This window comes from Burkholderia sp. THE68 (assembly GCF_009938265.1).
Classification (GTDB): domain Bacteria; phylum Pseudomonadota; class Gammaproteobacteria; order Burkholderiales; family Burkholderiaceae; genus Caballeronia.
Window position 1 is genome coordinate 964,681 of sequence record NZ_AP022315.1, and the last position, 56,167, is coordinate 1,020,847.

Consider the following 56,167-nt stretch of genomic DNA (forward strand, 5'->3'; position numbering starts at 1 on the left):
CCGCCTGCCGGGCTTGCCCGTCATCATCATGACGGCGTTCTCGGATCTGGACAGCGCGGTCGCCGCGTTCCAGGGCGGCGCGTTCGAGTACCTCGCCAAGCCGTTCGACGTCGACAAGGCGGTCGAGCTGATCCGCCGCGCCGTCGACGAAAGCATGCGCGGCGAAGCGGCGGTCGACGAGCGCGTGACCGAGACGCCCGAGATGCTCGGGCAGGCGCCCGCGATGCAGGACATGTTCCGCGCGATCGGCCGCCTGTCGCATTCGGCTGCGACCGTGCTCATCACGGGCGAATCAGGCACCGGAAAGGAGCTTGTCGCGCGCGCCTTGCACCGACATAGCCCACGCGCGAACGGACCGTTCATCGCGCTGAACACGGCGGCGATTCCGAAGGATCTGCTGGAGTCCGAACTGTTCGGCCACGAGCGCGGCGCGTTCACCGGCGCGCAGGCGATGCGCCAGGGCCGCTTCGAGCAGGCCGAGAACGGCACGCTCTTTCTCGATGAAATCGGGGACATGCCGTTCGATTTGCAGACGCGCCTGCTGCGCGTGCTGTCGGACGGGCAGTTCTATCGCGTGGGCGGGCACAATCCGCTGAAGGCGAACGTGCGCGTGATTGCGGCGACGCATCAGAATCTCGAATCGCGCGTGCGGCAGGGGCTGTTCCGCGAGGACTTGTATCACCGCCTGAATGTGATTCGCCTGCGCTTGCCGGCGTTGCGCGAGCGTAGCGAAGATATCCCGCTGCTGACGCGTCATTTCCTGCAGAAGAGCGCGCGCGATCTGGGCGTCGAGCCCAAGCGCGTGTCCGACAGCGCGCTGGCGTATCTTGCGTCGCTGCCGTTTCCGGGCAATGTGCGTCAGCTGGAGAACCTGTGCAACTGGCTTACCGTGATGGCGCCCGCGCAGGTGATCGAGCAGAAGGACCTGCCGCCCGATCTCACGCCGCGCCAGGAATACGCGGCGGAGAGCATCGCGGTGTCGACCGATGGCTCGGTCGCGCCGACGCCAGCGGTCACCAACGGCGCCGCTGTTGCGCCGCTTGCAAGCTCGCCGGCGGGCGTGTGGGAAAACGGCTTGCGCACGGAAGTCGCGCGTCTGTTGCGCGAGAATTCGGCCGATGTGATGGACGAGCTCGCGCGCCGTTTCGAAGCGGCGGTGATTCGCGAGGCGCTCGACTTCACGCGCGGGCGCAAGGTGGAAGCGGCGGAGCGGCTGGGTATCGGCCGCAACACGATCACGCGCAAGATTCAGGAGCTGCATCTCGACGCGTGATCGTCGTTCGAATTGGGATCAGTCGATCGTCGCGATCACGGGTGCGTGGTCCGACGGTTGATCCCACTTGCGCGGCACCCTGTCGACTTCGCACGACGAGCAGCGCGCCGCCAGTTGCTCCGACAGCAGAATGTGATCGATGCGCAGCCCCGCGTTGCGGCGAAACGCCAGCATTCGATAGTCCCACCACGTAAAGAGCTTCTCGGGCTGTTCGAACTTGCGAAAGGCGTCGGTCAGGCCGAGTTCGACGAGTTGCGCGAAGTGCGCGCGCTCTTCGGGCGAGACGAGATTCTGTCCTTCCCAGGCCTTCGGATCGTGCACGTCACGGTCTTCCGGCGCGATGTTGTAATCGCCCAGCAGCGCGAGTTGCGGGTGACGCGCCATGTCCTCGCGCAGCCATTCGCGCAGCGCATCCAGCCAGCGCATCTTGTAGGCGAACTTCTCGGAGCCGGGCGCCTGTCCGTTCGGGAAGTAGGCGGAGATGATCCGCACGCCGTCGATCGTCGCGGCGATCACGCGTTGCTGCAGGTCCTCGAATCCGGGGATGTTGCGCACGACGCTGATTTCATCGACCTCGAAGCCGGCATCGGCGCGCACCAGAATGCCGACGCCGTTATACGTCTTCTGTCCGGCGAACCAGCTTTTGTAGCCGGCGGCTTCGAGTTCGGCGCGCGGGAATTTCTCGTCGGGGAGCTTGAGTTCCTGAAGACACAGCACGTCGATGCCCGAGAGCGCGAGCCAGTCGATGACGTGCTGCTGGCGGACTTTGAGGGAGTTGACGTTCCAGGTGGCGATTTTCATTGCTTGGACAAGGTGTTGGTTTGATGTCGGCGGCGGGCTGACGAGCGGCAGCTGCTTTTGACTTCGATCCAGCATGATACCTATAAGCGACGGTGCGCGATCCTGCGCATCGGTTGCCTTCGCAGGCCCGGCGCATCGAATTAAGATGTCGTCTCACGACAAACCCTGTCGACAACCAATGAGCCAGCCAACTCTGAAAGGCGAGCACGTAACGCTTCGCCCGCTGCAACGCGATGACCGCGCCGCCTTGCTCGACGCCGCCGCCGATGGCGAGCTCTGGAACCTCAGCGTGACGGTCGTCCCGAACGAAGACACCATCGACCGTTATATCGATACGGCGTTCGCCGGCTGCGATGCAGGCACGGTGATGCCGTTCGTGATCGTCCGATCCGGCGATGGTCGTGTCGTCGGAAGCACGCGCTACTGGAAGATCGATCGCGCGAACCGCAAGCTCGAAATCGGTCATACGTGGCTCGCTGCATCGACGCAGCGCACGGGCATCAACACGGAAGCGAAGGTTTTGCTCCTGACGCACGCGTTCGAAGCGATGCACTGCGTGCGCGTGCAATTCACCACCGACGAACTCAACGAGAAATCGCGCGCGGCAATCGTCGGCATCGGCGCGAAACAGGAGGGCATCGTGCGGCACGAGCGCATCATGCCCGATGGCCGCAAGCGCAATTCGGTACGCTTCTCGATCATCGACGACGAATGGCCCGGCGTGAAAGCGATGCTGCTCGCGAAGCTCAACCGTCGAGCGTAGCGCGCCTTCAGTTCCTTCACGCGCGCTTTCATGAACGCGACGAAGCGATGCGTCACGGTATCGTCGCGTTCGGCTTGCCACGCAAGCCCGACCCGCCATCGCGCGGCCTGATCGCGCAGGGTCAACACGCGCGCATCGCGCAGCAGATATTGCGCGCGCGATGGCAAAAACGCCGCGCCCACGCCGCCCGCCACCGACGCCAGCACGGACTGGATATCGTCCGCCTCCTGAATCACGCGCGGCACGAAGCCGTGCCCGGCGCACCAGCGGTCGATCTGCGCGGCGAGGCCCGGCCCGCGCGTGCGCGACAGCGCGATGAAACCCGGCTCGTTCAGTTCATCGAGATCGGCGGGCAAGCGCTTGTAGCGCGTATGCTCGGGCACGGCGAGCGCGAGCGTTTCATCGAGCACGGTGAAGCCCGCAAGCCCGGCGCCGGCGGGCATACGCATGAATCCTACGTCGAGCTTGTTGGCGAGGATGCGGCGTGTCTGCTCATGCGATGAAAGATCGTGCAGCGTGATGCTCACGCCCGGATTGAGCGCGCGGAACTCGGCGATCAGCTTCGGCACATGCGTGAGCGTCGACAGACACAGGCCGACCCGCAGAAATCCGCGCGTGCCGCTCGCGGCCTCGCGCGCGCGGGCAAGCACGGCGTCGGCGTCGCGCACGAGTGTTTGCGCATCGGCGAGGAAGCCCGCGCCGAACGTCGTCAGGTCCGCGCCGTGACGGCCGCGCTCGAACAAACGCGCGCCGAGGCTCGCTTCGAGCGCGGCGAGCTGCTTGCTGAGCGCGGGCTGACTCAGATGCAGCGCTTCGGAAGCGCGGCCGAAATGGCGCAGATCGGCGATCGTGAGGAAGGCGCGCAAAAGTCGGAGTTCCATCAGATATTCGATTCCATTTGGCGATCGAATCGATCGAAACATTCATTTTACTTATCGATGCGCGGGCGTTTCAATGAGGCTATCCCTCAGTTCTTGCCGGAGCCTCGCATGGATGCCAGTTCGTTTCGTATCGCCGTGATTGCGCCTGAATCGCAGTCTGATGACGTCGCGTGCAATCGCACACGCATCATCGGCAAGCTCGCCGAAGCGGCGCGAGAAGGCGTGCAACTGGCGTTGTTTCCGCAAGCGGGCATCGGTGCGCCGGAGGACGACGCCATCGCCGCCGCCGTCGAGCAGACCGGCGTTGCGGCGGGCGTCGGCTGGATCGGGCGCATGGACGACGGCCGCCGCTACGAGCGCTACGCGATCTGCTCGCCCGGCGGCGCGCGCGTGCACATTCTGATCGGCGAGGACAACGACGTGGTCGAGAGCGTACGGATGATGGCGCTCAAGGGTGCGACGCTGCTCGTGGCGCCGAAGCCCGGTGACCGTTCGCATCGCGCGCCGCTCGCGCCAACAACCGAACGCGCGATGCCACGCGGTTCGCTGCCGCTCAGTTTCGCGATCATCGGTCGCAATCGCGTGACCGGGTGAATCGAACGCCGCACGGCTTTTCTGTCCCGATACAATCGTACGAACACATCGAACGAACACATCGGACGGAGGCTTCGCACATGGATTTGATCATTCGCCGCGCGGCGCTTGCGGATGCGCGCGAGCTCGTCGATATCGGCATGGAAGCGGGGCGCATCGCCGCGATCGAACCGCAGCTCGCCGCCACCGCGCGCGAGGAAATCGACGCGAACGGCGCGCTCGTCACCGCGCCCTTCGTCGATGCGCACTTTCATATGGACGCGACGCTTTCCTACGGCCTGCCGCGCGTGAACGCATCGGGCACGCTGCTCGAAGGTATCGCGCTGTGGGGCGAGCTGAAGCCCGACCTCACGCAGGAAGCGCTCGTCGAGCGCGCGTTGCAGTATTGCGACTGGGCCGTCGCGCGCGGGCTGCTCGCGATCCGTTCGCACGTCGATGTCTGCGATCCGCGTCTGCTCGCCGTCGAGGCGCTCGTCGAAGTGAAGCGGCGCGTGAAGCCTTATCTCGATCTGCAACTCGTCGCCTTTCCGCAGGACGGCGTGTTGCGCAGCGCGGGCGCGTTCGACAACCTGAAGCGCGCGATCGCGATGGGCGTCGACGTCGTCGGCGGCATTCCGCACTTCGAGCGCACGATGGCCGACGGCGCGGCGTCGGTGAAACTGCTGTGCGAATACGCGGCGGAGCAGGGCCTGCGCGTGGACATGCACTGCGACGAATCCGACGACCCGATGTCGCGCCACATCGAAACGCTCGCCGCCGAAACGCATCGGCTCGGCCTGCACGGGCGCGTGACCGGCTCGCATCTCACGTCGATGCATTCGATGGACAATTACTACGTCAGCAAGCTCATTCCATTGATGCGCGAGGCGGGCGTCGCGGCGATCGCGAATCCGCTCATCAACATCACGCTGCAAGGCCGATCGGATACCTATCCGAAGCGACGAGGCATGACGCGCGTGCCGGAGCTGATGGCGGCGGGCATCACGGTCGCGTTCGGCCACGATTGCGTGATGGACCCGTGGTACAGCCTCGGTTCCGGCGACATGCTCGAAGTCGCGCACATGGGCCTGCACGTCGCGCAGATGACCGGCGTGGACGCGATGCGCGCCTGCTTCGACGCGGTGACGAAGAATCCCGCGCGCATTCTCGGACTGGATGGCTACGGCATCGAAGTGGGATGCAACGCGGATTGCGTCGTGCTCGACGCGCGCGATCCTGTCGAAGCGATCCGCCTGCGCGCGGCGCGCACGGCTGTGGTTCGGCGCGGCAAAGTCGTGAGCCGCAGTCCTGCGGTGCGAGCGACGCTGACGCTGGAAGGGCGGCCATCGGAAGTGGACTTCAGAATCGACAGGCGATAAAAAACCCCGGTCTTTTGCGGACCGGGGTTGTTCGTGCGAGCGGCTTATTGCAGCGCCGGCTCGGACATGCCGTTGTGACGCAACAGCGCGTCGATGTTCGGCTCGCGGCCACGGAACGCCTTGAACGAGTCCATCGCGGGGCGGCTGCCGCCGACCTCGAGAATCTCGCGGCGATAGCGCGTGCCCGTCGTCGCATCGAGCACCGAGCCGTTCGCGAGTTTCGCGGCTTCCTCGAACGCGGCGTACGCATCGGCGGAAAGGACTTCGGCCCACTTGTAGCTGTAGTAGCCCGCCGCGTAGCCGCCCGCGAAGATATGGCTGAACGTGTTCGGCCAGCGCGAGAACGGCGCCTGCGGAATCACATGGAACTTCTCGTTGATTTCGCGCGCGAGGTCGTTCACGGTTTTCGTCGCGTTGGCCGCGTCGTAGGACGTGTGCAGCACCATGTCGAACATCGAGAAGACGATCTGGCGCAGCGTGCCGAGACCGCTTTGGAAGTTCTTCGCGGCGAGCATCTTGTCGAACAGCTCGCGCGGCAGCGGCGCGCCAGTCTCGACGTGCGCGGACATGTCGGTGAGCACGTCCCACTCCCAGCAGAAGTTCTCCATGAACTGCGACGGCAGTTCGACCGCATCCCACTCGACGCCGTTGATGCCCGACACGCCCAGCTCGTCGATGCGCGTCAGCATGTGGTGCAGACCATGCCCGAACTCGTGGAACAGCGTGATGACCTCATCGTGCGTGAAGCACGCGGGTTTGCCGCCCACCGGCGCCGAAAAATTGCAGGTGAGATAAGCGACCGGCGTCTGCACGCCGCCTTGCGTGCGCTTGTGACGCGAGCGCGCGTCGTCCATCCACGCGCCGCCGCGCTTGCCTTCGCGCGTGTACAGATCCAGATAGAACTGCGCGACGAGCGTGCCGTCCTTGTTCTCGACGCGGAAGAAACGCACATCCGGATTCCATACGGCGGCTTCGTCGCGACGGATCGACACATTGAAGAGCGTTTCCGTGACCTTGAACAGGCCCTTCAGCACGGCTTCCTGCGGGAAGTATTGCTTCACTTCGTTCTCGGAGAACGAATAGCGCTTCTGACGCAGCTTTTCGGCCGCATACGCGATGTCCCACGGTTGCAGCTCGGGCATGCCGAGTTCGGTGGCGGCGAACGCGCGCAGTTCCATCCAGTCGTTTTCGGCGTAGGGGCGGGCGCGCTTGGCGAGGTCTTCGAGGAACGCGATCACTTGCGCGGGCGATTCGGCCATCTTCGGCGCGAGCGATACTTCCGCGAAGTTCTGATAGCCGAGCGTCTTCGCTTCCTCATCACGCAGCTTCAGGTTTTCGACGACATTCGCCGTGTTGTCCCATTCGGCCTTGCCGCCGCCGTACGTGCCGCCGAGTTCCGACGCACGCGTGGCGTACGCGCGATACATGGCCTCACGCATCGGCCGATGCGAGGCGTATTGCAGCACCGGGAAATACGACGGGAAATGCAGCGTGAATTTCCAGCCTTCCTTGGCGTCGCGTTGCGCGGCTTCGCGCGCCGCTTCGATCACGTCATCGGGCAGGCCGGCGAGGTCGCTTTCCTGCGTGACGAGGTACGCGTAGGCGTTCGTCGAATCGAGCACGTGATCGGAAAACGCTTTCGCGAGCGCGGCCTGTTCTTCCTGCAACTGCGCGAAACGCGGTTTGCGATCTTCGGGCAATTCAGCGCCCGACAAGCGGAAATCGCGCAGCGAATTCTCCAGAATCTTCTTGCGCTCTGCCGACAAACCGGCGAACTCGGTGCCGGCGGCGATCGCCTTGTACTTTTCGTAGAGCGCGAGATTCTGGCCGACGCTCGCGGAAAATTCGGTGACGCGCGGCAGGTTTTCGGCGTGCGCGGCGCGCAATTCGGGGGTATCGGCAACGGCGTTCAGATGGCCGATGACGCCCCACGCGCGTGACAGTTTTTCCGATTCCTGCTCGACCGCTTCGACGACGTCCTTCCAGGTCGCAGGGGTGTCGGGCGCGCTCGCGCGGTCGACGGCGGCTTTCGCGTCGGCGAGCAGCACGTCGAGCGCCGGGGTGACATGCGCGGGCTGAATCTCGCCGAAGCGCGGAAGATCGGAAAAATCGAGCAGCGGATTGGCCGCTGCCGGGGTGGACGTGGTTTCGCTCATGATTCTCCCGTGCTGGTGTTGGGTGAAGCGCGGGCGGGGCGTGTCGCACAACGGCGCCCCGCGCCGGCTCTCTCCGAGATTATTGGGGCGGGCGGGGCAAATTCCAACCGATTGTTTTTAAGGGGCCGATGAATGCCGCCCCGCGCCGATTGTCACGCCTGCGCCGCTCGCTCGGCTGCCTCGATCGTGTTGACGAGCAGCATCGTGATGGTCATCGGGCCGACGCCGCCCGGCACCGGCGTGATGTAGCCGGCCACTTCCTTGACGCCCGAGAAATCGACGTCGCCGCACAGCTTGCCTTCGTCGTTGCGGTTCATGCCGACGTCGATCACGGTCGCGCCGGGCTTCACCATGTCGGCGGTGACGATATTACGGCGGCCGACCGCCGCGACGATCACATCGGCGTCGCGCGTGTGCTTGCCGATATCGCGCGTCTTGCTGTGGCAGATCGTGACGGTCGCGCCCGCTTCGAGCAGGAGGAGCGCCATCGGCTTGCCGACGATGTTCGAACGCCCGATCACCACCGCGTTCGCGCCCTTCAGGTCGATATCGTGCGCCTCGAACATCTTCATCACGCCGTAGGGCGTGCACGGGCGAAAGAGCGGCTTGCCGGTCAGCAGCGCGCCCGCGTTGGCGATGTGAAAGCCGTCGACGTCCTTTTCCGGCGCGATCGCCTCGATCACCTTGTGGCTGTCGATGTGCGCGGGCAGCGGCAGTTGCACGAGAATGCCGTGGATCGAAGGATCGGCGTTGAGCTTCGCGATATGCGCGAGCAGCTCGTTTTCGGCGAGCGTCGCGGGAAAGCGGTCCATCACCGAGTGCAGGCCGTTGTCGTGGCAAGCCTTGACCTTGTTGCGCACGTAGACTTCGCTCGCGGGATTGTCGCCGACGAGCACGACGGCGAGTCCCGGCTTGTGTCCACGGGCGGTGAGCGCGGCGGCGCGTTGGGCGACATCGGCGCGAAGGGTCTTGGAAAGGGCGTTGCCGTCGATGAGTTGGGCAGTCATGGCGAATCGGATCGGATCGAGGATGGGCGAGGGCGCGCGAGGGCGTGAAGCCGACGCCGTGCCCGCCGCTCTGGGCGGCGGCGGTGCGCGGCGCTCGCGCATGGTGCTGGGCGCTTGCTCGGCAAATGCACCCTTGGGAAGGGCGAAATTATACCGCCGGGCGCTATCCCACGTTCCTTTGCGAGGTTCCCGGCGCGTCGCCGCGTCTCATTGCGGGACCGCCTGCCACGTCGAATCCGGGTTGAACGACTTGATCGCCGCGGCTGCGCGCGTGGTGGCGGGACCGAGATCCTTCTCGTAGATCTGTCCGTCCTGATTGACCATGAAGGTCATCACGCCGGTCTGGCCGTAGCGCGCGGGCGTCGCGATCATGGCGAAGCCTTGCGTCAACTGGCCGCCCTGCAGATAGTTCTTCGCGCCGCCTTGCGCGTGCGGACCTTGCGCCGTCAGGATGCGGTAGTGGTAGCCGTAGTAGCCGTCCTTGTCGGTCGGCTTGTTGGGCATCGTCGCGGCGAGCGGGCCGAGCGGGCTTTCCGGCTCGCCTTCCGCCGTGTTCCAGTAGAGGCCGTCGTGCTTGCCGGCCGTGCTCACGAAGCGGTCGGCGTAGCGGTTCATCGCCTTGTGATAGTCGTTTTGCGCGGCGACGATCGCGAGTGCGACCTGCATCGCCGAGCGCTCGTTGCGGCCGATACGCCGCGTCAGCACTTCGTCGCGCGCGGCGCGCATGTCGAAGCGCCATCCGTTCGCGACCTTGATGAGCGGAATCGGCAGCGTCCAGCCGCTCGTACCCGCTTCGATATGCGCGGCCGGACGACCATCGAGCGGCTGCGCATCCTCGACGATGCGATGCTGCTGCGCCCACGCGCCGAGGTACGCATAAATATCCTCCTCGCCGATGCTGCCCTCGGGCACGTAGCGGCCACGGTCCTTGCCGAGGATCTTGGTGAGCGCGGTGTCGTCGTTGCTCGCGATGGCGTCGGTGAGCGCCTGCGCCGCGGCTTCGGCGGTCGGATACACGGCCTGCGCGTGCGCGAACGAAGCGCCGAGCGCAAGCGACGCAGCGACGAGTGCGCAGAGGATTGGTTTCTTCAATGAGGCGAATGCTTGGGTAGGGGTCATCTCGGGCTCCTGAATCTGGCGTCCGCCGCTCGCGCGGCGCTTGGGCGTTGAAGTCGTATCGATCATCAACGGCGATGGAATCCGCCGCCGCCTCCGCCGCCGCGATGACCGCCACCGCCGCCACCTCCGCCGAAACCGCCCTGATGCTGAATTCCGCCGCCACCGCCGCCGAATCCGCCACCCCCACCCCCGCCACCTTGACGCTGCACGCCGCCGCCACCGCCGCCGACGCGCTCATGTGACTGATTGGCGAACGACTGCCGGCTCGCCTGTCCGCGCTGCATGTCCTGACGCGCGCCGTTGCCATCGCCCGCGCCGCGCAGCGCGTTATCGCGATTCACGTTTTGCGAGCGCTGACGCAGATCGCTGTTGTTGAGCGCTTTCTCGCCGCCGCCCTGACGAATGCCCTGCACGCGCTGGCTCGCCGACTCGTTGAGATTCTGTCCCGTGCGTTTTTGCAACGTCTGCGCGGCTTGCGCGCGCGCATCCTCACGGCCGCGAAACTGGTTGGCGTTGGCGCCGCGATTCGCGTTGTTGAGCGTGTTTTGCCGGTTCGCGACATTGGTCCGGTTGAACTGCGGATCGTTGCGATTCCAGCGCATGTTGTTCGTGTTCGAACTGATGCGGTTGTTCACGTTGACGTTGTTGTAGCGGTTCACGTTGACGTTCACGTCGCCGCGATTCCAGTCGCAACCGCCCCACAGCGAGTTTGCGACCGCGACGCCCGCGCCGAACGCGAGACCGCCGACGAACGCCGATGCCATCGCATAGCCCGGCGGCGGCGGCACGTAGACCGGCGGATAGGCCGGATACGGCCACGTGCCGTAGACGACCGTGGGGTTGTACGTCGGCACGTAGACCACTTGCGGGTTGGCCGGCTCGATCTGGATCACCGTGGTGCTCGCGGTCGTGCTGCCCGCCGGCGCCGGCGCGCTCGTGACCTTCTGCTGCTCGGTCGTCTTGAGGTTGCCCGCGCTTTGCGCCGCGCGCCGCAGACGCTGGACGGAGTCCATCACGTCGCTCGGTTGCGCGATGAAGGCATTGCCGAGCTGCGTCACCCAGTCGATCTTGGAGGCCATCGTCGCGAGCGCCTGCGGGAACGCGACGAGCGATTGCACGCTCGGGTCCCACGGTTCGGACTGCACGGCTTTCACCGCGTCGTCGCCCTTGATGTTCGGATTCGCCTTCGACCACTCGGCCGCCGCGGTGACGTCCGACGGATACGTCGTCGCCATCAGCACCTGGGCGAGCAGCGCGTCGGGATAGAGCGCGACGGGTGCGGTCAGCGCGTCGAGCTGCTGGTTGGTGAGCTTCGCGGCGCTCTGCGTTTGCGCCTGAGCCGGGGCGGGATGGAGCGCCGCGAACGGCATTGCAAGCGCCATGCTCATCGCGATGATGCGCAGCGTGCGCGAGCGATGCGCGAGGACGGAGTAGGGGGTTCGTTTCAAGATCGGATCCTCCGGTGCACGCCGCTCGACGCGGCGGGATGCGTCGGTTGTTTGCTGAGAGACGGCAAACTGATGCGCAGTGCTTGATGAATGCGAGGGGATCGGTAGGCAAGTGTCTTCGGCTTCGAAGGCCGGCACGCCAAACGTTTGACTGTCGAGCAAGGACGCAGCAGCCGTCTTGTCGCGCATGACCGTTATCCGGTAGTGAAGGTCACGCCAACTTACGGGCGGCCCTCTGGGTGTGTCAACGTGATTGAGGAAATATCACGTTTCACGTTCGCCGGCAACGGGGACTGGAAGAGGAAAACGACGCGCGCCCGGCATCGGGCGCGGCATGCAAGCGCGGCCGGCGTGTCGACGCCGGCCGCGTGGGGAGAGGGAAGCCGTTACTGCTGCGGCTTGTTCGACAGCGCGAGACGCAGCAGATCGGCGACGGTATTGACCGAGAGCTTCTCCATGATGTTCGCGCGATGCGCTTCCACCGTCTTGATGCTGATGCCGAGGTCGTCGGCGATCTGCTTGTTCAGGCGGCCCGCGATGATGCGCTCGAGCACCTGATGCTCGCGCGCGGTCAGCTTGCCCAGACGCTCGGCGGCGGCGCGCTGTTGCTGCACGCTGCTGCTCTCGCTGCGCGCCTTTTCCAGCATGCGTTCCACGAGCTTGCGCAGCTCGGCTTCGTCGAAGGGTTTCTCGATGAAGTCCATCGCGCCTTTTTTCATAGTCGAGACGGCCATCGGCACGTCGCCGTGACCGGTCACGAAGATGATCGGCAGCAGCGAATTCTCGGCGATGAGTTTCTCCTGCAATTCGAGCCCCGTCATGCCGGCCATGCGCACATCGAGAATCAGACAGGAGATCGCCCCGGAATGGGAGATCGGCAGATAGACGTCGAGGAACGATTCCGCGCTGGAGAAACACTGAACGCGATAGCCGTTTGCTTCGAGCAGCCAGCGCAAGGAATCACGCACGGCTTCGTCATCGTCGACGACGAAGACGGTTTCCTGAGTGGTGACTGTGCTCATAGTTCTCCCGTAACTGTTTGTTGTCTCGTATGTTCGTCCTGCGCATCCGTGCCGCCCGTGCCCGACGAACCTTCCACTTCGCCGATCGGCAGGCTGCAGTGGAAGGTCGCGCCGGTCACGTGGCCGTCCGCTTCGACGTTGTTGACCACCCAAAGGCGTCCGCGATGCGACTCGATGATCGAGCGGCAGATGTTCAGCCCCATGCCCATGCCATCGGACTTGGTGCTGTAGAACGGTTCGAAGAGGCGTTCGGCGGTCGCTTCGTCCACGCCCGGACCCTGATCGACCACGCTGATGCACACGACGCCGCCATCCATGCGCTGGACGACTACGCGTATCACCGGATCGACGGCGTTTGGTTTCGCATCATGCATCGCTTCGGCCGCGTTTTTCAACAGGTTGACCAACACTTGCTCGATCAAAACCGGGTCGACGTAAATCACGGGCATCCGCGAGCGGATTTCGGTGACGATGCGGATCTTGCGTTTGCGCGCCTCGATCTCGGCTAGACCGACCGCGTCCGCGACGATATCGGCGACGCGCGCGGCCTGGCGTTTCGGCTCGCTGCGCTTCACGAACTCGCGGATGCGCTTGATGATCATGCCCGCGCGCACGGCCTGTTGCGCGGTCTTTTCCAGCACGGGCAGCAGCGTTTCCTGCGTCATGCGCCCGGACTTCACCAGCGCGACGCAGCCCGAGCAGTAGTTGTTGATCGCGGCGAGCGGCTGATTCAGCTCGTGCGCGAGCGACGACGCCATCTCGCCCATCGTCATCAGGCGGCTCGTGAACTGCAGCTTCTCTTCCTGCTGATGCGCGAGTTCCTGCGCCTGCTTGCGCTGCGTGATGTCGGTCGCGATCTGCATCTGCGCGAGATGGCCGTCCACCCATTGGATGTACTGGCGGCGCACCTCGAACCACTTCTGGATGCCGTCGACGTAGACCTCCTGCGCGTCCGCCGAGCTTTCGGTGAGCGCGGTGGCGGGCAGGCCCGCGTAGGTATCGACCATGTCGATGGTGTCGGACGAGCTTTGCGAGCCGCCGTCGAACGCGGCGCCCGCGAGTTCCAGATGCCCGTCCGGACGGATGCCGAACAGATGCCGGTAATAGCGGTTCGCGAACAGCAGCTCGGCTTCGTCGGCGGCGAGCACGGAGACGGCCGCGTCGAGGCTTTCGAGCACGGTGGTGAAGCGCTCGTGCGCGGCGGCGAGTTCTTCGCGCGCGCGCTTGGGCTCGGTGATGTCCGTCATCGACGACATCCAGCCGGTCTGGCGGCCGGAGCTGTCGATCAGCGGCGAGACGTAGAGGCGCGCGTGGAAGAACGAGCCGTCCTTGCGGCGCACGCGCAATTCGAAACCGGACGAGGGCGCCTTGCCGCGCAGGGTCATGTCGAGCTGGCGCTGCATCTCCGGATACGCGTCGCGCGGCCAGTACGGGAACGGCGCATTCTTGCCGACGAGATCGCTTTCGTCCCAGCCGGTCATGCGGCAGAACGCCGGGTTCACGTGCGTGATGCGGCCGTGCATGTCGAGCACGCGCATGCCGATCAGCACCGAGTTTTCCATCGCGCGGCGAAAGAAGGCTTCGGCATAAAGCGCTTGCTGCGCCTCGAAGCGCTGGCGCGTGTGCTTCCACAGGCTCCACAGACTCCACAGCACGAAGCAGGACAAACCGGCGACGAGCCACACGAGCGTGTTGTTGGTGAAATTCGTGAGCTGCGGATACGAATATACGCGCACGGACAAACCTTGCCCCGGCGGATCGAGCGGCAGGTCGTAGAACATGTCGCGCGGCAGACGCGGACGGCTCGACGTGGTCGCGAGCTCGCGGTTGTTCAGATCCGTGATGGAAATCTTGTACTTCGCCGACAGTTCGCTGGGAATGTCGTGCTTCAGCACGCCTTCGATCGAAAACACCGCGGCGATCGAGCCGAGGAACTCGCGGTCCCGGAAAACCGGCGTCTGCAGCGTGATATAGCCATTGCCGAGATCATCGTAGAGCAACGGCGAGTAGACTTGGCGGCGGGACGTGCGCGCCTCGTCGAACGCAGCCTGCACGGCTTCGTCCATTTGCGTTTCGTTGGGCTTGGCGAGACGCGAACCGAGCACCGGCAGCGGTGTGTTGGGCCAGCGGGGCTTATGCTCGCTCGTGTACCAGTTCATGTAGAGGATCTCGGGATGCCCCTGCATGATGTCGGTGGACGAGTTCTGGAAGTTTTGCGGGTCGCCGTGGCCGGTCGCGATATCGCGGGCGAGCGCCTGAATCTGCTCCTGCGCGCCGGTCATCGACAGACGGATTTGCTGCTGTGCCCACGCCACATTGCGATAAAGCGTGTCTTCCTGCTGCTGTTGCTCGCGCCGGTTCAGACTCCAGAGAATCAGACTCATCACGACCAGAAATACGAGGATCGAAATGAGCGGCGTGAGTAAATAGGAGTTCGACCACCACGGTCCGTGGTGCCAGCGGGAGGGCGAGGCGTCTGTCGGCTTGCGCGCGAGCCTTGCCGAGCGTTTGATCAGCCGTTCGGTCAACATGGAAGCGATTGTAACGCAGCGCCTGATTGTTAATTGGCGTAAAAAGACGGTAAAGAAGCTTCGATGGCGGGAAAAGGAGGAGAAACATCTGAACAAAAAAGGCTTATCGGACGGTGCGTTGCAGCAATTTTTCGTATGGTGAGATGAACTCTCATGATTTGAAAAATTCCTTGCGTCATGGTCTGGACCCTCTTTAGAATTGCCGGCACGCGGCCAGTGCCCGCCTTCGATCGGGCGCGCGCCGGCGGTTCTCAGAGTGTTCCTCACATCAGGAGACGAGCATGTCCGCTGTACCCGACGAAGTTCTCAAATATGTCGCCAACGCAAAGGACGACGATCCTCAAGAAACCGCCGAGTGGCTGGACGCGCTCGATGGCGTGATTTCCGCGGTCGGTCCTGATCGCGCGCACTACCTGATCGAGAAACAGATCGAATTCGCTCGCGTGCATGGCGAGCACCTGCCGTTCTCGGCGAACACGCCGTACATCAACACGATCCCCGTCGCTGGCCAGGCGAAGATTCCGGGCGATCAGGACATCGAACACCGCATCCGCTCGTACACCCGCTGGAACGCCATCGCGATGGTGCTGCGCGCAGGCAAGGACACGAACGTCGGCGGCCACATTGCATCGTTCGCATCGGCCGCGACCCTCTATGACGTCGGCTTCAACCACTTCTGGCATGCGCCGTCGAAGGAACACGGCGGCGATCTCGTGTTCGTGCAGGGGCACTCGTCGCCGGGCGTGTACTCGCGCGCGTTCCTGCTGGGCCGCCTGACCGAAAAGCAACTGAACAACTTCCGCCAGGAAGTGGGCGGCGAGGGCATCTCGTCGTATCCGCACCCGTGGCTGATGCCGGATTTCTGGCAATTCCCGACCGTCTCGATGGGCCTCGGCCCGATCATGGCGATCTACCAGGCGCGCTTCATGAAGTACATGGCGGCGCGCGGCATGGCCAAGACCGAAGGCCGTAAGGTCTGGGCGTTCCTCGGCGACGGCGAGACGGACGAGCCGGAATCGCTCGGCGCGATCGGCATGGCCGGCCGCGAGCGTCTGGACAACCTCGTGTTCGTCATCAACTGCAATCTGCAGCGTCTTGACGGTCCGGTGCGCGGCAACGGCAAGATCATCCAGGAACTCGAAAGCGAATTCCGCGGCGCGGGCTGGAACGTCATCAAGGTCATCTGGGGCAGCCGCTGGGACGCGCTTTTCGCGCGCGACAAAACCGGCGCGCTGATGCGCCGCATGATGGAAGTCGTCGACGGCGAATACCAGACGTACAAGTCGGAGTCGGGCGCGTTCGTGCGCGAGCACTTCTTCAACACGCCGGAGCTCAAGGCGCTGGTTGCAGACTGGTCCGATGACGACATCTGGAATCTGAATCGCGGCGGCCATGATCCGCACAAGATCTACGCCGCGTTCGACGCAGCGACCAAGACGAAGGGCGCGCCGACCGTCATCCTCGCCAAGACCATCAAGGGTTATGGCATGGGCGAGCACGGCCAGGCGATGAACATCACGCACCAGCAGAAGAAGCTGCCGATCGACACGCTGAAGAAATTCCGCGATCAGTTCCGTCTGCCGCTCTCGGACGAGCAAATCGCCGACGTGCCGTACCTCACGTTCGAGGAAGGCTCGAAGGAACTCGAGTACATGCGTCAGAAGCGCATGGACCTGGGCGGCTATCTGCCGACGCGTCGCGAAAAGGCGGAGTCGCTGCCGGTGCCGGCGCTCGCCGCATTCGAGCCGCTGCTCAAGGGCACGGGCGAAGGCCGCGAGATCTCCACGACGATGGCGTTCGTGCGGATCCTGAACATCCTGCTGAAGGACAAGGCGCTCGGCAAGCGCATCGTGCCGATCGTGCCGGACGAGTCGCGTACCTTCGGCATGGAAGGCCTGTTCCGCCAGATCGGCATCTGGAATCAGGAAGGCCAGAAGTACATTCCGGAAGACTCCGACCAGCTGATGTTCTACAAGGAATCGACGACGGGTCAGATTCTGCAGGAAGGCATCAACGAAGCGGGTGGCATGTGTGACTGGATCGCGGCCGCGACGTCGTACTCGACGCACGGCGAGATCATGATCCCGTTCTACATCTTCTACTCGATGTTCGGCTTCCAGCGCATCGGCGATCTGGCATGGGCGGCGGGCGACATGCGCTCGCGCGGCTTCCTGCTGGGCGGCACCGCGGGCCGCACGACGCTCAACGGCGAAGGCCTGCAGCACGAAGACGGCCACTCGCTCTTGTGGGCGGCGTCGGTTCCGAACTGCGTGAGCTACGACCCGACCTTCGGTTACGAACTCGCTGTCATCATGCAGGACGGCCTGCGCCGCATGGTCGCGGAGCAGGAAGACGTGTACTACTACATCACGGTGATGAACGAGAACTACGAGCATCCGGCGATCCCGCAAGGCGATGCGGTGGCCTCGGACATCATCAAGGGCATGTACGCGTTCAAGAAGGCCGAGGCTCCGGCCAAGGCGCACGTCCAGCTGATGGGCGCGGGCACGATCTTCAACGAAGTGATCGCCGCCGCCGACCTGCTGAAGAACGACTGGGGCGTCAGCGCCGATCTCTGGAGCGTGCCGAGCTTCACCGAACTGGCCCGCGACGGTCAGGCGTGCGAGCGCTGGAACCTGCTGCATCCGACGGAAGAGAAGCGCGTGCCGCACGTGAGCGCGCTGCTCAAGGGCGCGAAGGGCCCGGTGATTGCATCGACGGACTACATCCGTGCGCTCGTCGACCAGATCCGCGGCCATGTGCCGAACAAGTTCGTGGTGCTCGGCACCGACGGTTACGGCCGCTCGGATACGCGCGAGGCGCTGCGCCACTTCTTCGAAGTCGACCGCTACTGGGTGACGCTGGCCGCGCTGAATGCGCTGGCCGACGAAGGCACGATCGAGCGCAAGGTCGTCGCTGAGGCGATCAAGAAGTACAACCTCGACCCGTCCAAACCCAACCCGATGACCGTCTAAAGGCATCGCCCCCGTGCGTTGTGACGCGGGCTCCTTCCGAAGCGGAAGGAGCCCGCGTGCAACCCAGGAGACACTAATAATGAGTCAAGCGATCGAAGTCAAAGTGCCGGACATCGGCGATTACAAGGACGTCCCCGTGATCGAGGTACTGGTCAAGGTGGGCGATACCGTGGAGCCCGAGCAGTCGCTCGTCACCCTCGAATCGGATAAAGCCACGATGGACGTGCCGAGCTCGGCAGCGGGCGTCGTGAAGGAAATCAAGGTCAAAGTGGGCGACAACGTGTCGGAAGGCACGCTGATCGTCGTGCTGGAAGGCGGCGCGTCCGCCGAAGCACCGAAGCAGGCCGCCGCGCCTGCTCCGGCAGCCGCTCCGGCTGCCGCTGCCGCGCCTGCGGCGAGCGGCGGCGGTTCCGTCGAAGTGAAGGTGCCGGACATCGGCGACTTCAAGGACATTCCGGTCATCGAGATCGGCGTGAAGGTCGGCGACAAGGTCGAGAAGGAGCAGTCGCTCGTCACGCTCGAATCCGACAAGGCGACGATGGACGTGCCGAGCCCCGCGTCGGGCACGGTGAAGGAACTGAAGGTCAAGGTCGGCGACACGGTGTCCGAAGGCACGCTGATCCTCGTGCTGGAAGGCGGCGATGGCGCGGCAGCGCCCGCGGCGGCTGCCGCGCCCGCGCCTGCCAAGCCGGTCGAAGTGCCGTCGGATGCGCCCGCGAAACCGGTGCCCGCGAAAGAGCCGCCGTCCGCGCTCGCGCAGGCGCCCGTGATCCCGGCCGGCGACGGCACGCGCACGTCCAGCCACGCGTCGCCTTCGGTGCGCAAGTTCGCGCGCGATCTGGGCGTCGATGTCTCGCGTGTGAGCGGCACGGGTCCGAAGGGCCGTATCACGCAGGAAGACATCACCGCGTTCGTGAAGGGCGTGATGACGGGGCAGGGCAAGGCGCCTGCCGCGGCGGCGCCGGCGGGCGGCGGCGGTGGCGAGCTGGGTCTCTTGCCGTGGCCGAAGATCGACTTCACCAAGTTCGGCCCGGTCGATCCGAAGCCGCTGTCGCGCATCAAGAAGATCTCGGGCGCGAACCTGCATCGCAACTGGGTGATGATCCCGCACGTCACGAACAACGACGAAGCGGACATCACCGAGCTCGAAGAACTGCGCGTGAAGCTGAACAAGGAACACGAAAAGGCCGGCGTGAAGTTCACGATGCTCGCGTTCGTCATCAAGGCCGTGGTCTCGGCGCTCAAGAAGTTCCCGGACTTCAACGCGAGCCTGGACGGCGACAACCTCGTGTTCAAGAAGTACTACCACGTCGGTTTCGCGGCCGATACGCCGAACGGCCTCGTCGTTCCGGTGATCCGCGACGCGGACAAGAAGGGCCTCGTCGATATCGCCAAGGAAATGGCGGAGCTGTCGAAGCTCGCGCGCGACGGCAAGCTCAAGCCCGATCAGATGCAGGGCGGCTGCTTCTCGATCTCGTCGCTGGGCGGCATCGGCGGAACGCACTTCACGCCGATCATCAACGCGCCCGAAGTCGCGATTCTCGGTCTGTCGCGCGGCTATCAGAAGCCCGTGTGGGACGGCAAGCAGTTCGTACCGCGCCTCACGCTGCCGATGTCGCTGTCGTACGACCATCGCGTCATCGACGGTGCGGCCGCTGCGCGCTTCAACGCTTATCTGTCGGCGATTCTGGGCGATTTCCGTCGCGTCATTCTCTGATCTTCTGATCTGGCCGACGGCGGAACCTCGGGGCTTTGCCCTGAGGTTCCATCCGCACATCTCTTAGGGGACAACATGAGTCTCGTCGAACTAAAAGTACCCGACATCGGCGACTTCTCCGATGTCGATGTCATCGAAGTCAATATCAAACCCGGCGACAGCATCGAAAAGGAACAGGGCGTCATCACGCTCGAAACCGACAAGGCCACGATGGAAGTGCCCGCCGATTTCGCGGGCACCGTCAAGGAAGTGAAGGTCAAGCAGGGCGACAAGGTCTCGCAGGGCTCGGTCATCGCGATGGTCGAAACGGAAGGCGCGGGTGCTGCGGCTGCGCCCGCTGCCGCGCCGGCTCCGGCCGCCGCGCCCGCGCAGGCTGCGGCCGGTGGCGGCGTGCAGGACGTGAAGGTGCCGGACATCGGCGACTTCAAGGACATTCCGGTCATCGAAGTGCACGTGAAACCGGGCGATACGGTCGAGAAGGAGCAGTCGCTCATCACGCTCGAATCCGACAAGGCCACGATGGACGTGCCTTCGCCTGCTGCGGGCACGGTGAAGGAAGTGAAGGTGAAGGTCGGCGACAACGTGTCGGAAGGCACGCTGGTTCTGACGCTCGAAGGCGGCGCGGCGGCTCCCGCGGCGGCGCCTCAAAAAGCGGCGCCGGCACCTGCCGCCGCACCCACGCCTGCACCTCAGGCCGGCAGCTATTCCGGTTCGGCGGATGTCGAGTGCGACATGCTCGTGCTCGGCGCGGGTCCCGGCGGCTATTCGGCGGCGTTCCGCTCCGCCGACCTCGGCATGAAGACGGTGCTGGTCGAGCGTTATTCGACGCTGGGCGGCGTGTGTCTGAACGTCGGCTGCATCCCGTCCAAGGCGTTGCTGCACACCGCGCTCGTCATCGACGAAGCGGCGGAACTCGCGGCGCACGGCATCAGCTTCGGCGAGCCGAAGGTCGATCTCGACAAGCTGCGTGGCTTCAAGGAAGGCGTCGTCAAGAAGCTGACCGGCGGTCTCGCGGGCATGGCGAAGGCGCGCAAGGTTCAGGTCGTGACGGGCGTCGGCAATTTCGTCGATCCGTATCACATGGAAGTGAACGGTCCGGACGGCAAGAAGGTCGTGAAGTTCAAGCAGGCGATCATCGCGGCCGGTTCGCAGGCGGTGAAGCTGCCGTTCTTCCCGGACGATCCGCGTGTCGTCGATTCGACCGGCGCGCTCGAACTGCGTCAGCTGCCGAAGCGCATGCTCGTGGTGGGCGGCGGCATCATCGGCCTGGAAATGGCGACGGTGTATTCGACGCTCGGCGCGGACATCGATGTCGTCGAAATGCTCGACGGCCTGATGGCCGGCGCGGACCGCGATCTCGTGAAAGTCTGGGAGAAGTTCAACGCCAAGCGCTTCACGAACCTGATGCTCAAGACCAAGACGACCAAGGCCGAGGCCAGGGAAGACGGCATCTACGTGACCTTCGAAGGCGAGAAGGCGCCGAGCGAACCGCAGCGTTACGACCTCGTGCTGCTCGCGGTCGGCCGCAGCCCGAACGGCGGCAAGATCGGCGCGGACAAGGCGGGCGTGGCGGTGACGGATCGCGGCTTCATCAACGTCGACAAGCAGATGCGTACCAACGTGCCGCACATCTTCGCGATCGGCGATCTCGTCGGCCAGCCGATGCTCGCGCACAAGGCCGTGCATGAAGGCCACGTCGCGGCGGAAGCGGCCCACGGCGAGAAGGCATATTTCGATGCGCTGCAGATTCCATCGGTGGCTTACACCGATCCGGAAGTGGCGTGGGCCGGCAAGACGGAAGAACAGTGCAAGGCCGAAGGCATCAAGTTCGGCAAGGCGGTGTTCCCGTGGGCCGCATCGGGCCGCGCGATCGCCAATGGCCGCGATGAAGGCTTCACCAAGCTCATCTTCGATGAAACGACGCATCGCGTGATCGGCGGCGGCATCGTCGGTCTGAATGCGGGCGATCTGATCAGCGAAGTGTGTCTCGCGATCGAGATGGGCGCGGATGCGACCGACATCGGCAAGACGATCCACCCGCACCCGACGCTCGGCGAATCGGTCGGTATGGCTGCCGAGTTGTACGAAGGCGTGTGCACGGACTTGCCGCCGCAGCGCAAGAAGTAAGCGCAGCGCTTCAAGAAAGTGCCAAGGCGCGCTCCTTCACGGGAGCGCGCCTTTTCTTTATGCGTAACGCAAAAGACGGACGAAAAAAAACCCGGCGCAAGGGCCGGGTTCTTCTCGATGCGTGCTGCGCTCAACCGGGCAGGGCCCGGCCGTCAAACTTACGCAACCGACTTCTTGGCGACGCGCGAAGCTTGTTCGGTCGCTTGCGTAGCAGCCTTCGTCGCAGCCGTGGCGGCGGCGTTGAAGTTGCTTTCAGCGATTTCGACAGCTTGCTTCGTTGCCTTGTGAACCGTTTCGTACGTCGTGTTGGCGGCGGTGATGGCCGACTTGATCACGGCGACAGCGGTTTCCGAGCCGGCCGGTGCGTTCTTCGCGACGTTGTCGACGAGCGTTTGCACCTTGCGGTTCTGTTCTTCGTACTGCGCTTCCGCGACGCGGGCGAATTCAGCTTGCGTGGCCGACGCGATTTCATACAGGTGACGGCCATACGACAGCACCTTTTCAGCGACCGGCTGCGTCAGGCTGGCTTGCAGCGCGAGCAGTTCTTGCGCGTCCTTCACCGACAGCGCGCGCTGTGCGTTTTCCTGGCTTTCGGCCAGCGTCGACTTCACGACTTGCAGGTTCAGTTCGACCAGCTTCTCGACGCCTTCGAACGCCTTGTTCGTCAGACCGAACAGCGTGTCGAAATTGGCTTTCTGTGCAGCGGCGATTTGCTCGGGGGTCAACAGCGTCATCTCAGGCTCCTGATGGCCGACCCATCAAACGCGGGTCGTGGTTTGGGTAGATCCGGCGCGATGAACCTGGCCGGCTAAGTGCAACTGCGATTGGTGCGTCGCAACATGAAGCTCATTTTAGAGATATTCCGATGGATGTCAAGCACTTTTTGTGCGCCGCACAAAAGGCGGAAAAGGCTTGTTAAACAAGAGCTTACTTGTCGATAATTCCTGCTGACAAGGGCTCCGTGAAAACCCTATGCACCTTGGCGGGGCAGGGCTCTCAGCGCGACGCGGCGAGTATGCGAGACCTCATAAGACCACGAGCGCGTGAAAGTTTGATGTTGCGTCCGCGCGCGTAAATCACGGTCTGACGCGGCGCAAAACAAGATGTTTCTGAAGTTCGTCCTATTTTTAGGATGTCGCCGTACACCAAATTGTTGAAGAAACGTTAACATTTCGGCTGTCCGATTTCCCGTGCGATGACCCGTGGCATCCGGGTGCTCACATCCCTCGATTCGAAAGTCTGCGTTTTGTCCGGCCTGCTTCACGCATTTGCCTAAAGTCGTGGAAAGTTTTGCCGATAGTGCGTTGGTCGTTGTGTAGAAAGCGCGCTTTGGGCAGCACTGTTTCCGCCGGCACGATCGTTTTTTCCGATCGAGGCGCGCTGTTGATCGGCAATATGCAATCGCGGCTTACAACTCGGATTAACGAGTGCCGATAAGTGCTTAATATTGCTTAAATTTAGTAGCTTCACTACACTTGGCGGTACTCTCCAGCCGCCCAACAGAACACCAATGAAAACCGAAATGTTTTCGTCGCTGAAGATGGTGCATGGCGTGGCAATGCGCTCGGCATTGTCCATCGCTGTCTCCATCGTCGTAGCGACGTCCTTCGCAGCGGCTCCGGCTGAAGCCCTCGCAAAGACCGCCACCGCAACCAAGACTGCAAAGAAACCCGCCGCCACAGCCGAAAAGCCGGCGCGCGTCGCGAAAACCTCCCTGAAGGCCCCCAAGCCGGCGAAGGCCGCGAAGGTTGCCGCTGCCGATGACGACGACGATGCGCCCCGTGCATCGCGCAAGCGCCGCGTCTCGTACCGCATGGAACCGCACGCGCGCCGCGGCGCGGTGCATGCGGTGGCGTATCAGCCGCGTGCGACGTCGGTCGGTCAGGCGTTCGGCCTGCACGACACGCCCGACAGTCTCGCGCTGCGCTCGAGCGTCGCCTATGTGGTGGACCAGAACACGTCTGAGACGCTCTTCGACAAGAACTCGCGCGCCGTCGTGCCGATCGCCTCGATCACCAAGCTGATGACCGCGATGGTCGTGCTCGACTCACACACGCCGCTCACCGAAGATCTGAGCGTCACGGACGAAGACCGCGACTACGAGAAGTTCACCGGTTCGCGCCTGGCCGTCGGCTCGGTGCTGAATCGCGAGGACATGCTGCATATCGCGCTGATGGCATCCGAGAATCGCGCGGCGGCGGCGTTGTCGCGTTATTACCCGGGTGGCCGTCCGGCGTTCATCGCCGCGATGAACGCGAAGGCCAAATCGCTCGGCATGACCGACACGCACTTCGAGAACTCGACGGGTCTGACGAGCCAGAACGTGTCGAGCGCGCGTGACCTCGTGAAGATGGTCAACGCGGCATATCAGTATCCGATGATCCGCAAGTTCTCGACCGACCGCAGTTACGACGTCTTCACCGGCAAGCGCAATCTCGCCTACAACAGCACGAATGCGCTGATCCGTAACGCGTCGTGGGATATCGGCTTGCAGAAGACCGGCTTCATCAACGAAGCGGGCGAATGTCTCGTGATGCAGGCGAACGTGAACGGCCGTCCGGTCGTGATGGTGCTGCTCGACTCCTACGGCAAGTACTCGCGTTTCGCCGATGCAGGCCGCCTGCGCTCGTTTCTCGATACGCTTGGCGAGCCGCACATCATGAGCGCGGACATGGGCAGCGGCGCCAATCCGTAAGCCGCGCTCGAGCGGTCGCTCAAAAGCAAACGGGATTCGTCGAAAGACGAATCCCGTTTTTCATTGGCGCGCGGTTTCAGCGATGCGCGTGGTGTGCCGGCGGCGTGTCGGGCACCGCCTGTTCCGGGTGATAGCCGAGCGATTGCGAGATTTCGAGCGCGGTGTGGCTCAGTTGCTTGAGCCACGCGTCCTGAAGGCGGTCGGCGGGCGCGGATAGCGACAGGCCGGCGACCAGTCGTCCGGTATCGTCGTAAATGCCCGCGGCGATGCAGCGCACGCCGAGTTCGAGTTCCTCGTTGTCGCGCGCGCAGGCTTGCTGGCGCACGAGGGACAACTCGCGCTCGAGCTTGGTGAGATCGGTGATGCTGTTTTGCGTGTGGCCGGAGAGGCCGGTACGCATCGCGTAGGCGCGCACGCGCGTGGCTTCGTCGGCGGCGAGAAAGAGCTTGCCGACCGAGGTCAGATGCAGAGGCGCACGGCCGCCGATCGCGCGTACGACCTGCATGCCGGAACGCTCCGAATACGCGCGCTCGATATAGACGATCTCATCGCCCTGGCGCACGGACAGATTCACGGTCTGGCCAGTCTGGCGATGCAGTTCTCGCATCGGCGGCATCGCGGCTTCGCGCACCGAAAGACGCGCTTTCACCAGGTTGCCGAGTTCCAGCAAACGCATGCCGAGCCGGTAGGTGCCAGGGTCCGAACGGTCGACGAGCCGGCACAACACCATGTCGTTGAGGATGCGGTGCGCCGTGGACGGGTGCAGATCGGTGCTCTGGGAGAGCTCTTTCAGGCTGACGGGATCAGTGTGACCGGCGAGTGCGTCGAGAAGACGCATCATGCGCTCGATCACTTGAATGGAAGTCTTGGATTCCGGGTTCGTATCGCTCATCGTGAAAAATCGGTTGATGCGTCAAACAGCGGAATGGCAATTGTATCTCATAATGTGAAAAAAAGAACGCTGCTAACGAACAGGGATCGCGCCGGTCTCGCGCGCGGGGGCTGCGAGCGCCGCCGGGCCTGACTTTTCGCGGATAATCGCCGTGCGTTCACATCACTTCTACAAAACAGGAAACGCCCCATGCGAGTCGGACTATTCGTCACGTGTCTCATCGACATGATGCGCCCCGAGATCGGCTTCTCGGTCATCAAGCTGATCGAGCGGGCAGGGTTCGAAGTCATCGTTCCGCCCTCGCAGACCTGTTGCGGCCAGCCTGCGTATAACTCGGGCGACCGGCCGCTCGCTCGCGATCTCGCCGAAAAGACGCTGGGCGAGTTCGAGCAGTTCGATTACGTGGTCGTGCCGTCGGGTTCCTGCGGCGGCATGATCCGCGCGCATTACGGCGATCTGTTTCGCGACGATCCGCAACTGATGAGCCGCTACGCGCGCCTGCAGCCGCGCGTATTCGAGCTGACCGATTTTCTCGTGACCGTCGCGAAGGCGCGCATGGAGCCGGGTGCGTTCGACGGCATGGTGACCTATCACGATTCCTGCTCGGGCCTGCGTGAGCTCGGCGTCAAGTCGCAGCCGCGCGAACTGCTCGCGCAGGCGGGCGTGCCGGTCACCGAGATGAGCGGCTGCGAGCACTGCTGCGGCTTCGGCGGCACGTTCGCGGTGAAGTATGGCGACATCTCGACTGCGATCGTCGATGAAAAATGCGCGAATATCCGCGCCAGCGGGGCGGATGCCGTCGTGCTCGGCGACCTCGGCTGCATGCTGAACATCGAAGGGCGCCTGCGCCGCACCGGCGATACGTCGACGCGCGTGCTGCACATCGCGCAGGTGCTCGCGGGCGACGCGCAAGGCCGCGCCTGAGCGCATCGAAAAGAGAGATCCCACATGCAAGTCCAGACGATGCACTTCAAGGCCCGCGCCGCCAGCAAGCTCGCAGATGAGCGCCTGCAGCAGAATCTCACGAAGCTCTCGACCAAGTTCGTCAGCGCGCGGGCGAGCGCGGTGCGCGAAATCGACTTCGAAGCGACGCGCGCCGCGCTGAAAGAGCGCCGCGACCGCGCGCTCGAGAATCTCGACGTGTGGCTTGAAACCTTCGAGCGCGAGGCGACCCGGCGCGGCGCCACGGTGCTGTACGCGGAAACGACGCAGGATGCGGCGAAGCTCGTCGCGGACATCGCCCGCAAGCACGACGTGAAGAAGGTCATCAAGACCAAGTCGATGGTCTCGGAAGAGATGCAGTTGAATCGCGTGCTCGGTGAGATGGGCGTGCAGTCGATCGAAACCGATCTCGGCGAATACATCCTGCAGATCAACGACAACGAACCGCCGAGTCACATCATCGCGCCGGTCGTTCACAAGGATAAGGAGCAGATCGCCGATCTCTTCGCGAAGACGCACAACAAGCCGCGTCTCACCGACATTCCCGAGATGACCCGGGAAGCGCGCGAGGTGCTGCGTCCGCATTTCATGTCGGCGGACATGGGGGTGACGGGCGGCAACTTTCTGATCGCGGAGACGGGGTCCGTAGCCGTCGTGACCAACGAGGGCAACGAAGGCATGTGCACGGTGATGCCGCGTGTGCATGTGGCGGTGACGGGGATCGAAAAGGTGCTGCCGACGCTCGAGGATCTCGCGACCGCGATGCGCCTGTTGCCGCGCTCGGCGACCGGCCAGACCATCTCGAACTACTTTTCGCTGTTGACCGGCCCGCGCGCGCCCGGCGAAACCGACGGCCCCGAGCATATGTATTTCGTGCTCGTCGATGGCGGGCGGACCGGGCTGATCGGCGGCGAGTTTCAGGAGATGCTGCGCTGTATCCGCTGCGGCGCGTGCATGAATCATTGCCCGGTGTATCAGAAGATCGGCGGGCATGCGTACGGCTGGGTGTATCCCGGGCCGATGGGCTCGGTACTCACGCCGGCGTACGTCGGTATCGACAAGGCGCTCGATCTGCCGCAAGCCGCGACGCTGTGCGGCGAGTGCAACAGCGTCTGTCCGGTGGGCATTCCGTTGTCGGATTTGCTGCGCAAGTTGCGCGAGAAGCAGATGGAGCGGCGGCTGCGGCCATGGAACGAACGCGCCGCGCTCGCGGCGTGGGGTTATCTTGCCAGGCGCCCGGCGGCGTACGCGCTATTCACCAAGCTCGCGGTGCGCGTGCTCGAACGCATGGGCGGCAGCCGGAAAGCAATCTCGCGATTGCCTTTCGCCGCCGGATGGACCGGCACACGCGACATGCCCGCGCCGGTCGGGCGTACGTTCCGCGAGCTTTATAAGGCGCAGCGGTCACATCTGGGATGAACGCAGCGTCGGGAAATTAAAACGGCGCCGGAACATGCGTTCCGGCGCCGTTTATTCGTCTTTCGACGTCCGGGCGATTGGCTCAGTTGCCGACCGGCCCGGTATGCCATTTGTTGTTCCCGCCGCCGTAACTGGGATTGCCGCTATTACCGCCGCGATTTCCGCCGCCCGAATTGGCCGGCGGTGGGGATGCGGGCCGCATCGGAGGACCGCCGACGGCCTTGGGCAACGGTTGCGCACCGCCGCCCGCCTGTGGCGGCGGACCACCGGGCGGACGTCCGCCGCCGGCCTGCGGCGGCGGGCCGCCGTGATCGCCATTGTGCGGCCGGTTGTTCCAGTTTCCCGGAGGAGGACGCCGCCAGCCGGGGCCGTCATCCCAATAGCGGCTCGGGCCGGGACCGCCATAGTAGCCACCCCCGTAATACCCGCCCCCGACGACGACACCCGGTTGCACGACCGGCGGACCGCCGTAGTACCCACCGCCATAACCATATCCCGGATCGTCGTAGACGCCCGGACCATAGGCGCCACCGTAGGCCGGCGCGCCTGGATAGGCTGCACAGCCGCCCAGAAGCGCGGCGGACGACGCAAGCAAGAGACCAGCGACTGCGAATTTCATGACTTTGAACGTACCTGTCGAACCATTACTGAATAAGACACCAGCAGCGCGCGGATGTCCCCGACAACTTTGTAAGCCTTTATGACGGCAAGGTGTCGGATTACCGCGATCGCCCACGCGCGTCGGCGAAAACGGCTTGTTGTCGCGCGCGCAACAATCCTTTGCTTTTCAACGTCTTTTTAAGATCGCGACGATTCCGTAAGATTCGAAGTGTCCGTCAGTGGATCTTTTTCCCTGCGGCATATAGACGAAAGGCAGTCCAATGAAAAAGACAATATCGACCTACTGGCCCGTTGCCATCCTGTTTCCGATCGCGCTCGCGTTCTGCATGCACGCGGGCGAAGGCGGCAATGCGGCCGTGCGCCACGAGCAGATCGCCGTGGCTGATGTGAGCGCTGAACTGGCGCGCGCGATTTCCCTCGGCTTTGTCGAGGACGACGACGCGACGCCCGCTGTCGCCCCCGCGCAAAAGACGCTCTGACGCACTCGCAAAGCCTGTTGGCTATGCCGAGAACAAAAAATGGCGCCCGCAAAGGGCGCCATTTTCGTTCCGAAAGCTGCCGGAGCGGCTTGCTGTGTTACTTCAGCACGGCTGCGACAGCAGTCGCGACGACATCGAGGTTGCGCGTGTTCAGCGCGGCCACGCAAATACGGCCGGTGCTCACGGCGTAGATGCCGAACTCTTCGCGCAGGCGATCGACTTGCGCGGCGCTCAGGCCCGAATACGAGAACATGCCGCGTTGCTTGTCGACGAACGAGAAGTCGCGATCGACGCCGTTCGCCTTCAGGCGCTCGACGAGACCGTTGCGCATCGCGCGGATGCGGTCGCGCATTTCGCCCAGTTCCTGCTCCCAGGTCGCGCGCAGTTCCGGCGACGCCAGCACGGCCGCGACGATCGAGCCGCCATGCGTCGGCGGGTTCGAGTAGTTGGTGCGGATCACGCGCTTGAGCTGCGACAGCACGCGCGTGGATTCCTCTTTGCCCGTCGTGATGATCGACAGCGCGCCGACGCGCTCGCCGTACAGCGAGAACGACTTCGAGAACGACGACGACACGAACACGTTCAGCTCGGCGGCCGCGAACAGGCGCACGGCGGCGGAATCGGCGTCGATGTTTTCCGCGAAGCCCTGATACGCCATGTCGAGGAACGGCACGAGATTGCGCGCCTTCACGACCTCGACGATCTGCTTCCACTGATCGTCCGACAGATCGACGCCGGTCGGGTTGTGGCAGCACGCGTGCAGCACGACGATCGTGCCCGGCGCGTAGCCGTTGAGCGCCGTGAGCATGGCGTCGAAGTTCACGCCGTGCGTGGCGGCTTCGTAGTACGGATAGTTCACCACTTCGAAACCGGCGCTTTCGAACAGCGCGCGGTGGTTTTCCCAGCTCGGATCGCTGATCGCGACGACGGCGTTCGGATTCAGACGCTTCAAAAAGTCCGCGCCGATCTTCAGCGCGCCCGTACCGCCGAGCGCCTGCGCCGTCACGACGCGGCCTGCGGCGATCAGCGGCGAGTCGTCGCCGAGCAGCAGCTTCTGCACGGCGGCGTCATACGCGGCGATGCCGTCGATCGGCAGATAGCCGCGCGGCAGCGCTGCATCGACGCGCGCTTTCTCGGCGTCGCGCACGGCGCGCAGCAGCGGAATCTTGCCTTCCTCGTTGGTGTACACACCGACGCCCAGATTGACTTTGGTCGTGCGCGTGTCGGCGTTGAAGGCTTCGTTGAGGCCCAGGATAGGGTCGCGGGGAGCGAGTTCGACAGCAGAGAAAAGAGACATGATCTATCGGCAGTGAAGGAAGGACGTGCAGCGGAATGCAAACGGATGATGCGGATGCGCCTCGAAAACATCGCGCAGAAAGACGCAGAGCGCGGCGCCAAACGGCTCGAAGCCGTCGAGCCCAGCCGCACATTGTAGCGAATCCGGGCGGGCTTTTTCGGCGCGGCCCCTCGAAGATGCGTGTTTTTCATGCAGGCGCCGGTTCGGGCGGTGCCGAGCGTGTTTTCCGCCAGCCGCTAGAATAAGTGTTTGCCCCGGCGAAGACTCAGGTTCTCATGTCCGATACTCTTATCGAAACGCCCGACGCACTGGACGAATCGAAATTCGTCACGTTCGACGGTTCGCCGTTCCAGCTCTATCAGCCGTATCCGCCCGCAGGCGATCAGCCCGACGCCATCGCCACGCTCGTCGAGGGCGTCGAGGACGGCCTGTCGTTCCAGACGCTCCTCGGCGTGACCGGCTCCGGCAAGACCTTCACGATGGCCAATGTCATCGCGCGCATGGACCGCCCGGCGATCGTCTTCGCGCCGAACAAGACGCTCGCCGCGCAGCTTTACTCCGAATTCCGCGAGTTCTTTCCGCGCAACGCGGTCGAGTACTTCGTCTCGTACTACGACTACTACCAGCCGGAAGCGTACGTGCCGCAGCGCGATCTGTTCATCGAGAAGGATTCGTCGATCAACGAGCACATCGAGCAGATGCGGCTCTCGGCCACCAAGAGCCTGCTCGAACGGCGCGACGTGGTGATCGTCGCGACGGTCTCGGCGATTTACGGTATCGGCAATCCGTCCGAGTACCACAGGATGATTCTCACGCTGCGCACCGGCGACAAGCTCGGCCAGCGCGACGTCATCGCGCGCCTGATCGCCATGCAGTACACGCGCAACGAAGCCGATTTCCAGCGCGGCTCGTTCCGCGTGCGCGGCGACACCATCGACATTTTTCCGGCGGAACACGCGGAAATGGCGGTGCGCGTCGAGCTTTTCGACGACGAAGTCGAATCGATGATGCTCTTCGATCCGCTCACCGGCCGCGTGCGCAACAAGATTCCGCGCTTCACCGTGTACCCGTCGTCGCACTACGTGACGCCGCGCGACACCGTCATGCGCGCGATCGAGACGATCAAGCTTGAACTGCGCGAGCGGCTCGAGTTTTTCCACAGCCAGGGCAAGCTCGTCGAAGCGCAACGGCTGGAGCAGCGCACGCGCTTCGATCTGGAAATGCTGCAGGAACTCGGTTTCTGCAAGGGCATCGAGAACTACTCGCGGCATTTCTCGGGCGCGGCGCCCGGCGAGCCGCCGCCGACACTCGTCGACTATCTGCCGCCCGACGCGCTGATGCTGCTGGACGAATCGCACGTGCTGATCGGCCAGTTGAACGGCATGTACAACGGCGACCGTGCGCGCAAGGAAAATCTCGTCGATTACGGTTTTCGCATGCCGTCCGCGCTCGATAACCGCCCGCTCAAGTTCAACGAGTTCGAGCGCAAGATGCGGCAGGCGATCTTCGTCTCCGCAACGCCCGCCGACTACGAAAAGCAGAAGGCGGGGCAGGTGGCCGAGCAGCTCGTGCGGCCGACCGGTCTCGTCGATCCGGACATCGAAGTGCGCCCCGCGCGTTCGCAGGTCGACGACGTGCTCTCGGAAATCAACGCGCGCGTCGCGGTTCACGAGCGCGTGCTCGTCACCGTGCTCACGAAGCGCATGGCGGAGCAACTCACCGAGTTTCTCGCCGACCACGGCGTGAAGGTGCGCTATCTGCACAGCGATATCGACACGGTCGAGCGCGTGGAAATCATCCGCGACCTGCGGCTCGGCACCTTCGACGTGCTGGTCGGCATCAACCTGCTGCGCGAGGGTCTCGATATTCCCGAAGTGTCGCTCGTCGCGATTCTCGACGCCGACAAGGAAGGTTTCCTGCGCGCGGAACGCTCGCTGATCCAGACCATCGGCCGCGCGGCGCGCAACGTGAACGGCAAGGCGATTCTCTACGCCGACAACATGACCGACTCGATGAAGCGCGCCATCGGCGAAACCGAACGGCGGCGCGCCAAGCAGATCGCGCACAACGAGAAGATGGGCATCACGCCGCGTGGCGTCGAGAAGCGCATCAAGGACATCATCGATGGCGTCTACAACGCCGACGAAGCCCGCGCCGAACTCAAGGAAGCGCAGACGCGCGCGAAGTTCGAGGACATGTCCGAGAAACAGATCTCGAAGGAACTCAAGCGGCTCGAAAAGCAGATGATGGACCACGCGAAGAATCTCGAATTCGAAAAGGCAGCTCAGACGCGCGACCAATTGGCGCTGTTGCGACAGCGCGTATTCGGGGCGAATGTGGGCGATCACGTGAGCGGTATCGGTGGCAAGTAAGCTATATGTAAGTGATTTTTAAGGCTTAATTTAAAAAACGCGGCGAATCGAAGGGTTCGCCGCGTTTTTTTGTCGCTATTCAAGGCGCGCCGATCGCGTGAAAAGCCTTGTTGCGCCTAGGTTTGTAAGCTTGCGCAAATTGTTCCGGGTGTCGAACGATGCTAAACTGATGAACATTGAGAATGGTTCGTATTAACGTTCACAGAGTTGTGCTAACGCCGCTCTGGCAACCGGTGGTCCGGCCATTCCAAGGGGAGGTGTTGCCCCGGCCGGCGCTTGCTTTCCGGGCGTCTGACGTGCCGGTCCGGTATTTCAGTGGCATAGGCTCGCGTGGCACGCGCGCCAATGGATAACAACAAGGAGTTTCTGATGGGTTCAACGTTGATGCGCGGCCTCGTCGCCGCCGCAGGTCTCACGGCGATGATGGCAGCCTCGGCCGCCGAATATCCGATCGGCAAGCAGCACATCGAGGGCGGCATGGAAACCGGCGCCGTATACCTCCAGCCGATCACGATGGCGCCGGAAGGCATGATGCGCAAGGCGTCGGATTCGGACATCCACCTCGAGGCGGATATCCACGCGGTCAAGAACAACCCGACCGGTTTCGCCGAAGGCGACTGGATGCCGTATCTGAACGTGACGTACGAGCTCACGAAGGTCGGCACGACGCAGAGCATCAAGGGCGACCTGATGCCGATGGTCGCGAGCGACGGCCCGCACTACGGCGACAACGTCAAGCTCTTCGGCCCGGGCAAGTATCACCTGAAGCTGCACATCTCGCCGCCTACGCAGGAAGGTCACATGGCGTTCGGCCGTCACACCGACAAGGAAACGGGCGTGGGTCCGTGGTTCAAGCCGTTCACGATCGAGTACGACTTCCCGTTCGCGGGCATCGGCAAGAAGGGCGGCTACTGATCGTCCCAGGCGCCTGGCATCCCGGACCGGGCGCGTTCTTTCTCAGGAAGTACGCATGAAACTGAAAAGCCAGATGGCCGCGATCGCGCTGTGCGGGTTCGCCTCCGGGATCGCACACGCCGCGGATCTGCCCACGTTCAAGCTCGAAATGAACGACGGCAAGCTCAACCCGACGCGCATCGAAGTGCCGGCGGGCCAGCGCATCAAGATCGAAGTGCACAACATCGGCAAGGGCGCGGCCGAGTTCGAAAGCGTGCAGCTGCGCAAGGAGAAGGTGCTCGCGCCGGGCGCCGATTCGTTCGTCGTGATCGCGCCGCTGGACCCGGGTGAATACAAGTTCTTCGACGACTTTCATCAGAGCGCGCAGGGTGTGATCGTCGCGAAGTAACGCAACGCGCCGCGCAGCGACATCACGCTCGCGCGGCCGATAGAAGTGGATATTGCTGGAGGTTTGGAATGGGGCAGGTACTTTTCATCGTGTGGCGTGAGAGCGTCGAGGCGTTGCTCGTCGTCGGCATTCTCTACGCGTGGCTGAAGAACGGCGATCATCAGGCGCGCCGCGGCCTGCCTTATTTGTGGGCTGGTGTCGTCATCGGTCTGCTCGCGGCGGTGGCGCTGGGCGCCGCGCTCATCGGTTTCACCGAAGTGCTGTCGGGCGACGCGCAGGACTACTTCCAGACTGCGATGGTGCTGGTCGCGTGCGTGCTGATTGTGCAGATGGTGCTGTGGATGAAGCGCCACGGCCGCACGCTCAAGCGCGACATGGAGTCGTCGCTGCAAAAGAACACGCAGGACGGGCACTGGTGGGGCATTACGTTGCTCGTCGCGGTGGCCATCGCGCGTGAAGGCAGCGAAACGGCCGTGTTCCTCTATGGCGTCGGCTTCGGACAATCGGGGCACGTCGACGTGTCGCAGTATGTCGCGATCATTCTCGGCTTCGGCCTCGCGCTGCTGACTTTCTACGTGCTGCAACTCGGCGGCAAGATCTTCTCGTGGCGCTCGTTCTTCCGCGTCACCGAAATCATGCTGCTGTTCCTCGCGGCGGGTCTCTTCGAAACGGGCGTCGACAAGCTGATCGACATGGAAGTGCTGCCGGTGATCGTCAATCAGGTGTGGAACACGTCGTGGCTGCTCGACGATTCGAGTACCTTCGGCTCGCTCGTTGCTACACTGACGGGCTATCGCGCGCATCCGGCAGGCATGAACCTGGTTGCGTACGCGGTGTACTGGGTCGTCATCTATCTCCTGATGCGCCATTCGAAAAACCAGATGGCGCAAAAACAAAAGGCGGCAAGCCGTCCAGCATGAGTTCCGTAATGCCTAGACCTGGCCGGCTTCAGCAAGCCGGCCACTGGATGCAGCGTCACGGCAGCGCGATCCGCTTGATTCAGTGGGTCGTGGTTGCCGTGTACGCGTTTCTGATCGTCGTTCCCGCTGTGATGCCGCTGCCCGATGGCTCCGCGCATCTATGGAACAATCTCACGCTCGCCGCGCAGTTCGTGTTCTGGGGCATCTGGTGGCCGTTCGTGCTGCTGTCGATGGTCATGCTCGGACGCGTATGGTGCGGCGTGCTGTGCCCTGAAGGCGCGCTGTCGGAGTTCGCGAGCAAGTTCGGCCGCGGCTGGGCGATTCCGCGCTGGATGCGCTGGGGCGGCTGGCCGTTCGTCGCGTTCGGGTTGACGACCATCTATGGCCAGATGGTCAGCGTCTATCAGTATCCGAAGGCCGTGCTGCTCGTGCTCGGTGGCTCGACCGTGGGCGCGATGATCATCGGCGTGCTGTACGGCCGCGAAAAGCGCGTGTGGTGCAAGTATCTGTGCCCGGTGAACGGCGTGTTCTCGCTGCTCGCGCGGCTTGCGCCGTTTCACTACAAGGTCAGCGAAGATGCGTGGCGCCGTTCGTACAAAGAGGGCGAGCACGGTCATCGTGTGATTCCGATCAACTGCGCGCCGCTCGTCCCGTTGCGCAACATGAAGGGCGCCGCCGACTGCCACATGTGCGGCCGCTGCAGCGGCCATCGCGATGCGATCGCGCTCACGTGGCGCTCGCCATCGGATGAAGTCGTCAAGCTCGGCGACAAGGCCGCGAACCCGTGGGACACCGCGCTCATCCTGTACGGCCTGCTCGGCATCGCGATCGGCGCGTTCCACTGGACCGTGAGCACGTGGTTCGTCGACCTGAAGCAATATCTCGCGGCCTGGCTGATCGATCACGACATTCTCTGGCCGCTCGACACCAACGCGCCGTGGTTCCTGTTCACGCATTATCCGGAACAGAACGACGTGTTCTCGTGGCTCGACGGCACGATGGTCATCGGCTACATCGTCGCGACGGGGCTCGTGTACGGCACCGCGCTGCTCGCGCTGCTCGCGGCGGGCGCACGCATGCTCGGCAAGTTCGAAACGACGCGTCTGCATCACCTGACGCTCGCGCTGGTTCCGCTCGCGGGCTGCGGCGTGTTCCTCGGACTTTCGGCGACGACGGTATCGCTGCTGCGCGCCGAGCACGTCCCGCTCTGGTGGGTGACGGACCTGCGCCTCGGTCTGCTCTTCATCGCGAATGCATGGAGTGCGTGGCTCGCGTGGCGCGTGACGAGCCGCTATGCGTCCACCCTTGTTCCGCGCGTGCTCACGATGGTATGGTTTGTCGCTGCGCTAGCCGTCGCGGACAGCGCGTGGTACCTGATGTTCTGGGGCTTCAGCCGATAAACCGTCCACGCCGTGTCGCACGGCAACGAGAGCGAGAAGTGAGAACCAAACCCGTATTGACCGACGAAGACGTCAAGGCCATGGCCGTCGCCGCCGAGGCGCATGCCAGAGAACACAACTGGAACGTGACGATTGCGATCGTCGACGATGGCGGGCATCTGCTGCATCTGCATCGTCTGGACGGAGCGGGCGCGAGCACTGCCGAAATGGCGGCGGGCAAGGCGCGCACCGCCGTGCTCGGCCGCCGCGAGACCAAGGTCTACGAAGACACCATCAAACAGGGCCGCACGGCGTTCCTGAGCGCGCCGATGACCGCGATGCTCGAAGGCGGCGTGCCGATCTTCGTGGGCACGGATATCGTGGGCGCGGTGGGCGTGTCGGGCGTGAAGTCGGATCAGGATGCGCAGATCGCGAAGGCAGGCATCGCGGCGCTGGGTATCGAGAACGTCTGATCGTCTGCCGGAAAACAAAAACGGCACGCCTTCCTGAGAAGCGCGTGCCGTTTGCTCGATCATCATTGCGTGGCCTGTCGGGCAGGGCACATCGCAAAAGCGCAGGAACCAAAAAAAGCGGCTTCGCTTGCTATCGACGACTGGCTGGTGTTTGCACGAAGGGGTCTAAATTCTCGCGTGCAAGTCGTCCTCGCTGGCTAAGGCCAAACACCTCTTGGCGAGGTGGTCCCCACAATACCCGGTACGTACTGCGTGTTCTTGCTCGCGCGTTACTTCGTCAGGATCAGCTTGCCCAGTCGCGTTGCGCGCAACTGATAGGTCTCCCCGTTATGCACGATGCTCACGTGGCTGCGTCCCTGCAGCAGCGCGTCGCTCTTGAGCGAGCGCTCGCCGTTGCTTTCCGCTGCGTGGGCGACGTGCACCGTGGTAACGGTGGTCGCCTTCGGGCGGGTGATCGCGGCGTCGCGGACAGCCGGGCGGCGCAGCCTGAGCGTGGAGGATCGCAGCGTGTCGGTCATGTCGGAAGTGTGCGTTCGTTGATTCGATGGGTCTATAGTAAATGATAACCATTCCTATTTGCAACTAGACTTTCCGATCGAAACGCAACTTTTGATAGCCAGCCTCGATGCGGCGGCGAAACATTCGCTACCGCATCGTCGAACGTTCAATGCAGCGGACTTTCGTCCTTGCGACCGTGCACGAACTGGCGAATCAGCCGCACGGTATCGATATCCGATTCGCGATACGCCGACTTCACGATCTCCTGCGTCTGACGCTCATCGGGTGTCGGATGATCGTTTTCCGGCAGCGTCGTGCTGTAGGTGAAGCGCAGGAAGAGCTGATGCTCGTCGGGCTGCTCGATCGCCATCGTGAGCGAGCCGCCGACGTACTCGGCGGTCGGCAGGATGTCGTAGCGCACGCTCGCGCCGGGTGAGAGCGTCACGCGATCGCGCACGGTGGCCTGGCCGTAATGCAGTTCGCGCTCCATCGTTTCGCCATCGCGCGAAAGGATGTCGCAGCTATCCAGCCCGAGTACGAACAATTGCGGCTGCTCGGCGCGCAGGACGAGTCCTTCCCATAGCTGGTCGCGCGTGAGCGAATCGACGAGCGGGTTGAGCGGATCGTTGATCTGGATCAGGTGTTCGAAATTCAAGACGACGTTTCCTTGGACGTTCGTGGTGCCCGCGGCATCACTGCGGCGTGAGTCCGGACTCGATGTGAATCGCGCCGGACAGGACCTTGTGCATCGGGCACGCGTTGGCAATTTGCAAGAGCCGTTCCCGCTGTTCGTCGGAGAGCGCGCCCGTGAGCGCGATGCGGCGATCGATGTTCGTACCTTGCGCGACGCTTTTCATCGACAGCTCGACATGCACCGATTCCAGCGGCCATTCCTTGCGCTTCGCGTACATCTTCAGCGTGATGGACGTGCATGCGCCGAGGCTCGCGAGCAGCAGCGACGCCGGTTCCGGTCCGGTGTCGCCGCCACCGAGGCTTGCCGGTTCGTCGGCGAGCCACGAATGCGTGCCGTCGCCGAGACGGACTTGAAAGTCGATGTCGCCGATCGTGGCGGTCACGGAAGGTCCGGCCATGCGTTGCTCCTTGTTCTGTTTGGACTGCAGGAATGACGAAAACGGTGCGGCAAGAACGGTCATTGTGACGCAATGTGTCCGTTCATGCCGCACCGTTTCGCCGATTCCGCTCCGGTGCGTGGGTGAGAGCGCTCAGTGCGCGATCGCGCCCATGCGACCCGCCTGATAGTCGACGACCGCCTGGCGGATCTCGTCCTCCGTGTTCATCACGAACGGACCGTAACGCACGACCGGCTCCTTCAGCGGCACGCCGCCGATCAGCAGAAGTTCGACGGGCTCGTCGCCGGCGGCGAGCGCGATCGTATCGCTGTCGTCGCGGAAGATCACCATCTGCTGCGCGCGCACCGGCTGGCTTTGCGGACCGTACAGCGCGGTGCCCGAAAGCGGATACGCGAAGACGCGATAATCACGCGGCACGGCCAGTTCGATCTTCGCGCCGGGTTGCAACGAAAAATGCTGATAGAGGATCGGCGTGCGCGTCTCGATCGCGGCCTTCACGCCGAGCGCCTCGCCCGCGATGACCTTCACGCGGACCTTGCCGTCCTCGCTCGTCGCAACCGGAATCTGCGCCGACGGGATTTCCTGATAATGCGGCGCGATCATCTTGTCGCGCTGCGGCAGGTTCACCCACAGTTGCAGACCGTGCACGCGGCCGCCATTGCGCGTGAATTCCTCCGCCGGCATTTCGCTGTGCACGACGCCCGCGCCGGCCGTCATCCACTGCACGTCGCCGGGGCGCAGCGTGCCGGAATGGCCCGCCGAGTCCTTATGGCCGAACTCGCCTTCGAGCATGTACGTAACGGTTTCGAAGCCGCGATGCGGGTGATCGGGTGCGCCCTTCGCCTCGCCGGGCGCGTAGTCGGCGGGACCCATCTCGTCGAGCAGAAGGAAGGGATCGAAATCCATCAGAAGACGAGTCGGAAACGGGCGATGCACGACGAAGCCGCCGCCTTCGACAGTGCGGGTCGCCGGAATGATGCGTTCGATACTGCGGCTGGTGGACATGGTGGCCTCGCGTCACTGATACGAAAATAAGGGAATAGCGATAAATCTGGAACACAGAGCTATTATATGGGCCGCATTTCGCTGTAAAAGACGCCCTGGCGCAATGGATTGTCCCACTGGGGATAACGAACCGCGTCGACCCGATTCCCGAGTCCCACCGAGCGACCATGAAAGCCGACTCGCATGACCTGAACGATCTGATGTATTTCTCGCACGTCGTCGAGCACGGCGGATTTTCGGCGGCGGAGCGCGTGCTCGGCATCTCGAAGTCCCGACTGTCGCGGCGCGTGTCGGAACTCGAGGCGTCGCTCGGCGTGCGCCTGTTGCAGCGCTCGACGCGCAAGCTCGCGCTGACCGAGGCGGGCCAGCTTTTCTACCAGCATTGCCAGGCGATGCTCGCCGAAGCGCAGGCCGCCGTGAACGTCGTGCAGAGCTTGCGCGATTCGCCGCGCGGCACGGTGCGCGTGAGCGTGCCGGTGACCATCGCGCAGACGTTTCTGTCGGCGGTGATGCCGGATTTCATGCATCGTTTTCCGGAAGTGCGCGTCGTGCTGCGGGTGACGAATCGCGTCGTCGATCTGTTCGAAGATGCGATCGATGTCGCGCTGCGCGTGCGCTCGGAGCCGCCTGCGAGCTCGAACGTGGTCGCGCGGCCGCTGTGGCGCACGGAGCAGATGCTGGTCGCGGCGCCGTCGCTGCTGAAGTCGAACGCGCCGCCGATGACGCCCGCCGAGCTTGCCCAGTACGACACACTGGATACGCCTTCCGCCGATGGCCGCCACGTCTATCGGCTGATCGCGCCGGATGGCACGCGTCACGAGTTCGAGCACGAGCCGAGGCTCGTCACGGCGGATCTATCGATGATCCGCGAGGCCGTCATGCGCGGCGTCGGTATCGCGGCGCTGCCCGAGATGATGTACGGCGCGCCGTTGCGAACCGGACAGCTATCGCCCGTGATGCCGGGCTGGACGTTTCCGTCGCCGCAACTCTATGCAGTCTTCCTGTCGCGGCAGGGCATGATTCCCGCTGTGCGCGCGTTTGTCGATTTTCTTGTCGAGTCGATCGGCAGCGGCCAGCGCTTCCCAGGAGAATGTCCTGTTCAGGAAAGCCCGGAACGCGAAACAGTTTGACCGCGCTGGCGTTTGTCATTGGTTTATGACATTGAAGCGCGCGTTTGCGATGGACAGATTCAATCGGGCGAGCCTTGAACCTCAAAAATGGCGGCGGTATATTGAAGTCTCTTTCGCTAAGGAGCTCCTATGCGAAAACTGACGGCTGCTCTGATAGTTAGCCTGATAGGGTTGATTGCACTGTCCGTGTCGACCACGGCTGCTGCATGTGACGGGACTTCTGGTTCTGGCTATACGAACCCAAAGTAACCGCCTCACCCGAATGCGCCGAGCGCGCACGAAAAAAGGCCTTCATCCGACGATGAAGGCCTTTTACTTTGTGCGCCCGCAAAAGGGCGCGTTATCGCGTTACTTGCCGCTTTTCGGCTCGGTGACGAAACCGATCTTCGTCAGCCCGCCCGATTGCGCCGCCGACATCAGATCGGCGACTTTCTCGTACGCCACCTGACGATCCGCGCGCAGATGAATCTCCGGTTGCGGCGTCTGCTGCGCGGCCTGCGTAATGCGCGCGTTGAGCGTCGCTTCGTCGACCGGCTGATCGTCCCACAGCGTCGTGCCGTCGGCCTTGATGGCGATGTTCACGTGCGCGGGTTTCTCGTCCTGCGGCTGGCTGCTCGCGTGCGGCAGATCGATCTTGACCGCGTGATGCATGGCCGGAATCGTGACGAGGAAGATGATCAGGAGAACCAGCATGACGTCGACGAGCGGCGTCATGTTGATTTCGCTCATCATGCCGTCGTCTTCGTCTCCGGCGAATGGGCTCATGGCCATTGCGAGTCTCCCGGCTTACGACGCGCGCGTCGCGAGACGCAGGCTGTCGGAAGAGGCGTTCGCCGCGCGCTTGGTCGACGAGAGCTTCGCGCCGGTGACGAAGAACGCGTGCAGGCCGTGCGCGAAGCGGTTCAGCTTTGTGACGATGCCCTTGTTCGCGCGGGTGAGGGCGTTGTAGCCGAGCACGGCCGGAATCGCGACGAACAGGCCGAACGCGGTCATGATGAGCGATTCGCCGACCGGCCCCGCGACCTGATCGATCGACGTCTGGCCGGTCGCGCCGATCGTCAGCAGCGCGTGATAGATCCCCCACACCGTGCCGAACAGACCGACGAACGGCGACGTGGAACCGATCGACGCGAGCACCGCGAGACCCGACTGCATGCGGCCGACGCCTTCGTCCATGACGTCCTTCAGGCAGCGCGTGATCCAGTCCGACACGTCCATGCGATCGTGCAGATGCGGCTGCGTCTGATGATGATGCTCGGACGCTTCCTGGCCGGCGAGCGCGAGTGCGAGGAACGGGTTGTCCGCCGGGCTCGACGACTGGCTGCCGAGCTTCTTGATGCCGTCGTTGAAATCGTCGGAGTGCCAGAACGCCTGTTCTGCGTTTCGGGTCAGGCGCTTCAGGCGCACGACGTTCCACGCCTTCACGACGATCACCGTCCACGAAAGCACCGACATGATGACGAGCGCGAGCGCGATGCCCCGCGTCACGAAGTCGCCTTGCGCCCAGACGTGCGCAATCCCGTAATTTTCCATTTCTCTTCTTCCTTGTATCTAAAAAAACCGATCAGTCGTTCAGACTGAAAACGAATGGCACCGTGGCGGTCGCGCGAATCGCTTCGCCATTTTCCTTGTACGGGCTGCACGCGCTGCCGCGCACCGCGTCGAGCGCCGCGTCATCGAGTCGCGACGAGCCACTGCTCTTTTGCAGCGTGACGTTTTCGATCTTGCCCGCGAGGCCCACCGTCAGACGGATGACGGCCGTGCCCGTTTCGCCGCGACGCTTGGCCATGGCCGGATAGTCTGGCTGCGCGATATTGCAGCTCAGATGCGCGACGTTCTTCGGCGCGGCCAGATCCATGGTCGGCTTGCCGATGGCGGGAGCTGCGGGAGCCACGGGCTGCGGCGGAGCAGGCGGCGTGGGTTCGGGCGCGGGCGCGGCGATCTGCGACGGCGCTTCGGTCACCGGCAGCGGCGTGGGCTTCGGCTCGATCTTCGGTTTGACCTTCGGCTTGGGTTGCGGCTTCGGAACGGGCTGCGGAACCGGTTTGGGCGGCGGCGGCGTTTCGACCGCGACCGGCTGCGGCGCGGGCTGCGGCGTTTCGCTGATCAGTTGCGCGGTAATCGACTTGGCTTCGATCGGACGCGGCAGCGGCTCGTTGCGCATCGTCAGCGCGACGCCCAGCAGCGCGGCGTGAATGACGACGACTGCGACGCACGCCGCGATGACGCGCGGATTGGCGTTTGCTGCCGGCGCCGTCTGGAAAGCGGCGGGAGTAATGGTCGGGGACTGCATTGTTATTGTCGGCTTGGGATGCTGCGTGAAGGCTCGTTGATAGCGCTGCTTTTCACCTTGAGGTCCAACGGCTGCGCAAGCTCGGTACGGATGAGACCAGACGACGTCATGTTCGGAAAATAAGCAGGGAGATAAACAGGGTGGCCACAAAACCGATCAGCAATTCCATCTTTCCCTCCAGGGGTAAAGGGTTGCGCGGCTGGCTTGAAGTGACCGGAAATACGAAGGTAACCTGGCTTGCTGGAGGCGATCAAAACGACCGAACGACGCAGCCGGCAACAGCGGATGCCGCCGGTTGGGCGCGGCACAGTGGCCGCGCGAGTGGCTTCAGGCAGCTTGACGCTCGTAAAAAGTGAGCGGTGCGACATGCTCGCGATGCTCGACTCCGCAGCGCGAAGCGCACACGCCACTTTGCGCCATCACATCGCGAACGCTTTCCTCACACTTGCCGCAGCACAGCGCCACGCCGAGCTCGAATTGCAATTCGTCGAAGGAATCCACTCCTTCGGCGATGGCGGTTCGGATCTTTCGGTCGGACACTGACTTGCAGACACAGACAATCATGATCGTTCGCAATAGTTAGCGTTAATGCGAATTATTATCATTCGGTATTGGCGCGTTTGCAAGCGGGGCTCGGTGTTTTTTGTAACAGAGCACGCAAGTTAGCGGGTTTATTGCTAGAGAGCCTTGCCTGACGGGCGAAAGCGCGCGGCGGGAGCGGCGGCGCGCGTGAGAAACCCTCAGACGATGTCGGGTTCAGCGAGGCGCGTGCGGCGCGAAGGGATGTCGACGTGTTCGACTTTCGCGTCGAGCTGAAGGAGGGCGGCGGCAAGCTGGCGCTGGGAATCGCCGTCGGCGGTGGAGCAGAAGCGCGGCAGGCTGTCAGGCGGCGCGGTGACGTTCTTCAGCGCATGGACGTCGAGCAGGCGATCGAGCTGCCGTGCGATCGCGACGCTGGTATCGACGATCTGCAGGCGCTCGCCCGCGATGTCGCGGATTGCGCGATCAAGAAACGGGTAGTGCGTGCAACCGAGCACGAGGGTATCGGCGCCGGCGTCCAGCATCGGCGCGAGATAGCCTTCGAGCAGCGCCATCAGCGCAGGCGACGAGGTGTCGCAGCGCTCGACCGCCTGCACCAGACCGTGCCCCGGCTGACAGATGAAGCGGCAATCGCCCGCGTAACGGTCGAGCAGAGACTGGAACCGAGCCGAGCGCAAGGTGACGGCGGTCGCCAGCACGCCGACCACGCGTGACTTCGACGCCGCCGCCGCCGGCTTCACGCCCGGCTCGACGCCGACGAGCGGAATCGGCAGACGTTCGCGCACCAGCGCGATCGATTGCGCGGTGGCCGTATTGCACGCGACGACCAGCGCTTTCGCGCCCTGCGCGACGAGCCATTCGCCGATCGCCATCGTGCGGTCGACGATGAAATCATCGTCGCGCTCGCCATAGGGCGCATGGAGCGAATCGGCGACATAAATCAGACGTTCATGCGGCAGAATCGCGCGCACGGCGCGCAGCACCGACAGACCGCCGAGACCGGAATCAAAAATGCCGACCGGCGCGCTCGCGTCTGACGCGGCACGCTCGTTCGGCTTCAGGGAAGCGACTACGCCCGACATCCGATTATTCGTGATCGCCCATCATGGTCTGCTGGTAGTTCTGGATGCCGACCTTGTCGATCAGATCCAGTTGCGTTTCCAGCCAGTCGATGTGCTCTTCGGTGTCGTGCAGGATCTTTTCGAAGATTTCGCGCGAGACGAAATCACGCACCGTCTCGCAATAGGCGATGGCTTCCTTGCAGGTCGACTGCGAGATCTGTTCGAGCTTCAGATCGCATTCGAGAATTTCCTTGGTTTCTTCGCCGATCAGCAGCTTGTGCAGATCCTGCAGATTCGGCAGGCCGTCGAGCATGAAGACGCGCTGGATGAGCCAGTCGGCGTGCTTCATCTCGCCGATCGATTCGTCATACTCATGCTTGTTGAGCTTCTCGAGGCCCCAGTGCTGGTACATCCGTGCATGCAGGAAGTATTGGTTGATCGCCGTCAGCTCATTTTTCAGCTGAGAGTTCAGATATTCGATGACTTTTGCGTCGCCTTGCATGATTGTTCCTTTTTTGTAGCGTGGGGCATTAAGCAAAGATAAACCGTGAGCGTGACAATGCCAAGGTTGAGAGAATATTTTTTGTTTCGGACAAAACTGAGAATGAAAATCTTTATCAGCTAGGGCGGCTCAAAGAAAAGAGCCGGGCGTTTTGCCCGGCTCTCGTGCCCTAACGGTATAAACCGTCTTTAATTCTGGTTCAAGCCGTAGCGACCGGGATCTTTCCGATTTTTGCCTGCCATTCAGCGGGGCCCGTCTTGTGGACCGACGTGCCGCTCGAATCGACCGCGACCGTCACCGGCATGTCCTGCACGTCGAACTCGTAGATCGCTTCCATGCCGAGGTCTTCGAACGCGAGCACCTTCGCTTCGCGGATCGCTTTCGACACGAGATACGCCGCGCCACCGACCGCCATCAGATACGCGGCCTTGTGGTTTTTGATCGCCTCGATGGCGACCGGGCCGCGCTCGGCCTTGCCGATCATCGAGATGAGGCCGGTTTGCGCGAGCATCATCTCGGTGAACTTGTCCATGCGCGTGGCCGTGGTCGGGCCCGCCGGGCCGACGGCTTCGTCGCGCACCGGATCGACCGGGCCGACGTAATAGATCACGCGGTTCGTGAAATCGACCGGCAGCTTTTCGCCCTTCGCGAGCATGTCCGCGATGCGCTTGTGCGCGGCGTCGCGGCCCGTCAGCATCTTGCCCGACAGCAGCAGCGTCTGGCCCGGCTTCCATGCGGCGACCTGCTCCGGCGTCAGCGTGTTCAGTTCGACGCGTTGGCTGGTCTCCGTGTTCGGCTCCCAGTTGACCTTCGGCCAGTCTTCGAGCGACGGCGCGTCGAGCTTCGCGACGCCCGAGCCGTCGAGTGTGAAGTGCGCGTGGCGCGTGGCCGCGCAGTTCGGGATGATCGCGACCGGCTTGCTCGCCGCGTGCGTCGGCGCGGCCATGATCTTCACGTCGAGCACGGTCGCGAGGCCGCCGAGACCCTGCGCGCCGATGCCGAGCGCGTTCACCTTCTCGTGCAGTTCGACACGCAGTTCTTCGATCCAGTCCTGCGGCCCGCGCGCGATGATGTCCTGAATGTCGATCGGGTCCATCAGCGATTCCTTTGCCATGACCATCGCCTTCTCGGCCGTGCCGCCGATGCCGATGCCGAGCATGCCGGGCGGGCACCAGCCGGCGCCCATCGTCGGCACGGTCTTGAGCACCCAGTCGACGATCGAATCCGACGGGTTCAGCATCGCGAACTTCGACTTGTTCTCCGAGCCGCCGCCCTTGGCTGCGACCTGCACATCGACCTTGTCGCCCGGCACGATCTCGTAGTGGATCACGGCCGGCGTGTTGTCCTTCGTGTTCTTGCGGCCGCCCTCGGGCGGGCTCACGATCGACGCGCGCAGCACGTTGTCCGGGTTCAGATAACCACGGCGCACGCCTTCGTTGATCATGTCGGTGACGCTCATCGTCGCACTGCCGTTTTCACTTCCCCAGCGCACGTCCATGCCCACCTTCACGAACACCGTGACGATGCCCGTGTCCTGGCAGATCGGGCGCTTGCCTTCGGCGCACATGCGGCTGTTGGTCAGAATCTGCGCAATCGCGTCTTTCGCGGCGGGGCTCTCTTCCAGCTCGTAGGCGCGGCCGAGCGCCTGGATGTAGTCGAGCGGATGGTAGTAGCTGATGTATTGCAGCGAATCAGCGATGCTCTGAATCAGATCTTCCTGCTTGATGACGGTCATGGCTTGAGCTCTGGGGACGGAATTTTGTGTGCGCGTTCTCTAGGACGCTTCAGTCGAGTGCGCTCCGGGGCGCGATGGTTTCGCTGTGAAAGTGCTTCGGATGCGTATGCGTGGTCAGCCGGTCGACCCACGCCATGATCAGCGCGGACAAGAGGAAGGCGACGTGGATGATCACCTGCCACAGCACCGTGTGGAACGTATGCTGATCCGGGTTGATGAAGGTTTTCAGCAGATGGATCGACGAGATGCTGATGAGCGCCATCGACAGCTTCACCTTCAGCACCCCCGCGTTGACGTGATCGAGCCATTCGGGCTCGTCGGGGTGGCCTTCCACGCCGAGCCGCGACACGAAAGTCTCATACCCGCCGACGATCACCATGATGAGCAGATTCGAGATCATCACCACGTCGATCAGGCCGAGCACGACGAGCATGATGTTGGTTTCGTCGAGCGTCATCGCGTGCGTGACGAGGTGCCACACTTCCTTCAGGAACAGCACGACGTAGACGGCTTGCGCGATGATCAGACCCAGATAGAGCGGCACTTGCAGCCAGCGGCTCATGAAGATGACTTTCGGCAGCACTTTCATCGAGCCGGGCTGCGAGGGCGAGGCGGGTGAATGCTTGGGAGCGGACATGGGCGGCTATTGAGTCGATGCGGATCGAACTGGAATGATGACTGGCGAATATGACGAACCAAAACGTGCGATGCGCCGGCGAATGCGCCAGGGCGCGTTCGCGGTGTCAGGAAGCCCGCTATTGTAGCGCGTCACCGCGCGGGCCTGCCGAAAGCTTTCAGAATGCGCCGATGGAATCGGCGATCGGTCGCTAAACGCTCGTTTCGCGCGACACGCGGCCTGCGGGGCGCGCGCCGAAACTCGCGATCGCGATGCCCGTGACCACGCACGCGAGCGCGACGCCGTGCGCGAGCGTCGGCCGTTCGTCGAGGAACGCGATGCCGTAGAGCGCCGCCGCAATCGGCAGGACGGCGCAGAATACGCCGGCGACACTGCCGTCGACGTGGCGAATGCCTTTCATCCACAGCCAGAACGAGAAGATGCTGGCCGAAAGGCCGTACCAGAGGACGAGCGCCCACGTGTCCCAGCCGACGCTCGTCCAGTCGAAGCGCGCGAGCGAGGCCGCGTCCGATCCCACGACGGGCAACATCAGCAGAAGCCCGATGGCGTGTGTGTACGCGCAGATGTCGATGGCGGGCAGCGTCTGCGTGAGACGGCGCGACAGGATCACGTAGAGCGATTCGCAGCACACCGCGCCGAGCACCATCAGATTGCCGCCGAACGAACTCATGCCCGTGTCGCCGGCCTGGGCGACGTTGATGACGAGCACGCCCGCGATCGCCAGCCCGATCGACGCGAACGCGCGTCCGCCCGGCTTCTCTTTCAGGAAGATCCACGCGAACAGCGCGACCACGGCCGGAATCGTGCTCGTGATGACGCCGGCCGCGACCGCGCTCGTGCGCGCGACGCCGCCGAGCATCAGCAAGGTAAAGCCGAACGTGCCGAAGAACGCCTGCAGGAAGAGATTGACCCATTCGCCGCGCGCGACGCGCTTCATCTTCGACCAGCGCAAGAGCGGCCAGAGCACCGCGAGCGCGATCACGAAGCGCAGCAGGGCGAAGAGCGGAACGGGAACGAAGGCGACGATCGACTTGCCGATGCCGACGTTGCTTCCGACGAGCAGCATCGCGCCAATGAGTAAGAGAGCGTAGCGATTCAAACTGGATACCGCGCTGTTAGTTCAGTTACGATTGTGGGGACGCATTGTAGAAGCCGCGCGGACTCCGTGTATACCCCGTGCCTGTCGGGCGGTTCACGTAAGTAGCGGGTAAGTTGGGCGGCTTATCTTGAAATGGAAGCAAGGGCTGCCGCGCTGCTCAGGCGCGCAACCTTGCATGCGACCGGCTTCCGGTCGCGACAACGGAGACAAGGTTCGGAGCGGGAACGCCACGCGTTTTCGGCTCTCGAACCTCACAACATGCGGCGCGCGCGGCCCATTCAGCGACGCGCGCGCCGCCGGATTTGGAAACACCATCAAAGGGGTTGTCGATGTCTGCGATCGAATCGGTTCTTCATGAAAAACGTGTGTTCCCGCCGTCCGCCAAGGCGACGACGGGTGCGGCAATCTCCGGAATGGACGCCTACAAGGCGCTCGTCGCCGAAGCAGAAAAGGATTACGAAGGCTTCTGGGCGCGACTTGCGCGCGAGACGCTCGCCTGGCACAAGCCGTTCACCAAGGTGCTGGACGAATCGAAGGCGCCGTTCTACACGTGGTTCGAGGACGGCGAGCTGAACGCGTCGTACAACTGTCTCGACCGTCACGTCGAAGCGGGCCGCGGCAACGATAACGCGATCATCTTCGAAGCCGACGACGGCACCGTCACCAATGTCACCTATCAGGATCTGCTCGATCGCGTCAGCCGCCTCGCCAACGCGCTCAGAAAGCGCGGCGTGAAAAAGGGCGATCGCGTCGTGATCTATCTGCCGATGTCGGTGGAAGGCGTCGTCGCGATGCAAGCCTGCGTGCGGATCGGTGCAACGCATTCGGTGGTGTTCGGCGGTTTCTCGTCGAAGTCGCTCAATGAACGTCTCGTCGATGTCGGCGCGGTCGCGCTCATCACCGCCGACGAGCAGATGCGCGGCGGCAAGGCATTGCCGCTGAAGAGCATCGCCGACGAAGCGCTCGCCGCGGGCGGCTGCGAGAAAGTGAAGGACGTCATCGTGTATCAGCGCACGGGCGGCAAGGTCGCTTGGACCGAAGGCCGCGACGTGTGGCTGCACGAGATCGTCGAGAACGAATCGACGCAATGCGAGCCGGAGTGGGTCGGCGCGGAGCATCCGCTGTTCATCCTCTACACGTCGGGCTCGACGGGCAAGCCGAAAGGCGTGCAGCACAGCACGGCGGGCGTGTTGCTGTGGGGCGCGCAGACGATGAAGTGGACCTTCGACATGAAGCCGGGCGACATCTTCTGGTGTACGGCGGATATCGGCTGGATCACGGGGCATAGCTATATCGCGTACGGACCGCTCGCGATCGGCGCGACGCAGGTGATGTTCGAAGGCGTGCCCACTTATCCGCACGCGGGCCGCTTCTGGGAAATGATCGATCGCCACAAGGTCACGATCTTCTACACCGCGCCCACGGCCATCCGCTCGCTGATCAAGGTATCGGAAGCGGACGCGAAGGTGCATCCGAAGAGCTACGACCTGTCGACGCTGCGCATTCTCGGCACGGTCGGCGAGCCGATCAATCCGGAAGCGTGGATGTGGTATCACGAGAACGTCGGACGCGGCCAGTGCCCGATCGTCGATACATGGTGGCAGACCGAAACCGGCGGCCACATGATCACGCCGCTGCCGGGCGCGACGCCGCTCGTGCCGGGTTCATGCACGCTGCCGCTGCCGGGCATCATGGCCGCGGTCGTCGATGAAACCGGTCAGGACGTGCCGAACGGGCAGGGCGGGATTCTGGTGGTGAAGCGCCCGTGGCCGTCGATGCTGCGCAACGTCTGGGGTGATCCGAAGCGTTACCAGACGAGCTACTTCCCGGAAGAGCTCGGCGGCAAGCTGTACCTCGCCGGCGACGGCGCGGTGCGCGACAAGGAGACCGGCTACTTCACGATCATGGGCCGCATCGATGACGTGCTGAACGTCTCCGGCCACCGTCTCGGCACGATGGAAATCGAATCGGCGCTGGTCGCCAATCCGATGGTCGCGGAAGCGGCGGTCGTCGGCCGTCCGGACGATACGACGGGTGAAGCCGTGGTCGCGTTCGTCGTGCTGAAGCGTTCGCGTCCGGAAGGTGACGAAGCGAAGCAGATCGCCACTGAACTGCGCAACTGGGTCGGCAAGGAGATCGGCCCGATCGCGAAGCCGAAGGACATCCGCTTCGGCGAGAACCTGCCGAAGACGCGCTCGGGCAAGATCATGCGGCGTCTCTTGCGCTCGCTTGCGAAGGGCGAGGAGATCACGCAGGACGTCTCCACGCTCGAAAATCCCGCGATTCTCGATCAGCTCGGCGAAGCGCGCTGATTGAGGTTCGGCCGCGGCCGCTTACCGGCGGCGGTCGATCCTTATTGCCGACGCCGTGCGGTTTTGGTAAATAACCGCATGGTCACGCCGCCTCCCGCCGATTCCTTCAGCTCCACGTCCGCCTCGCCGCCGCCCGTTTCGACGGCGATGGCGCGCGCGCATCAGCGCTACTGGCGCTTCAACGTCACGCTCATCGCCGTGCTGATGACGATCGGCTTCGTCGTCTCCTTTGGCTTGCCGCTGTTCGCGCCGCGCTTCGAGCACGTGCGCGTCGCGGGCTTTCCGTTGCCGTTCTACTTCGGCGCGCAAGGCGCGATTCTCGTCTATGTGGCGCTGATCCTCGTCTACATCGTGCTGATGCAGATCGCGGATGCGCGTCTGCTGCGCGCGGCCAGGACGGAACAGGGCGGCGCGGCATGAAGCTCACGAACCGGCTCATCGTCTATTACGCGCTCTACACGCTCGGCTTTCTGCTCTTCATCTTTCTGATGGAGCGTATCGAGCGCACGACGGGGCCGGGCACGTGGATCGGCTATGTGTTTCTGTTCGTGCCGATCGCGGTGTATGCGGTGATCGGCCTCTTGTCGCGCACGTCCGATCTCGTCGAATACTACGTGGCGGGGCGGCGCGTGCCCTCGGCATTCAACGGCATGGCGACCGCCGCCGACTGGCTCTCGGCCGCGTCGTTCATCGGTCTCGCCGGCTCGATCTACGCGAGCGGCTACGACGGCCTCGCCTACGTGATGGGATGGACGGGCGGCTACTGCCTCGTCGCGTTTCTGCTCGCGCCATACGTGCGCAAGCTCGCGCGCTACACGATTCCCGATTTTCTCGGCACGCGCTACTCCAGCAATCTCGTACGCGCGCTCGCGGCCATCGCGACGATTCTTTGTTCGTTCGTCTATCTCGTCGCGCAGATCCAGGGCATCGGGTTGATCGCGTCGCGCTTTATCGGTATCGAGTTTTCGATCGGCATCTTCTGCGGGCTCGCGGGCATTCTCGTGTGCTCGTTTCTCGGCGGCATGCGCGCGGTGACATGGACGCAGGTCGCGCAATACATCATCCTCATCAGCGCGATGCTGATTCCGGTGTCGATGATCGCGCATCGCGAGGGACTCGGCTGGTTCCCGCAATTCAACTACGGGCGCGTGATGGAGCGCGTCGAGTCGCTCGAGCGCGCGATCGCGGTGTCGCCCGACGAAGCGCGCGTGCGCGCCGACTATCAGCGCCAGGCCGCGCAGATTCAGCAGCGCATCGACGCGCTGCCGCAGTCGTTTCACGCCGAACATGCGCGGCTCGCCGCCGAGATCGCCGAGTTGCGGCGGCACAATGGACCGCTGCGCGAGATCAACGGGCGCGAGCGCGAACTCGCTGCTTTTCCACGCGATCCCGCCGATGCGCAAGCCAAGTGGTCGCGCGAACGCGACGCGATGATCGAGCGCGTCGCCGCGCCCGTGCCGATGACCGAGGCTTTCGCGCCCGGTTCGGCAGGCGATGAGAGCCCGCGCGTGCATCAGGTGAACTTTCTGTCGCTGCTCCTGTGTCTGTCGATCGGCACGGCGAGCCTGCCGCACATCCTCACGCGCTACAACACGACGACATCGGTGTCATCGGCGCGGCGCTCGGTGGGCTGGACGCTGTTCTTCGTCGCGCTCTTCTATCTGACGGTGCCGGTGCTGGCCGTGCTCATCAAGCACGAGATATTGACGGGGCTCGTCGGTCATCGCTTCGCCGATTTGCCGCAATGGGTGACGCAATGGCGGCGCGTGGAGCCGTATCTGATCCGTATCAGCGATGTGAACGGCGACGGCATCGTGCGCTGGGCCGGCATCCAGATGCAGCCGGACATGGTCGTGCTCGCCGCGCCCGAGATCGCGGGACTGCCGTATGTGATCTCAGGGCTGATCGCGGCGGGGGCGCTGGCGGCCGCGCTGTCGACGGCCGACGGGCTTCTGCTCACGATCGCCAACGCGCTGTCGCACGACGTCTACTACTGCATGGTCGATCGGCGCGCGACGAGTCAGCGGCGCGTGACCATCTCGAAGATTCTGCTGCTCGGCGTGGCTTTGCTTGCGTCGTACGTGGCGTCGCTCAATGCGGGCAACATCCTGTTTCTGGTCGGCGCGGCGTTCTCGCTCGCCGCGTCGAGCCTGTTTCCGGCGCTCGTGCTAGGTGTGTTCTGGAAGCGGACGACGCAGCGCGGCGTCGTCGCGGGGATGATCGCGGGGCTCGTCGTGTGCGTGTACTACATCGTGTCGACGTATCCGTTTTTCATGCAGCTGACGGGCTTCGCGGGGCCGCGCTGGTTCGGCATCGAGCCGATCAGTTCGGGCGTGTTCGGCGTGCCGGCCGGGTTCGCGGTGGCGATCGCGGTGAGTCTCTTCGATCGCAAACCGGACGCCTACACGCGCGCGCTCGTCGATTACATTCGTCATCCGTAGGGGCTGGCGCAGGCGCGGGAAGTTGGTATAATCGCGGTCTTCCGGAGAGATGGATGAGTGGTTTAAGTCGCACGCCTGGAAAGCGTGTATAGGGTAAAACCTATCGGGGGTTCGAATCCCCCTCTCTCCGCCAGAATCTCAAGCCCTTGATCTTCAAGGGCTTTTCTTTTTCCTGCTTCGGGAAATCGAGGCGGGTGTCCTGGGTGGCGCGTCGCGGAATCCCGCACAGCGCTGTCTCGACGATTCGCCAGGATCAGTTCGAACCCACGGCGATTTTCATCATTTTCCTAGCATGGTGGAGCAACCACGAGACGGCTCACATGACAGTCTGAAAGTTCGGATAACTACTGAATGGAGATCGTGACCGATGGCGACGGGCGCACACGGGAGTAGAGGAGCGATGGAAAATCAGGCGGGGGGATTGTCGTAAGAGTAGTGGGCGCCACGGTATGACTGCGCCTCTAATAATGCTCGATGAAATCTCGCACATGGCAGGGCCCAGCGGCCCATGCAACCCACCTCTTACGACATTCAAAAGGATAGTCGATACAGCCGGAAATGGAATCGGAATAGTCGCGTAGAAGGGTTCCATTCACCTTTCGACTGCGACAGCCTGAATTCAGCGACGAACTGTGTTGCCTTGCGAACGCGGCACGCGCGCGAATGCAGCGATCGGGTCGTCGTCGGTTGTCGTGGCTACCGCCGGAGTCCGCGCTTTATTTTCGTCCTTTTTGCTTTCCCGCGATGCAGCACCGCGTGACTCGGTACGCGCAAGTTCCGCACTCGACATCCAGTGTTCGGTGTATCTCGCCTTGGCGGGTACGGGGCTCGAGAGAAGCATGGCTGCGACCGACATCGATAGAACGCTCGATGTCCGCTTGGTTGGCATGGCTAAGTCTGAACGCCAGAGCGCCGAAAATGCAAAAACCCGTACAAGGCGCGGGGCGTTGCATGAATCGCGCTCGGTTCGTGACGCCGGGCGAGCGACTCGAGCGTTCACTGCGGGATCATCATGTATGCGGGCTGATTTTCGGCGTCATAGTGCAGCGCCGAGTTCGCGGCCTGCTCCTCGTGGAGCAGCACTTCGCGCGGAATGGAAATTTGCAGGTCCTTCACAGTCTTACGCCTCTCGTAAGAAGGGAAGGACCGAATTTAAGCGGCTCTGGCGGTAAAAACGCTCGGAGAAATCCTATTACCTTCGTGCGTGACGAACCTTTACACCGGCGTTCCGCCCGCCCAACGCGTCATTGCTTGATCGTCCCCGTCGATGGCGATGTCGGTGCCTGATTCGGCGACATGCCTTGTTCACGCTGCTGCATCAGCGTGCCGCTGCCAGACGTGCCGGACTGCACGCCGCCTTGCGACGAGTCACCCGCGCGCGGCGCGGGCATTGGCTCGCTCTTGCCCGGTTGCATCTGCTGCTGGCGCTGCATCAGCTGATCGCGCGACATTTCCTGCGAAAGCGCGGCAGTGCTGGCGAGCGCGAGGAGCGCGCCAGCGATTACGGTGGTGGTTCTCATGTCCGTCTCCTTGTGTCCGGCGCCATCGCGCCGCTTACAGCTTTGTTAGCATCGAACGTGCCGCGCCACATCGGCTTAGGACTGTCCTTATTTATGTCTCAAACGAGGCTAAACGGCCGATAAACGGATAGGATATTCACCAGGCGATCAAGGGTGCAGGTCTATTACAATTCGCGATCCAAACAATCTCGAACTGCCTGAATCCGGCTCAATAGGCTGTACGCCGCGGAGTCTCTCATGTCGATCACACTCAACGATTTACTGGAATGGCGCGATCGTTTGCCCGATCAGTCGGGCGAAGAAGCGCATATGGTGCGCGCATTGATTGCGCGCCGTGAAACGGAATTGCACACACGCGTCGCGGATCTGATCGCGCTCGTGAGTCAGCGCGAAAACTGGAAACTGCAACGCTGCGCGGCGGTCGCACGGCGCGCCGAGCAGATGTCTGCCGCGGACCTCGAATCGGCTTGCGAGTATTTTCGGGATCGCAGCGAAGGGCGGCAGCCTGCCGAAGCGCCCGCGCCTTTTTTGGACCTTTTTCCGGTCGAACAACTGGAAGCAGACACACCACGCGCAGCGTCTGCGCTCGCCACCATGATCGTCGATGCCGGGCCGCCTGCCCCCGTCGTCAATCTGCACGGCGTAATGGGTTCGCTGGAATCGCGCGTGGCGAGTACGCCCGGAGTTACGTGCGGCATTCAGGGCATCAGAATCATGCGGATGGTCGCGTTGATGTCGAAAGCGCGCTCGGCTCAGCTCGCGAAAATGAGAATGAGCGGCACGCAGGCGTTTTATCAACATTCGTGACATTCGATAGTTTCACGCGACGCAGATTGATTCGCGTCGCGTAATTTTTTGTATCAGATTCCCGTCAATTTGGCGTGGCGCGCGTCGTTTGAATCGTCGGACGTCTCGCCTATACTGGATTCAACAGCTTATTCGATTGAGAGCGGCGCGATGTCGTTCGTCATGCAGATTAATCGGGCTCTGCATTCAGGAAATTCGAATAGCGCGCATTGCGGTCCCGTTTTCCGCCAACATTACTGCAAGACGGCGGGTCCCGATATTGGACCGGCCAGGGAGCCGTCGTGAAAAGCCTGCTGAGCAGAAGAGGGAGCTTGCTCGACAATGCGCCATCGTTTCTCGTGCGTCAAAAGTCGAACGGTCCGGTCCGTTTTCCCGCGCCCGATATTCAAGCCGAAGACGTGCCCACGGACGAGGACATTCCCGCAGTCCCACCGCCTTCGACACGGGTAACGCCGCTGCGCCCGGCCACGGTTTCGTCACCGCAATCGTCCAGGCAGTCGTTGCAGGCCGCGCAACTCGCCGAAGTCGAATGGCTCGTTCAGCAAGGCGTGCTGTCGACATTCCGGACGTTTCAAAGTTTCGCCTACTCGGCGAGCCTGCTGTTCTATCCGCGCGAACTGGTCTACTACGCCGTGCTGTACCACGATGACGCCGTGTGGCGCGTGCTCAAAGCCGGCGATATCGATGCGGCGGAGCCGGCGTTTCGTCATTTCGTCGAGCAAGCCATGCGTCTCGCCGACGCAGAAATGCGGCGCGCACATCTCGAAGCGCAAAACGAACAATTTTCACGTCTTATTGCGGAATCCGAAGCGCAGATCGACCGCGTGCGCGTCGATTTGCAGCGCGGTGGCACGCAGGATCAGGAAGTCGCGCTGAAGCAACAGGAAGTCCGCAAGGAACTGGCGCAACTCGAAGGGCGGCGTGTCGCAGCC

The 56,167-nt window shown here is 63.3% G+C and carries 48 protein-coding genes, 1 tRNA gene and 2 pseudogenes (2 of these 51 running past the window's edge); 25 read left to right on the forward strand and 26 right to left on the reverse strand.

Annotated features, from left to right (window positions below; all coding sequences use genetic code 11):
• Positions 1-1,273, forward strand: partial view of a nitrogen regulation protein NR(I) gene (ntrC, locus tag BTHE68_RS04550; protein ID WP_162065323.1) — the 3' portion only. The gene continues 206 nt to the left of window position 1, outside the view; 1,273 of the gene's 1,479 nt are visible here — the last part of the coding sequence; the start codon falls outside the window, past its left edge; its stop codon occupies positions 1,271-1,273.
• Positions 1,274-1,291: 18 nt separating this feature from the next.
• On the opposite strand, the gene xth is transcribed toward ntrC, so the two are convergent.
• Positions 1,292-2,074, reverse strand: coding sequence for an exodeoxyribonuclease III (gene xth / locus BTHE68_RS04555; protein WP_162065324.1), 783 nt, complete (start codon positions 2,072-2,074; stop codon positions 1,292-1,294).
• Between the two features lie 178 nt (positions 2,075-2,252).
• Between xth and BTHE68_RS04560 the strand changes: the two genes are divergently transcribed.
• The gene (locus tag BTHE68_RS04560; protein ID WP_162065325.1) at positions 2,253-2,837 is read left to right on the forward strand and encodes a GNAT family N-acetyltransferase; all 585 of its coding nucleotides are present in this window, start codon (positions 2,253-2,255) and stop codon (positions 2,835-2,837) included.
• A 2-nt stretch (positions 2,838-2,839) separates the two neighbouring features.
• Here the strand turns inward: BTHE68_RS04560 and BTHE68_RS04565 are convergent.
• Positions 2,840-3,718: pseudogene (locus tag BTHE68_RS04565) on the reverse strand (LysR family transcriptional regulator); the annotation flags it as partial.
• A 108-nt stretch (positions 3,719-3,826) separates the two neighbouring features.
• Between BTHE68_RS04565 and BTHE68_RS04570 the strand changes: the two are divergent.
• Both BTHE68_RS04570 and BTHE68_RS04575 read left to right on the forward strand, forming a co-directional pair.
• A complete protein-coding gene (locus tag BTHE68_RS04570; RefSeq protein ID WP_162065326.1) occupies positions 3,827-4,312 on the forward strand; it encodes a carbon-nitrogen hydrolase family protein in 486 nt (161 codons plus the stop codon).
• An 80-nt stretch (positions 4,313-4,392) separates the two neighbouring features.
• Positions 4,393-5,670, forward strand: coding sequence for an amidohydrolase family protein (locus tag BTHE68_RS04575; RefSeq protein WP_162065327.1), 1,278 nt, complete (start codon positions 4,393-4,395; stop codon positions 5,668-5,670).
• A 44-nt stretch (positions 5,671-5,714) separates the two neighbouring features.
• Here the strand turns inward: BTHE68_RS04575 and BTHE68_RS04580 are convergent, their stop codons facing one another.
• The 6 genes from BTHE68_RS04580 to fixL form a co-directional block, all read right to left on the reverse strand.
• Entirely contained in the window at positions 5,715-7,826 is a 2,112-nt protein-coding gene (locus BTHE68_RS04580) for a M3 family metallopeptidase (protein WP_162065328.1), read from the reverse strand.
• 152 nt (positions 7,827-7,978) lie between these two features.
• The gene (gene folD, locus BTHE68_RS04585; RefSeq protein WP_162065329.1) at positions 7,979-8,833 is read right to left on the reverse strand and encodes a bifunctional methylenetetrahydrofolate dehydrogenase/methenyltetrahydrofolate cyclohydrolase FolD; all 855 of its coding nucleotides are present in this window, start codon (positions 8,831-8,833) and stop codon (positions 7,979-7,981) included.
• Positions 8,834-9,040: 207 nt separating this feature from the next.
• Positions 9,041-9,952, reverse strand: a complete 912-nt coding sequence (locus tag BTHE68_RS04590) for a DUF2950 domain-containing protein (RefSeq protein ID WP_232077905.1) — start codon at positions 9,950-9,952, stop codon at positions 9,041-9,043.
• Between the two features lie 65 nt (positions 9,953-10,017).
• A complete protein-coding gene (locus BTHE68_RS37145) occupies positions 10,018-11,322 on the reverse strand; it encodes a DUF3300 domain-containing protein (RefSeq protein WP_286202783.1) in 1,305 nt (434 codons plus the stop codon).
• 464 nt (positions 11,323-11,786) lie between these two features.
• Positions 11,787-12,422: an oxygen response regulator transcription factor FixJ gene (gene fixJ, locus BTHE68_RS04600; protein ID WP_162065331.1), complete on the reverse strand. Its 636-nt coding sequence runs from the start codon at positions 12,420-12,422 to the stop codon at positions 11,787-11,789.
• A complete protein-coding gene (gene fixL, locus BTHE68_RS04605; RefSeq protein ID WP_162065332.1) occupies positions 12,419-14,953 on the reverse strand; it encodes an oxygen sensor histidine kinase FixL in 2,535 nt (844 codons plus the stop codon). The genes fixJ and fixL overlap by 4 nt, the downstream gene beginning before the upstream one ends.
• Before the next feature lie 281 nt (positions 14,954-15,234).
• On the opposite strand from fixL, the gene aceE reads away from it, so the two are divergent.
• From aceE to lpdA, 4 genes and pseudogenes are all read left to right on the forward strand, one after another.
• Positions 15,235-17,928 (forward strand): pyruvate dehydrogenase (acetyl-transferring), homodimeric type, encoded by a 2,694-nt coding sequence (gene aceE, locus BTHE68_RS04610; RefSeq protein ID WP_162065333.1) that lies wholly within the window; start codon positions 15,235-15,237, stop codon positions 17,926-17,928.
• A gap of 79 nt (positions 17,929-18,007) precedes the next feature.
• Positions 18,008-19,645, forward strand: a complete 1,638-nt coding sequence (gene aceF, locus BTHE68_RS04615) for a dihydrolipoyllysine-residue acetyltransferase (protein ID WP_162065334.1) — start codon at positions 18,008-18,010, stop codon at positions 19,643-19,645.
• Positions 19,646-19,720: 75 nt separating this feature from the next.
• Positions 19,721-19,933, forward strand: a pseudogene (locus tag BTHE68_RS37235) (biotin/lipoyl-containing protein); the annotation flags it as partial.
• A gap of 102 nt (positions 19,934-20,035) precedes the next feature.
• Positions 20,036-21,772, forward strand: a complete 1,737-nt coding sequence (gene lpdA / locus BTHE68_RS04620; protein WP_353622646.1) for a dihydrolipoyl dehydrogenase — start codon at positions 20,036-20,038, stop codon at positions 21,770-21,772.
• A 158-nt stretch (positions 21,773-21,930) separates the two neighbouring features.
• Here the strand turns inward: lpdA and BTHE68_RS04625 are convergent, their stop codons facing one another.
• Positions 21,931-22,506 carry a phasin family protein gene (locus BTHE68_RS04625; RefSeq protein WP_061175859.1) on the reverse strand — a complete coding sequence of 192 codons (576 nt, stop codon included), beginning with the start codon at positions 22,504-22,506 and terminating at the stop codon, positions 21,931-21,933.
• A 776-nt stretch (positions 22,507-23,282) separates the two neighbouring features.
• Here BTHE68_RS04625 and pbpG point away from each other — a divergent pair.
• Positions 23,283-24,467 (forward strand): D-alanyl-D-alanine endopeptidase, encoded by a 1,185-nt coding sequence (pbpG, locus tag BTHE68_RS04630; RefSeq protein ID WP_162065336.1) that lies wholly within the window; start codon positions 23,283-23,285, stop codon positions 24,465-24,467.
• 76 nt (positions 24,468-24,543) lie between these two features.
• On the opposite strand, the gene BTHE68_RS04635 is transcribed toward pbpG, so the two are convergent.
• Positions 24,544-25,359 carry an IclR family transcriptional regulator gene (locus BTHE68_RS04635; protein WP_162065337.1) on the reverse strand — a complete coding sequence of 272 codons (816 nt, stop codon included), beginning with the start codon at positions 25,357-25,359 and terminating at the stop codon, positions 24,544-24,546.
• A gap of 189 nt (positions 25,360-25,548) precedes the next feature.
• Between BTHE68_RS04635 and BTHE68_RS04640 the strand changes: the two genes are divergently transcribed.
• Positions 25,549-26,283 carry a (Fe-S)-binding protein gene (locus BTHE68_RS04640; RefSeq protein ID WP_162065338.1) on the forward strand — a complete coding sequence of 245 codons (735 nt, stop codon included), beginning with the start codon at positions 25,549-25,551 and terminating at the stop codon, positions 26,281-26,283.
• 24 nt (positions 26,284-26,307) lie between these two features.
• Positions 26,308-27,720, forward strand: a complete 1,413-nt coding sequence (locus BTHE68_RS04645; protein WP_162065339.1) for a LutB/LldF family L-lactate oxidation iron-sulfur protein — start codon at positions 26,308-26,310, stop codon at positions 27,718-27,720.
• A gap of 82 nt (positions 27,721-27,802) precedes the next feature.
• Here the strand turns inward: BTHE68_RS04645 and BTHE68_RS04650 are convergent, their stop codons facing one another.
• Positions 27,803-28,339 carry a hypothetical protein gene (locus BTHE68_RS04650; protein ID WP_162065340.1) on the reverse strand — a complete coding sequence of 179 codons (537 nt, stop codon included), beginning with the start codon at positions 28,337-28,339 and terminating at the stop codon, positions 27,803-27,805.
• Between the two features lie 262 nt (positions 28,340-28,601).
• Here BTHE68_RS04650 and BTHE68_RS04655 point away from each other — a divergent pair, with 262 nt between their 5' ends.
• Positions 28,602-28,820, forward strand: coding sequence for a hypothetical protein (locus BTHE68_RS04655; protein ID WP_162065341.1), 219 nt, complete (start codon positions 28,602-28,604; stop codon positions 28,818-28,820).
• A 97-nt stretch (positions 28,821-28,917) separates the two neighbouring features.
• On the opposite strand, the gene BTHE68_RS04660 is transcribed toward BTHE68_RS04655, so the two are convergent.
• Positions 28,918-30,117, reverse strand: coding sequence for an amino acid aminotransferase (locus tag BTHE68_RS04660; RefSeq protein WP_162065342.1), 1,200 nt, complete (start codon positions 30,115-30,117; stop codon positions 28,918-28,920).
• A 275-nt stretch (positions 30,118-30,392) separates the two neighbouring features.
• Here BTHE68_RS04660 and uvrB point away from each other — a divergent pair, with 275 nt between their 5' ends.
• The 6 genes from uvrB (at position 30,393) to BTHE68_RS04690 (ending at position 36,564) form a co-directional block, all read left to right on the forward strand.
• Positions 30,393-32,489 carry an excinuclease ABC subunit UvrB gene (gene uvrB / locus BTHE68_RS04665; RefSeq protein ID WP_162065343.1) on the forward strand — a complete coding sequence of 699 codons (2,097 nt, stop codon included), beginning with the start codon at positions 30,393-30,395 and terminating at the stop codon, positions 32,487-32,489.
• 369 nt (positions 32,490-32,858) lie between these two features.
• Positions 32,859-33,404, forward strand: a complete 546-nt coding sequence (locus BTHE68_RS04670) for an iron transporter (RefSeq protein WP_061176029.1) — start codon at positions 32,859-32,861, stop codon at positions 33,402-33,404.
• Between the two features lie 55 nt (positions 33,405-33,459).
• Positions 33,460-33,792: a cupredoxin domain-containing protein gene (locus tag BTHE68_RS04675; protein WP_162065344.1), complete on the forward strand. Its 333-nt coding sequence runs from the start codon at positions 33,460-33,462 to the stop codon at positions 33,790-33,792.
• Positions 33,793-33,860: 68 nt separating this feature from the next.
• Complete coding sequence (locus BTHE68_RS04680; RefSeq protein ID WP_162065345.1) at positions 33,861-34,712, forward strand: FTR1 family iron permease; 852 nt, start codon at positions 33,861-33,863, stop codon at positions 34,710-34,712.
• A complete protein-coding gene (locus BTHE68_RS04685) occupies positions 34,709-36,112 on the forward strand; it encodes a 4Fe-4S binding protein (protein WP_174257989.1) in 1,404 nt (467 codons plus the stop codon). Before BTHE68_RS04680 ends, BTHE68_RS04685 begins: the two co-directional genes overlap by 4 nt.
• Before the next feature lie 38 nt (positions 36,113-36,150).
• Positions 36,151-36,564 (forward strand): GlcG/HbpS family heme-binding protein, encoded by a 414-nt coding sequence (locus BTHE68_RS04690; RefSeq protein ID WP_162065346.1) that lies wholly within the window; start codon positions 36,151-36,153, stop codon positions 36,562-36,564.
• A gap of 269 nt (positions 36,565-36,833) precedes the next feature.
• On the opposite strand, the gene hemP is transcribed toward BTHE68_RS04690, so the two are convergent.
• The 4 genes from hemP to BTHE68_RS04710 all read right to left on the reverse strand — a co-directional run bounded on the left by hemP (position 36,834) and on the right by BTHE68_RS04710 (position 39,158).
• Complete coding sequence (hemP, locus tag BTHE68_RS04695) at positions 36,834-37,082, reverse strand: hemin uptake protein HemP (protein ID WP_162065347.1); 249 nt, start codon at positions 37,080-37,082, stop codon at positions 36,834-36,836.
• 146 nt (positions 37,083-37,228) lie between these two features.
• Positions 37,229-37,717 (reverse strand): SRPBCC family protein, encoded by a 489-nt coding sequence (locus BTHE68_RS04700; RefSeq protein ID WP_162065348.1) that lies wholly within the window; start codon positions 37,715-37,717, stop codon positions 37,229-37,231.
• Positions 37,718-37,754: 37 nt separating this feature from the next.
• Complete coding sequence (locus BTHE68_RS04705) at positions 37,755-38,153, reverse strand: OsmC family protein (RefSeq protein WP_162065349.1); 399 nt, start codon at positions 38,151-38,153, stop codon at positions 37,755-37,757.
• Positions 38,154-38,285: 132 nt separating this feature from the next.
• The gene (locus BTHE68_RS04710; RefSeq protein ID WP_061175844.1) at positions 38,286-39,158 is read right to left on the reverse strand and encodes a pirin family protein; all 873 of its coding nucleotides are present in this window, start codon (positions 39,156-39,158) and stop codon (positions 38,286-38,288) included.
• 167 nt (positions 39,159-39,325) lie between these two features.
• Here BTHE68_RS04710 and BTHE68_RS04715 point away from each other — a divergent pair, with 167 nt between their 5' ends.
• Positions 39,326-40,288, forward strand: coding sequence for a LysR family transcriptional regulator (locus BTHE68_RS04715; RefSeq protein ID WP_162065350.1), 963 nt, complete (start codon positions 39,326-39,328; stop codon positions 40,286-40,288).
• A gap of 348 nt (positions 40,289-40,636) precedes the next feature.
• Here the strand turns inward: BTHE68_RS04715 and BTHE68_RS04720 are convergent, their stop codons facing one another.
• The 9 genes from BTHE68_RS04720 to BTHE68_RS04760 all read right to left on the reverse strand — a co-directional run bounded on the left by BTHE68_RS04720 (position 40,637) and on the right by BTHE68_RS04760 (position 48,155).
• On the reverse strand, positions 40,637-41,059 hold the full coding sequence (locus BTHE68_RS04720; protein WP_061175842.1) for an ExbD/TolR family protein: 423 nt from the start codon (positions 41,057-41,059) through the stop codon (positions 40,637-40,639).
• A 15-nt stretch (positions 41,060-41,074) separates the two neighbouring features.
• Positions 41,075-41,821, reverse strand: a complete 747-nt coding sequence (locus BTHE68_RS04725; protein WP_162065351.1) for a MotA/TolQ/ExbB proton channel family protein — start codon at positions 41,819-41,821, stop codon at positions 41,075-41,077.
• 31 nt (positions 41,822-41,852) lie between these two features.
• Positions 41,853-42,581, reverse strand: a complete 729-nt coding sequence (locus BTHE68_RS04730; protein ID WP_162065352.1) for an energy transducer TonB — start codon at positions 42,579-42,581, stop codon at positions 41,853-41,855.
• A 327-nt stretch (positions 42,582-42,908) separates the two neighbouring features.
• The gene (locus tag BTHE68_RS04735; protein ID WP_162065353.1) at positions 42,909-43,145 is read right to left on the reverse strand and encodes a (2Fe-2S)-binding protein; all 237 of its coding nucleotides are present in this window, start codon (positions 43,143-43,145) and stop codon (positions 42,909-42,911) included.
• Positions 43,146-43,321: 176 nt separating this feature from the next.
• Positions 43,322-44,203, reverse strand: a complete 882-nt coding sequence (murI, locus tag BTHE68_RS04740) for a glutamate racemase (RefSeq protein ID WP_162065354.1) — start codon at positions 44,201-44,203, stop codon at positions 43,322-43,324.
• Between the two features lie 4 nt (positions 44,204-44,207).
• A complete protein-coding gene (gene bfr / locus BTHE68_RS04745) occupies positions 44,208-44,684 on the reverse strand; it encodes a bacterioferritin (RefSeq protein ID WP_061175837.1) in 477 nt (158 codons plus the stop codon).
• 199 nt (positions 44,685-44,883) lie between these two features.
• Positions 44,884-46,419, reverse strand: coding sequence for a fumarate hydratase (locus BTHE68_RS04750; RefSeq protein WP_162065355.1), 1,536 nt, complete (start codon positions 46,417-46,419; stop codon positions 44,884-44,886).
• A gap of 49 nt (positions 46,420-46,468) precedes the next feature.
• Positions 46,469-47,056 carry a TIGR00645 family protein gene (locus BTHE68_RS04755; RefSeq protein WP_162065356.1) on the reverse strand — a complete coding sequence of 196 codons (588 nt, stop codon included), beginning with the start codon at positions 47,054-47,056 and terminating at the stop codon, positions 46,469-46,471.
• A 190-nt stretch (positions 47,057-47,246) separates the two neighbouring features.
• A complete protein-coding gene (locus BTHE68_RS04760) occupies positions 47,247-48,155 on the reverse strand; it encodes a DMT family transporter (protein WP_162065357.1) in 909 nt (302 codons plus the stop codon).
• A 329-nt stretch (positions 48,156-48,484) separates the two neighbouring features.
• On the opposite strand from BTHE68_RS04760, the gene acs reads away from it, so the two are divergent.
• The 4 genes from acs to BTHE68_RS04780 all read left to right on the forward strand — a co-directional run bounded on the left by acs (position 48,485) and on the right by BTHE68_RS04780 (position 53,041).
• A complete protein-coding gene (gene acs, locus BTHE68_RS04765; protein WP_162065358.1) occupies positions 48,485-50,467 on the forward strand; it encodes an acetate--CoA ligase in 1,983 nt (660 codons plus the stop codon).
• A gap of 78 nt (positions 50,468-50,545) precedes the next feature.
• Positions 50,546-50,887 (forward strand): DUF4212 domain-containing protein, encoded by a 342-nt coding sequence (locus BTHE68_RS04770; RefSeq protein ID WP_162065359.1) that lies wholly within the window; start codon positions 50,546-50,548, stop codon positions 50,885-50,887.
• Positions 50,884-52,908, forward strand: a complete 2,025-nt coding sequence (locus BTHE68_RS04775; RefSeq protein ID WP_162065360.1) for a sodium:solute symporter family protein — start codon at positions 50,884-50,886, stop codon at positions 52,906-52,908. The genes BTHE68_RS04770 and BTHE68_RS04775 overlap by 4 nt, the downstream gene beginning before the upstream one ends.
• A 43-nt stretch (positions 52,909-52,951) precedes the next feature.
• A tRNA-Ser gene (locus BTHE68_RS04780) sits at positions 52,952-53,041 on the forward strand.
• A 1,111-nt stretch (positions 53,042-54,152) separates the two neighbouring features.
• Here BTHE68_RS04780 and BTHE68_RS04785 read toward each other — a convergent pair.
• Positions 54,153-54,428, reverse strand: a complete 276-nt coding sequence (locus BTHE68_RS04785; protein WP_162065361.1) for a hypothetical protein — start codon at positions 54,426-54,428, stop codon at positions 54,153-54,155.
• Between the two features lie 237 nt (positions 54,429-54,665).
• On the opposite strand from BTHE68_RS04785, the gene BTHE68_RS04790 reads away from it, so the two are divergent.
• Both BTHE68_RS04790 and BTHE68_RS04795 read left to right on the forward strand, forming a co-directional pair.
• Positions 54,666-55,235: a hypothetical protein gene (locus tag BTHE68_RS04790; RefSeq protein ID WP_162065362.1), complete on the forward strand. Its 570-nt coding sequence runs from the start codon at positions 54,666-54,668 to the stop codon at positions 55,233-55,235.
• 311 nt (positions 55,236-55,546) lie between these two features.
• On the forward strand, positions 55,547-56,167 hold the 5' portion of the coding sequence (locus BTHE68_RS04795; protein WP_162065363.1) for a DUF2968 domain-containing protein. 90 nt of this gene lie beyond the right edge of the window; only the first 621 of its 711 coding nucleotides appear in the window; it begins with the start codon at positions 55,547-55,549; its stop codon lies off the right edge, out of view.

What these genes read in the sequence shown, in the direction of transcription:
- xth (WP_162065324.1), bottom strand. Translation starts at nt 2,074, where the DNA reads ATGAAAATCGCCACCTGGAACGTCAACTCCCTCAAAGTCCGCCAGCAG.
- BTHE68_RS04560 (WP_162065325.1), top strand. Translation starts at nt 2,253, where the DNA reads ATGAGCCAGCCAACTCTGAAAGGCGAGCACGTAACGCTTCGCCCGCTG.
- BTHE68_RS04570 (WP_162065326.1), top strand. Translation starts at nt 3,827, where the DNA reads ATGGATGCCAGTTCGTTTCGTATCGCCGTGATTGCGCCTGAATCGCAG.
- BTHE68_RS04575 (WP_162065327.1), top strand. Translation starts at nt 4,393, where the DNA reads ATGGATTTGATCATTCGCCGCGCGGCGCTTGCGGATGCGCGCGAGCTC.
- BTHE68_RS04580 (WP_162065328.1), bottom strand. Translation starts at nt 7,826, where the DNA reads ATGAGCGAAACCACGTCCACCCCGGCAGCGGCCAATCCGCTGCTCGAT.
- folD (WP_162065329.1), bottom strand. Translation starts at nt 8,833, where the DNA reads ATGACTGCCCAACTCATCGACGGCAACGCCCTTTCCAAGACCCTTCGC.
- BTHE68_RS04590 (WP_232077905.1), bottom strand. Translation starts at nt 9,952, where the DNA reads ATGACCCCTACCCAAGCATTCGCCTCATTGAAGAAACCAATCCTCTGC.
- BTHE68_RS37145 (WP_286202783.1), bottom strand. Translation starts at nt 11,322, where the DNA reads ATGCCGTTCGCGGCGCTCCATCCCGCCCCGGCTCAGGCGCAAACGCAG.
- fixJ (WP_162065331.1), bottom strand. Translation starts at nt 12,422, where the DNA reads ATGAGCACAGTCACCACTCAGGAAACCGTCTTCGTCGTCGACGATGAC.
- fixL (WP_162065332.1), bottom strand. Translation starts at nt 14,953, where the DNA reads ATGTTGACCGAACGGCTGATCAAACGCTCGGCAAGGCTCGCGCGCAAG.
- aceE (WP_162065333.1), top strand. Translation starts at nt 15,235, where the DNA reads ATGTCCGCTGTACCCGACGAAGTTCTCAAATATGTCGCCAACGCAAAG.
- aceF (WP_162065334.1), top strand. Translation starts at nt 18,008, where the DNA reads ATGAGTCAAGCGATCGAAGTCAAAGTGCCGGACATCGGCGATTACAAG.
- BTHE68_RS04625 (WP_061175859.1), bottom strand. Translation starts at nt 22,506, where the DNA reads ATGACGCTGTTGACCCCCGAGCAAATCGCCGCTGCACAGAAAGCCAAT.
- pbpG (WP_162065336.1), top strand. Translation starts at nt 23,283, where the DNA reads ATGAAAACCGAAATGTTTTCGTCGCTGAAGATGGTGCATGGCGTGGCA.
- BTHE68_RS04635 (WP_162065337.1), bottom strand. Translation starts at nt 25,359, where the DNA reads ATGAGCGATACGAACCCGGAATCCAAGACTTCCATTCAAGTGATCGAG.
- BTHE68_RS04640 (WP_162065338.1), top strand. Translation starts at nt 25,549, where the DNA reads ATGCGAGTCGGACTATTCGTCACGTGTCTCATCGACATGATGCGCCCC.
- BTHE68_RS04645 (WP_162065339.1), top strand. Translation starts at nt 26,308, where the DNA reads ATGCAAGTCCAGACGATGCACTTCAAGGCCCGCGCCGCCAGCAAGCTC.
- BTHE68_RS04650 (WP_162065340.1), bottom strand. Translation starts at nt 28,339, where the DNA reads ATGAAATTCGCAGTCGCTGGTCTCTTGCTTGCGTCGTCCGCCGCGCTT.
- BTHE68_RS04655 (WP_162065341.1), top strand. Translation starts at nt 28,602, where the DNA reads ATGAAAAAGACAATATCGACCTACTGGCCCGTTGCCATCCTGTTTCCG.
- BTHE68_RS04660 (WP_162065342.1), bottom strand. Translation starts at nt 30,117, where the DNA reads ATGTCTCTTTTCTCTGCTGTCGAACTCGCTCCCCGCGACCCTATCCTG.
- uvrB (WP_162065343.1), top strand. Translation starts at nt 30,393, where the DNA reads ATGTCCGATACTCTTATCGAAACGCCCGACGCACTGGACGAATCGAAA.
- BTHE68_RS04670 (WP_061176029.1), top strand. Translation starts at nt 32,859, where the DNA reads ATGGGTTCAACGTTGATGCGCGGCCTCGTCGCCGCCGCAGGTCTCACG.
- BTHE68_RS04675 (WP_162065344.1), top strand. Translation starts at nt 33,460, where the DNA reads ATGAAACTGAAAAGCCAGATGGCCGCGATCGCGCTGTGCGGGTTCGCC.
- BTHE68_RS04680 (WP_162065345.1), top strand. Translation starts at nt 33,861, where the DNA reads ATGGGGCAGGTACTTTTCATCGTGTGGCGTGAGAGCGTCGAGGCGTTG.
- BTHE68_RS04685 (WP_174257989.1), top strand. Translation starts at nt 34,709, where the DNA reads ATGAGTTCCGTAATGCCTAGACCTGGCCGGCTTCAGCAAGCCGGCCAC.
- hemP (WP_162065347.1), bottom strand. Translation starts at nt 37,082, where the DNA reads ATGACCGACACGCTGCGATCCTCCACGCTCAGGCTGCGCCGCCCGGCT.
- BTHE68_RS04705 (WP_162065349.1), bottom strand. Translation starts at nt 38,153, where the DNA reads ATGGCCGGACCTTCCGTGACCGCCACGATCGGCGACATCGACTTTCAA.
- BTHE68_RS04710 (WP_061175844.1), bottom strand. Translation starts at nt 39,158, where the DNA reads ATGTCCACCAGCCGCAGTATCGAACGCATCATTCCGGCGACCCGCACT.
- BTHE68_RS04715 (WP_162065350.1), top strand. Translation starts at nt 39,326, where the DNA reads ATGAAAGCCGACTCGCATGACCTGAACGATCTGATGTATTTCTCGCAC.
- BTHE68_RS04720 (WP_061175842.1), bottom strand. Translation starts at nt 41,059, where the DNA reads ATGGCCATGAGCCCATTCGCCGGAGACGAAGACGACGGCATGATGAGC.
- BTHE68_RS04725 (WP_162065351.1), bottom strand. Translation starts at nt 41,821, where the DNA reads ATGGAAAATTACGGGATTGCGCACGTCTGGGCGCAAGGCGACTTCGTG.
- BTHE68_RS04730 (WP_162065352.1), bottom strand. Translation starts at nt 42,581, where the DNA reads ATGCAGTCCCCGACCATTACTCCCGCCGCTTTCCAGACGGCGCCGGCA.
- BTHE68_RS04735 (WP_162065353.1), bottom strand. Translation starts at nt 43,145, where the DNA reads ATGATTGTCTGTGTCTGCAAGTCAGTGTCCGACCGAAAGATCCGAACC.
- murI (WP_162065354.1), bottom strand. Translation starts at nt 44,203, where the DNA reads ATGTCGGGCGTAGTCGCTTCCCTGAAGCCGAACGAGCGTGCCGCGTCA.
- bfr (WP_061175837.1), bottom strand. Translation starts at nt 44,684, where the DNA reads ATGCAAGGCGACGCAAAAGTCATCGAATATCTGAACTCTCAGCTGAAA.
- BTHE68_RS04750 (WP_162065355.1), bottom strand. Translation starts at nt 46,419, where the DNA reads ATGACCGTCATCAAGCAGGAAGATCTGATTCAGAGCATCGCTGATTCG.
- BTHE68_RS04755 (WP_162065356.1), bottom strand. Translation starts at nt 47,056, where the DNA reads ATGTCCGCTCCCAAGCATTCACCCGCCTCGCCCTCGCAGCCCGGCTCG.
- acs (WP_162065358.1), top strand. Translation starts at nt 48,485, where the DNA reads ATGTCTGCGATCGAATCGGTTCTTCATGAAAAACGTGTGTTCCCGCCG.
- BTHE68_RS04770 (WP_162065359.1), top strand. Translation starts at nt 50,546, where the DNA reads ATGGTCACGCCGCCTCCCGCCGATTCCTTCAGCTCCACGTCCGCCTCG.
- BTHE68_RS04775 (WP_162065360.1), top strand. Translation starts at nt 50,884, where the DNA reads ATGAAGCTCACGAACCGGCTCATCGTCTATTACGCGCTCTACACGCTC.
- BTHE68_RS04785 (WP_162065361.1), bottom strand. Translation starts at nt 54,428, where the DNA reads ATGAGAACCACCACCGTAATCGCTGGCGCGCTCCTCGCGCTCGCCAGC.
- BTHE68_RS04790 (WP_162065362.1), top strand. Translation starts at nt 54,666, where the DNA reads ATGTCGATCACACTCAACGATTTACTGGAATGGCGCGATCGTTTGCCC.